The organism is Pontixanthobacter sp., assembly GCF_049682855.1.
GTDB lineage: Bacteria > Pseudomonadota > Alphaproteobacteria > Sphingomonadales > Sphingomonadaceae > Pontixanthobacter.
Genome location: NZ_JBAUIK010000018.1, coordinates 1 through 57,134, shown reverse-complemented (window position 1 = coordinate 57,134; position 57,134 = coordinate 1). Strand labels below are relative to the sequence as shown.

Here is a 57,134-nt window from a genome sequence, read left to right as displayed (position 1 = left end):
CTTTGTTCTGCTGCATCCTGTTCCAGCCCGGAACCGCGTTCACGCTCTCTGCCGCGTTCGGACGCCTCGATATCGCGGCGTTCGATCCGTTCAGCCAGCGCATCCAGCCGTGCGAGATGGGCAAGCAGGAGTCGGTCAGAATAACGCCGCCGCCGCGCCACTTCCTCGCCGTGATAGAAGACCGGTTCATCAATCCCGTTGAGCGCGCGGTCGGCCAGCACCTGCTCCACCGCCGCCCGCGCCGCGACCAAAGCCCGGTCCCACCCAAGCGCAAATTCGCCGCAGGATTGCCGCCAGCGATAGGCGGTGTTCGGCCCGACAGAAACCGCCCTGCACGCCAGCCGGACATTGCCCGACAGCGCCAGCGCCTCCAGAAACCGGTCCTGCCGGTCAGGCGTAAAGGGCTGCTGGAAAGAGGTAGGATCGGGGAGATAAGTCATGCGCACTCTCCAATATAAATGGAGAGCGGGCATGACCCGGTGCGCGACCAGCGCACCGCAAGGGCGCCCAAAGTATTCGGCGCGCGCCCGAGCTTATGCGAGGTAGCCAAGCCGTGCGGATGCACCGCGCCCGGCGTTTGAGGGATTAAAGAAAAAAATGTCATGCGGTTTGCTCCTGTGGGAGTGGGAGGAAACCGGATTTGTTATACGGGGTGGTGGGTGTAGGACAGGGAAGACTAGGAGACCAGCAAGTGCTGGCCCCCTTGTCAACCTTACCGTCCTAAGTCGGGTTGCAGGTCATGCCGTTGCGTCGCGCATTCGCCTCACAGTCGGATTTGTTAACGTACGCCTCAGTCGACGCGCCGACGATACGTCCGTTGCTGGCAGTCCGACGCCAACGCCATCCGCCAGTAGTTTTGTAGATTTCCCAAGTGTCGCCACTTCGATCAGTACAGGTACTCATAACGCATATTTCCTAAGGGGCGGAATGCCCTCATAAGTTTTGCATTACGCCTCTCCTTTAACATTATTTCGCCTTTGTTTCTTAATCGGCATTGATGCAACAGTAGGCAAGATGGGCACTTCGGCATTTGCCATTGATGCTGTTTGAGCGACATGCGCCCTAAAATAGGGATAGGCGGCCATCAAACCCGTCCTGCGAGCAAACGCGATAGCGTGAAACTCATCACATTCAGCAGGTATGCGGTAGAAAATCACAAACTTGTCTTTCAAAGAGAAAACTTTTTTTCTTCCTCGTTTTCGATAGTTTTCAAATTGAAACATACAGGATGCAATACGGCTTTTCTCATCAAACGAATCATTTACATCGGTTACATCGATATTGAAATTAGCCTCTTCTATTTCTTCGAAAAAAGAAGGAGTAATATTAAAACTTGATTCAATCAATTGGACAGCCAATAATTGAGCGCACTTCGCAATACCATTATAAATATCTGGATCAATTTCTTGGTTAGCTTCCAGGTTTGGAACTGTATTATCTATAGAAGTTACCTTTGATCTAGCCATTTGCCGTCCTCCCAAATGGAACCGAAATCACATTTGAACCCTCTTCTAACCAGTTGCGAGCATTTTCATTACCACGAGACGTCTTCTCAGACTCGCCTGTATGACCGCCTGAAGTTGACCTCATCAATTCTGCAATCAACGAAGCGGTCAACACTTCTTGGTTTTCGTCCGTATGACCAACTCTTTTCCGCTGTTCAGATTGGGAATGTCTAGCCCGTCTTTGGAGCCGTTCATATTCCCTTTTGGTCATCACGATTGGCTCCTCTCCCAAGGCCAAATAACTCCTCGCCAGCAATCTAAGAGTCAGATTGGTCGCGTCATCCGAAAAGATTTGAGTTACCCGCGCCCGCGAAATGTCAAGTTTCCTCGCAAGCTCGGCACGAGTCACTCCCTTTTCTTCGAGGATGTTCGCCAGCCTAGCTTGAGCCTCAGCTACAAAATACTCTTCTCTAAACTCATCAGTTTGGACGATTTTGTTAAAGATATTACTCATATTATTCACCACATTTCTGGTCAAAGGACACCGCTTCGACTTTGGCTCTCGTGAGAATTCGAGAATTTGCCTTGTCTTGTTTTTTTGCGATATCGATATCAATTATGATTAAAGTTTTCATATTCTTGTAGTGACGAACAAAACCATAAAGACGTATTTTCCTTGCCTTGAATGCAACCAGCATTCGATCATTTTCGCCCCCACAACGGCCTTCATTACCGTTAAATTGCTCTTTCGTTGGTGGCACACCATCCGCCCATAGCTTTGCACGCGATATCAACTGCGCCTGCTTTCTGGACTCTAGTGCTACAAATTCATCAACGACCTTCCTAGACATCAAAACACGACCAACTCGCCCATCATGGACGAGTTCACAGTCGATATCTGAAAAGTCATCCGAGTCGTTCATATGCCTATATTGTTAAGATAAACCTTAACACTGTGCAAGCAGATAGTGATGAAAAAACGCAATCAAAGCGAAATCACACGACTATAGCGCGATTTATCCAGATTGTTGTCGGACGTACCAAAGCCGCGCGACGAAAAATAAGAACGCCGCCATTCCAAGAGTAAGTTTTTTGTTTGAGACGCTGGCGCTGTGCGACTTCAAAGCTGGACCCCGGATCGAGTCCGGGGTGACGAAAAAGTGGCGGTGCGCTATCCCTTTTCCAACCCCTCCGCGCCCCTCCTTATTCTCTGCGCCTCTGCGTGAAACACACTTTATTGTACCGCCCCGGACTATTCCCATCGGGGGGAGGTGGTGCGGATTATTGGCGTGGTACACCCACCCCCAACCCCTCCCTCAAGGGAGGGGAGAAAAGTGGCGCCCCTCCCTCCAGGGAGGGGAGAAATAGTGGTGCCCCTCCCTCCAGGGCGGGGAGAGATAGTGGTGTCCCTCCCGCAAGCGGTAGGGGAGAAATAGTGGTGCTCTTCACTTAAGACAGGGACGGATTATGGTCAGGGTGCCCCTCCACCATCCTGCGGATGGTCCCCCTCCCCGCTTTGGGGAGGAGTACTTCGCCGGCATCCCCGCCAAATACCCGCCGCGCACGCCGCCGTCCTTTCTCGTCATTGCGAGCGAAGCGAAGTAATCCAGAGCCCAGCGCGCTGACGCTCTGGATTGCCGCGCCGCTTCGCGGTTCGCAATGACCAAGCTTATTCGGCGGCCTACTTGGCCTTTGCCAACATATCCTTCAGATAGCCGCCGGTGAAACTGCCCGCCGTTGCGGCGACGTGTTCCGGAGTGCCTTCGGCCACAACCTGCCCGCCGCGCACGCCGCCTTCGGGGCCCATATCGACGATCCAGTCAGCGGTTTTGATCACATCGAGATTGTGCTCGATCACGACTACCGAATTGCCCTGATCGACCAGCCGGTGGAGAACCTCCAGCAATTTGCGTACATCCTCAAAATGAAGCCCGGTGGTCGGCTCGTCCAGAATATACAGCGTCTGGCCGGTGCTGCGTTTACTGAGTTCCTTGGCCAGTTTCACCCGCTGCGCCTCCCCGCCCGACAGCGTAGTCGCCTGCTGGCCGACTTTGACATAGCCAAGCCCAACCTCGTTCAGCATGTGCATTTTATCGCGGATGGGGGGGACGGCCTTGAAAAACGCCTCCGCATCCTCGATCGTCATATCGAGCACATCGGCGATGGAGAGGCCCTTGAATTTCACTTCCAGCGTCTCGCGGTTATACCGCTTCCCGCCGCATTCCTCGCAGGTGACATAGACATCGGGGAGGAAGTGCATTTCGATCTTGATCAGCCCGTCGCCGGTACATTTCTCGCACCGGCCGCCCTTCACATTGAAGCTGAACCGGCCCGGCTTATACCCGCGCGCGCCGCTTTCGGGCAGGCCGGCAAACCAGTCACGGATATTGGTGAAAGCGCCGGTATAGGTGGCGGGGTTGCTGCGCGGGGTGCGGCCGATGGGTGACTGGTCAATCTCGATCACCTTGTCGCAATATTCCAGGCCAGTGACTCTATCATGCGCGCCCGCAATCACCCGTGCCCCGTTGAGCGTGCGCGCTGCGGCGGCATAGAGCGTGTCGATAGTGAAGCTCGATTTGCCGCTGCCCGATACGCCGGTGATACAGGTAAAGGTGCCCAGCGGGATGGCGGCGGTGACATTTTGCAGATTGTTCGCCCGCGCGCCGTGAACGGTCAGTGTCCTGCCATTGCCCTTGCGGCGTTTGGCGGGGACTTCAATTTTCCGGCGGCCGGTCAGATAATCGGCAGTGAGCGATTTCTTTGATTTGAGAACCTGTTTCAGCGTGCCCTGCGCGACGACTTCACCGCCGCGCACACCCGCGCCGGGGCCGATATCGACGACATGGTCTGCCTGACGGATCGCATCCTCGTCATGCTCGACCACAATCACCGTATTGCCCAGATCGCGCAAACGTTTCAATGTTTCAAGGAGCCGGTCATTGTCGCGCTGATGCAGACCGATGCTGGGCTCGTCCAGCACGTAGAGCACGCCCGACAGCCCGCTGCCGATCTGGCTGGCGAGCCGGATCCGCTGGCTTTCCCCGCCCGACAGAGTGCCGCTCGTCCGGTCAAGATTGAGATAATCGAGACCGACATTATCGAGAAAACCGAGCCGCTCGTTAATCTCCTTCAGGATCGCCTTGGCAATCTGGCTTTGCTGTTCGTTCAGCTGACCATCCAGCGCGAGGAACCATTCTTTTGCATCCGAAACGGACATCCGCGTGGGGTCGCTGATATGCGTGCCGGCAACCTTCACCGCCAACGCCTTTTCATTCAGCCGCGCACCGCCGCATGTCTCGCACGGTTGTGCGGTTTGGAACTTGGCGAGCTCTTCCTGCATCCACGCGCTTTCGGTCTGGCGCAGACGGCGGTTGAGATTGCCGATCACCCCTTCAAATGCCTTGTTCACAGTATACGTCTTACGCCCGTCCTTGAACGTCAGCGGAACCGCCATACCGCCGGTGCCATGCAGAATGATCATCCGCTGGTCCGGCTCCAGCTGGCTCCACGGCGTATCAAGGCTGAACGCATAGGCTTTGGCCAGACTGCCAAGCACCTGCATGTAATAGGGCGATGGCGGGTTGGATTTGGCCCACGGCACCACCGCGCCCTTTTTCAAACTCAGTTCTTCATTCGGCACGACCAATTGCGGATCGAACAATTGTTTTTCGCCCAGCCCGTCACAGGTCGAACAGGCCCCCTGGGGCGAATTGAAGGAGAACAGGCGCGGTTCAATGTCTTCAATCGTGAAGCCGGACACCGGACAGGAAAACTGTTCCGAAAAGACGATCCGGTTCGCGGGCAATCCTGCGCCTTTCATCTGCCCGCCCGAGGCTTCCTCTTGCTCACGCCCGGGAACAACGCCGTCTGCCAGATCGACATAGGCCAAACCGTCAGCCAGTTTCAGCGCGGTTTCAAAACTATCGGCCAGCCGGGTTTCCAGATCCGGCTTGATCGCCAGCCGGTCCACCACAACTTCGATATCATGCTTGAATTTCTTGTCGAGCGCGGGCGCATCCTCAATCGCATAGAATTCGCCGTCGACCCGCACCCGGGTAAAACCCGCCTTCTGCCACTCAGCCAGTTCCTTGCGATATTCACCCTTGCGCCCGCGCACCACCGGGGCGAGCAAATACAGCCGTGTCCCTTCGGGCAATTCCATTACCCGGTCGACCATATTGGAAACGGTTTGCGCCTCGATCGGCAAACCGGTTGCCGGCGAATAGGGTACCCCCACCCGCGCCCATAGCAGCCGCATATAATCGTATATTTCGGTTACTGTGGCGACAGTGGAGCGCGGGTTGCGGCTGGTGGTTTTCTGCTCGATCGAAATCGCCGGGGATAGCCCGTCAATATGCTCGACATCGGGCTTCTGCATCATTTCGAGAAACTGCCGCGCATAGGCAGAAAGGCTCTCGACATAGCGCCGCTGCCCCTCGGCGTAGATCGTGTCGAACGCCAACGATGATTTGCCGCTGCCCGACAGGCCAGTGATCACGATCAGCGCATCGCGCGGCAGATCGATATCAATCCCCTTGAGGTTGTTCTCACGCGCGCCGCGAACCTTGATTTTGGTCAACATGCGGCGCGCCTCGATTGGGCAGAGAGGTGTGTAAGAGCCATAGGGTGCGCGTGTTCCTGCAATGTTCAGCTGAGTCAAGTGATCCGTCAAAGCATCCCCGACGCATAAACAATCAATGGTCAGACGGAATGATCCGGCTCATTTCAAAAAAGGTTCAATTCTGACCTAATTCATACCGGCTTGCGGTAATTGCTTAAGATTTGCCGGTTACACAGAAGCCTCCAGGAGTTTTATTTGCTGCAATCTTTTCTCTCGAAATGGTCCAGACCGAACGCAGATGTGCCGACCGAGCGCCACGCCGAGTGGGCAACGGAGGTTCAGCTGGAGATTGTCCGCGCGGTCGCAGAGCTGGAAAAACGCACGCATATTGCCAACCTTATCGGCTGGTCCGCCTGTGTCGCGGCGGCGCTGGGTATGCCCGGCGGAGAGATATTTGCAGTACCGATAGCTTGGCGGCTTTTCTCAATCCTTTTTGTCCGCCATTCATGGCGCAAGCTGCGCGGTAAACTGGTCAATTATGAACCCTATGAAGAGGAGCTGGCATTCGCGAAATTCAGCGCCGTTGTCAGCGGGTTTTTCTGGGCCCTGCTGCTGCTACCCCTCGCCGTCGGCGCAATCTGGCATCCGCTGGCACTGATTATTCTGACCGTTGCAATAATCGGTGTCAGCCTCGGATGCGCATTATTCGGTCCGCTTCCCCGATTGCTGTTTGTATATTACGCCGTGTTCATGACCACCGTGATCGGCCTGGTCACGATAGCGAGTGCCAGTTTCAACTGGGGGGTAACTGGCTTTGTCGTCTTCGCGGGTTGCGGGATCGTTTCCTATGCACTGGGATCGGGTAAGGAACATCGCAGATCAGCAGAGACGTTGGTTGAAAACCGCCGGCTGAGCTATGAATTGAAGCGGGCCCTGTCGCGTTCCAAAGAACTGGCAGAACGTGATCCGCTGACCGGATTGCTCAACCGCCGCGCATTCTTTGAAAAGATCGCCAAGCAGACGCGGACCCAAACCGCATTTCTGCTTGCGCTTGATCTTGATTATTTCAAACGGATCAATGACCGGTTCGGCCATGCGGTTGGCGATCAGGTGCTTGAAACATCTGCCGGAGTGCTGACAAAACTGATCACGGACCTGCCCGGCGGGCCGCATGTATCGGTGCGATTGGGCGGCGAGGAATTTGCTATCCTGCTCAACGGGCTGGACCGCGCAACCGCGCTATCCACTGCAGAGGCTTTGCGCGAACGCGTGGCCAAAATCTCCGATCAGCTGCGCGTAGATGGCCAGCGGATAGACGGTCTGCGCGTATCCGCCTCCATCGGCCTGGCGGCGCTAAGCCCCGATGAAACAATAGAGGAAGCCTTGGCCGCCGCTGACAAGGCGCTATACCGCGCAAAAGATAGCGGGCGCGACAAGGTTATCGCGGAGGCGGCTTAGCCGTCCACCTGCTGCGCGCGCTATTCGGTGCTGGGCCGTCATCTGCATATTTCCTGTCATTTCCATTGATGGAGTATCACATCCAGCGACATGAAGGCTTTCGTTTCCTTCTCCCTCTCTAATGGATCATTGGGATCCTGCCATGACGGAGACACTCCGACTGTCATCTCAAAACTCTCGGGCAGAGATAATAGATGCGTGACGTCAAGCTTGGCTTGCCCGCCATAATTCCAGTCCCGCCTTGGTTCACCGCCCGGGATTAACTTCGAGCCATAAATAGTTCTGTCAAACCCACTTGTCACTTCGGGTTCAGCCAGAATGTTGAGCGGGGGAGGTATCAGCGCGGCTTCTGCACCATATTGCGAATTTATCCGATACCGCAAACCATACCGGCATATGATCTGTGGTCCTGTTCGACAAACGCCTCTTGCCAAGACTATCAATCTCCGGTTCAAGCGCATTCAGCGACAATGTACCAGCAACGCGGTCGGGGGACTGCGGTTGGAACGGAACGGACCGGAGACTGAATATCATGAAACTGAAATTTCTTGCCGCCAGCGCGATGGCGCTTGCCCTTGTTGCGGGCTGTACCAAAGTGGATGGTCCGCCGCGCCAGTTGAGCGAGGAAACGACCGCCCTGTTCAGCGCGATCCCCGCAGGCAGCGGCTATTTCGCAACCGACAGCACTCTGCCGTTCCAAGCGCCCGATTTCAGCAAGATTACCGAGGCCGATTATCTACCCGCTTTCCGTCAAGGGATGGACATTCACAACGCCGAAATAGACGCGATCAAAAACAATCCAGCGCAAGCCAATTTCGATAATACGATCGTGGCGCTCGAAATCTCGGGCGCGATGCTGAACCGTGTGGCAAATGTGTTTTTCGCGCTGACCGGGTCGAACACCACCGACCGGCTGGATGCAATTGAAGAGGAAATCTCGCCCGAACTCACCGCACATAGCGATGCGATTACGCTGGATCCGGTTCTGTTTGCCCGCGTGAAAGCCGTGTACGATGCGCGCGATAGTCTGGATCTGAATGTCGAGGATACCACACTGCTGGAGCGGACCTATGCCGATATGGTGCACGCCGGTGCGCAGTTGACCGAAGACCAGAAGGAACAGGTCAAAACAATCAACACCGCCCTGTCGGAAAAAACCACCGCCTTTGGCAAGATGGTCCGCGACGCGACCGTGGCTGGCGCGTTAGTGGTCGATAGCCGGGCGGAACTGGCCGGTCTGTCCAATACCGATATCGAGGCCGCTGCCAAAGCCGCAGCAGAGCGCGGAATGGCGGGCAAATTCGTTATTCCGCTGCAAAACACGACGCAGCAGCCGCTTCTGCCCAATCTGGAAAACCGCGCTGTCCGTGAGAAACTGTTTACCAACAGCGTCAACCGCGCCGATCAGGGGGGCGAGAACGACACCCGCCTGATCCTCGCCGAAATTGCCAGCCTCCGTGCGCAGAAAGCCGCATTGTTCGGCAATCCTGACTGGGCGACCTACACCATGTATGACCGCATGGCGAAAGAGCCCAAGACCGCGCTCGACTTTATGGAGCAAATGGTCGGCCCGCTCGCCGAAACACAGCGCCGAGAGGCCGGTGTTCTGAACGCGCAAATCAAAAAGACCGGCGGTGATTTTGATGTCAAACCGTGGGATTGGTACCGCTATGCAGAGCAGGTCCGCAAAGAGCGTTACGACCTTGATGAAGAGGAAGTGAAGCAATATTTTGAACTGACATCGGTGCTGGAAAACGGCATTTTCTACGCCGCGACGCAGCTTTACGGGATTACTTTTGAACAGCGCAGCGATCTGCCCGTCTATCATCCTGATGTGACGACCTACACCGTGTTTGAGGCCGATGGCAGCGAGATGGGCGTGTTCTATTTCGATCCGTTCCAGCGCCCGTCCAAACGCGGCGGCGCATGGATGAGCAACTTCGTGCCGCAAACCTACCTCAAAGATACCAAGCCAGTGATCTATAACGTCTTGAATATCCCCAAGGCGGCTGAGGGTGAACCGCAACTGGTCAGCTTTGACAATGTGAACACGCTGTTCCACGAATTTGGCCACGCGCTGCACGGCTTTTTCGCGGACCAGAACTATGCATCGGTTTCAGGCACCGCGACTGCCCGCGACTTTGTCGAATATCCAAGCCAGGTCAATGAGATGTGGGCGACCTACCCCTCTGTTCTGCAAAACTATGCCAAGCATCACGAAACCGGCGAAACCATTCCCGACGCGCTGATCCAAAAGATCGAGGATGCTGCGAAGTTCAACCAGGGCTATGATTTTGGCGAAGTGGTTGAGGCGGCTCTGCTCGATATGAAATGGCACGCCTTGTCGCCAGAGGAAGCCGCGGCGATCAACACGGCCGAAGCGGTGGACGCATTTGAACGGAAATCGCTGGAAGAATTGGGCCTTGAAATCGGTCTGGTGCCGCCGCGTTACCGCAGCACTTACTTCAATCACATCTTCTCCAGCCCCGCTGGCTACAGCTCGGGCTATTACTCCTATCTGTGGACCGAGATGCTGGACCGAGACAGCCGCAAATGGTTTATCGATAATGGCGGCCTGACCCGCGAAAATGGCGATCACTACCGCGCCACCGTGCTCAGCCGCGGCGGCACGATGGATTATTTCGAAATGTTCGACAATTTCGCCGGACGCGCGCCCGATGTGACACCAATGCTCGAAGCACGCGGCCTGACCGGCGACGAGGAACGGTAGCACCATCGAGGGAAAAACCCCCGCCGCTCAACCGGGTGGCGGGGTTTTTTGTGAAACCCTGCCGCCCGCTACGCTGTCGTCAAGGGGTCGCCGGATAAAACGAAATCGCCTATGCGTCAGGATCGAATAATATCCTGCCAGCTGCCATGTCCCCCAGCGCCGGCCACAGCGATATCAAACCATCACGCTGACACCGGTCAATCGCAACCGGTTCGATGCGATGAGACGTGTGCTGAACCTCGCGCCCTGCACCCCGCGCCCTGCACCCCGCGCCCTGCACCCCGCCCCCTGCACCCCGCCCCCTGCACCCCGCGGCGTAGACCGATACCGGTATGTTGCTCATCGCCCTGGAGTGCGTGCATGATTAGATCCTGAACCACTCACCAGTGCCATTGCGCCCTGTGTGCCAATCCACTGCGTTGTAACGCCCCAGACCGTGTTTACGTTGGCACTCGAAAGCGCCTCCATCGGCCCGCCTTCCGCCACCAACTCGCCATCATTCAGCACCAGCACGCGGTCGGCGTGGTTCATTGCCATCGCCAGATCATGCAGCACGATGACGACACCGGTTCCGGCATTGGCCTCACGCCGCAGATGGCCGATCAGTGCCAGTTGATGCGCCAGATCGAGCGCGGCCAGCGGCTCATCGGCCAATATCCAGTCCGGCTCCCCCGCCAGCACGCGGGCCAATAATGCGCGCGCTTTCTCGCCGCCCGATAGCTGCGACATCGGCCGGTTTTTAAGCGCACCCAGATCCAGCGCCTCCAGCGCGGCCTCTACCGGAGCGGCGGCGGCATCGCGGTGCGGCATCCGGCCCAGTGCGACCAGATTGCCGGCGGACACATCCCATGCCGCTTCGCCGTTTTGGGGCAGATATCCGATGCGCTTGGCCCGCTCTACAGGTGGCAAAGAAAGCAGCGGAGCCCCGCCCAGCGTCACGCGGCCTGTACCGGGCGCGAGCAGACCGGTGAGCACAGATAACAGCGTCGATTTACCCGCGCCATTGGGGCCGCATATCGCGGTGATGTGCCCCGGCTGAAAAGTCGCCGAGACATCAGCAATCCTGCCTTTGACAGTGGCGTGTTGGACAGACAGGCTCACAGCAATCCTCCTGAATAACCGCGCCGCATCCGTAGCAGCAACCACAGGAAGAACGGCGCACCGATCAGACTGAGCGCAATGCCAAGGCGCAGCTCTGTGACAGTGGGCAGGATGCGCACCGCGCTATCGGCGACCAGCACGAGCAAAGCCCCCGCAAGCGCGCTCGGCACGATCAGACTGGACGGGCGGCGATCGGTAAAGGGACGTGTCAGATGCGGCACGATCAGGCCGACAAAGCCAATAATGCCCGCCACCGCAACGCCGCTGCCCACTGTCAGGCCGACGCCTGCGATCAGCCAGACCTGCAGCACGCCGGGCCGCATACCCATTGACCGCGCGGCGGCATCGCCAAGGATGAGCGCATCGAGATCGCGCCGCGCCAGCCAGAAACACATGATGCCCGCCAGCGTCAGCGGCGCCGCCAGATATACTTCGCGCCAGCTACGGTCGGTCAGCGCGCCCATCAGCCAAGTGACAATCTCGCTCATGGAAAAGGCATTGGGCGCGAAGCTGATCGCGAGACTCATCAACGCGCCTGCAACGCTCGCGATCATCATTCCCGCCAGCGTAAACAGGGCGATACCGCCAGTATGCCCCGCGATGAGCGCAAGCAAAGCCATCGCCCCCGCCGCACCTGTCAGCGCGAAAGCGGGCAACAGCCACGCGCTGGCGGAATAGCCGAACCAGAAACTTGCCACCGCGCCCAAGGCTGCGCCCGGTGCGATCCCGAACAATCCCGGATCAGCCAGCGGATTGCGCAAATATCCCTGCATCGCCGCCCCGGCCGCGCCCAGCCCTGCCCCGACAATTATGGCGAGTATTGCGCGCGGTAAGCGCAACTCGGCCAGAATTACCATCGCATTGGGTGTCGCGCCGAAATCCAGCCAGACGCGGCCCGCCAAGAGCGAGAGAGGCACAGCCAGCGCGAGCAGCGCGAGCACGACAAGATTGACCCGTTTCATAGCGCCGCATCCCGAACGTCCGCCAGCCGGTGTAGCAGACGGATAATCGTCGGGCCGCCGCAATATAGCAGGCCGCTATCCAATATAGCGCGGTGGGTCCCGCCAAGCTTCGCCAGTGCCGGATGGTGTTGCGACCGTTCCTGCCCGGCAATCAGCAATATGTCTGGCGGATTGGCCAGCATCGCTTCCAGTGACAGATAATCCGCCTGTTCCATCCCAATCGCGGCGCTGTGACTGGTAAGGCCGCTGTGCCGCATCATCGCGCTCACCAGCGCATTGTCGCCTGGGACAATGCCCGATGGCTGCCATACCACTGCGCTGAGCGGGTCGCCATCGTACAGCGCGGAATCCAGCGCACGGTCAATTCTGGCGATGAGCCTTTCGCCGCGATCCTCCGCACCGGCCAGCCTGGCCAGATCGCGTATCTGCTGATGGCTGTCGCTGATCGTGGCGGCAATCCCGAATGTGACCACCGGGATGCCCAGATCATCCAGCGCGGCCCGCGCTGCGGGCGGCATGAAACTGCTGGCCACGACAATATCAGGCTGCAGCGCCAGAATTTCTTCCACTGTCCCGCCGGTCACGCCATATTGCTGCGCTTTGGCCACATTCATCGACGTTGACTGCGGCGCGTGGCTGTAATGGGACAGTGCCAGCAGTTGCTCAGGCCCTGCAACCTCCGCCAGAATGGCATCGGTGCAGGGATTGAGACTGACGATGGTGGGGGCTGTTGTGCTCTCGCGCGCTGGCTCCGCCTGCCCGCAAGCAACCAGAGCCAGGCTGGCAAGAACGGGCAATAGGCGGATCAAAAGCTGGTCCGCGCCCCAACAAACGCGCCCCGGCCCGCCGAGCCAAAGCCGGCTGCGGTTTGATACGCCTCGTCCGTCACATTCTCGATCCGGCCAAACAGTTCAAAATCGGCCGTGACGGGCAAGGATGCGCGCAAAGTAAACAGGTGATAGCCCTCCAGCTTTGCCGTGTTTGCGGCATTGTCAAAACTATCGCTCACCAGCCGGATATCGCCGCCAAGCGTCAAGCCATAAAGCGGCGTTGCCCAATCGGCGGAGAATGTCAGCGCATGGTTGGGGCGGCGCGCCAGGTCGTTACCCTCATTCGCTGCACCCGCCGAACGGTTTTCCGTAACGACATAGGCATAGGCGGCGCGCACGCTGAATGTTTCTGAAGGGTTGGCACCCGCTTCCAGTTCCACGCCCTGCGCACGGACGTTGCCGACATTGTCATATGTTCCAAACGGGCGCGGATTGTCCGGGTCAGTACAGATTGCGCTGGTTACCCCAAAGCAGGAAATAAACTCGATCTGGTTCTCGCCCTTGCGCTTGAATGCGGTTGCGCCCGCATAAAACGCATCATTCCGGTTATTCCACGCAATGCCCAGATCAAAGCTGGTGCTTTGTTCGGGCGTTAGCGCGGCATTGCCGAAATCGGAGAATAGCTGGAACAGGCTGGGCGCTTTGAACCCCTCCCCCACGCTCGCCTTGATACGGATATCATCAGCCACTTCGTAACTGATATCCGCGCCAAAACTGGTTGCGCCGCCAAAATCGGCGTGGTCATCATGCCGCGCACCAATATGGCCCGACAGGCGGCCGAATTCGATGCCGAGCTGTGCATAAACGCCGCTGATGCGGGTTTCCTGACGCGCAGTGAAGCCCGTTTCGAAACTGGTCCATTCGCTCTCGCCACCGAAATTCACGATCAGGGGGCCAATCGGCCGCCACTCGCCCCGCAGTTCGGCCCGGTCAGAATGGCCATCGCTGGTGAAGCCAGGATCACTGCCGAATTCGGGATTGAAATTCTGCCGTTCGGTATCAGCGACAGAGTATGCGGCGTTCAGGAACAGCGGGCCGCTATCATACAATGCGCCCGCCGCCAGTGAATATTGCTGTGTTTTGGAAAACTCATCCGTATCAGCGAAGGCAAATGCTGGCGGGGGAAAGCCGTCAATTTCCAGCTCACCTTCGGCATAGCGCCCGCGGGCGAACAGCGTGATCCGGTCATTGAGATAAAGGCTGGAACGACCCGAAATATCCCATTGCTCAAACCCATCAGCCTCTGCGCCATTGGCAGCTGACGAAAAACCGTCCGTGGTCAAATAGCTGCCCGACAGACCGGCATAGAGCAGATCGGTCTCGATGCCGCCTGCGGTGGTGCCGTAAAAGGTATCGCGCGCGCCATATTCGGCGCTGGCGGACAGGCCGGTTTCCGCGCGGGTGGTGACGGCCAGAACCCCGGCGACCGCATCGCTGCCCCAAATGGTGGAATTTGACCCGCGCAGCAAATCAATTTTGGCGATGTTTCCGGTTTGCAGATTGCCGAAATCGAACCCGCCCGATGGGGAGGCCGGATCGGCCACCCTGACACCATCGACCAGAACCAGCAATTGCTCCGCCTCCGCGCCGCGGACACGCACGCTGGTGACTGCGCCAAGCCCGCCATTGCGGCTGAAGGCCACGCCCGGTGCACGTTCCAAAACGCGGGTGATGTCAGCCCCCTGGACATCCTCAATTTCATCGCGCGTGATAATGCTGACAGCTTGGCCAGTATCTTCAACTTCGGAGCGGGTTCCGGTGGCTGTTACCGTGATTTGGGCTTCATCGGTACGCGCGAAGCCATAGACGCTGCTGACGGCATTACCATCGTCATCATAAATTATGGCGCTGCGCGGTTCCCCCACCTGCTGCGCAGCGGCGGGGGCAGCAGACATAGCGGCAGAACAACCAAGTAATAGCAGGTATTTACACATAAAAACTCCGATCATAAGCACTATCGCTCATGACGGGGCAGGCGCATGTTTTTGCGCCTTTCCATCCGCCATCGGTACACCCCGCCCGCCAGCTCGAACGACGCGTCTAGGCAGGTCTCCTGGCTCCCGGATCATCGCGCCGCTTCCGCCTTCCCGGTTTGCGCAAACAGCAATCCAGTGGCCTGTTGGAGGCGGCACTCCCCGGTCACAGTTGCGGGGGCAGCAGATGGCTTGGGGACGCTCCCCGCACATCTTTCCCTCTTAGGTCTGCATTACACAGACAACCTATGACGTCGCCTGCCGGATAGGCGCAGAAGCAGAACCCCGCAAGAGCGAATATATTGGGCGCCAAGGATTTGTCGCAGGAATGCAGCGCGAGAAAATGCAGCGTAACGAAGCGTTTATCATACCATTTAACGCTGTCTTGCCGCTGTACCGCTAAGGGACAGTCACAATTTGCGCCTCGCAGCTGCATGGCGCCCGTGATACGCGCGCCGCGCGGTCGTTTAACCCGCAGCGTAAGACCACAAAGGACCGCTTTGACCGATAGTGCCCCCCTCTCTGCAATCGAACGCACTGCGCGGTTTCAGGCCCGTATGAGCCAGAAAAGCGCGGCCGCTGCGACGCCTTTGCGACAAAGGATGAGCACCGCGCAGTTGGCCGGGACAATCGCGGCAGGTATATCTGCCTTTACGGGGATACAACATAGCGGGCGGCGCGTTGCCGCGCTCGCCATTGCATTTGCTGTACCGGCGATGGCTGCCGCGGCGGAATGGGAAGCATCCGATACCGGCGAGCCTGCCGCCGGGCTCACCGCGAAAGTGGTTGCGATGCCGTTCGAGCAATCGGGCAATAGCTTTCCCGGGTCAGCGTTCTACTATCTCGAAGATGCGCCCCGTGCCGCGCTTGATCTGGACAACACCTCGCTGGCCGTGTTCGACATGTCCGGCACTGGCGAAAGCGAAGCAAGCGAATTGGCAGCGGCCAGCAATGCCGGGCCCGCAGCGCGCGCATTTATGGCGCGCGGTGCAGGCCTGAGCCAGGCCCGCGCGCTGCAATGCATGACCAATGCAATTTATTACGAGGCGGCAAGCGAAGCGACTGCCGGACAACGCGCGGTCGCGCAGGTCGTGCTGAACCGTGTCGCTCATCCAAGCTATCCCAACAGCGTATGCGGGGTGGTGTTCCAGGGATCAGAGCGGCGTACAGGCTGCCAGTTCTCCTTCACCTGCGATGGCAGCATGCAGCGCACACCAGGCAGCGGCGCATGGGCCAAGGCGCAGCGTGTTGCGCAGGATTCCCTGTCCGGTCAGGTGTACGAACCGGTCGGCCTGGCGACACATTACCACACCGTCTGGATCTATCCGTATTGGGCCCCCAGCCTCGATCATATCGGAACCATCGGCGCGCACCGGTTCTATAAATTTAACGGTTCGGCGGGTAAACCCTCCGCATTCCGCGCGCGCTATGCCGGTAATGAACCTGCAGCCCGCAGAAACAGCCGTTCAGCGAGCGGCGCCGTGGCCGGTGACGCATCCGCGCCCGATCCTCTGGAACTGGAGAAGGCATTTGAGGATGCGCGGCTGAAAGCCGTCGCTGAAACGCAGCGCAGCGCGCCAAAAGCCCCCGCCCCAGCCTATTCCGCCCAGATCCAGCAGCGCGGCGGTGACCAGATTTTCGAAGCGGAAAACCTGCCGCAAAGCGGCGGAGTGAGGCCGGAATATGCCAATAGCGGACGCTGGATCAATGATCCGGGAAAAACCCAGTAGGACCGGTAAAATCGTTACATAGCGATAGGTTAACGCCCATGAAACCCTAAGTCAGAACAAAGGCTTAGCACCGCCGGGCTATGGCGGGTTACAGTATTTTACACATCGAAAGACTTGCAAAGATATGACAATCCATTTCGCTGCAGCGCGTGGCTCAAACGGTAATAGCTCAAACGGTGATCGTGCGTTATCGCCGGTGGCGCGCGCACTGTCGCGCCGCCCGATACTGCGCGTGGCCAATGATAACGGCCAGCTTTCCAACGGGCTTGGCTGCAATAATCCATTAATGCAAGCGGCCTTGCGGCATTTTGCGCAGCACGGCCTGTCTGCCGCCAGCGAAGCGGCAAAATGCGCAGAAGATGCGTTTACGGCCGGCGACCGGGAAGCCTATGATTGGTGGATTGGTGTATGCCGCACATTGGACAAACGGATGGCTGCCGAAATTCAGCGCAAAAACGCGGTCGGTTAGCGCGGCTCGGATGACGCAGCGTTTTAACGCTGTTTCGGGCCCCCGAACCACATAATTTTTTGCCAATGTTACAACCGTAAATTCCTGTTAACCAAAAAGTGACGCCTGCGCTTTAGTGCCATCACCATGTTGAAGGGCATTACCTCAGGGACTGCACAGAAGCTCAGGTCCCGGATCAGGCGAACGGACCCGGTGTCAGAGCGTGTCCGGCGCATTTTGGTGCGAACGCTCTACACCCAGCCTGCCAGCCTGATCATCGGTGCCCTGAACGGCGTCGCCTCCAGCGGTTTGGTCGCCTTTCTCAGCGGTGAATTCTGGCTGTACGTTACGTCGGCAATCCTGTGCGGAATTGCCGTAAGCCGGATAATATCGGTACGCTCCTACCTGAGCGAGACCAGATCCTACACCACCAGAGCGATGGAACTTTCTTATGAAAAGGGTGCGCTCAGCTATGCCGCGATCCTGGGCGTCATTGCAGCGCAAACATTGTTGCTGGATATCAGCGCCCCGCTGGACGTGCTGATGATCGCCAACGCCATGTGTTACGGGGTTGGCATTTGCGCCCGCAACGCTGGCCGTCCGGCGATCGCTCTGGGTCAGCTGGGGCTTGTCGTTCTGCCGATATTCTGCGTCTCGCTCTATCTCGGATCGCTTCCTCTTCTGTTTCTTGCCGTGAATATGCTGCTTCTGCTGCCCGCGATGGCGTCGATCACTCTCAATGTTTTCAAGGTATTGCGCGATTCGATCAGCGCCGCGGAAACCAGTGCAGAGCTGGCGGAGAAGATGCGCGTTCTGGCACGAACCGACGTTGTGACCGGCCTCGCCAACCGGGCGGGCCTCAACCAGGATGTCATCGAAAAGCTCATGCATATCGAAGACGGCCAAATGCTGGCATTGTTCTGGATGGATCTCGACCGGTTCAAGGAAGTGAACGATCTGCTTGGGCATCCGGTCGGTGACCGCATTCTGCTTGAAGTCGCCAACCGATTAAATGCCGTGGCGCCGCAGCATGCCACGATATCGCGCTTTGGCGGCGACGAATTTATCATTTTTTGCGAAGTAGCCGACCGCAAGGAAAGCGAACGTCTCGCCAGCAAAGTCCACGCTGAAATCATGCGCCCGATGCGTATTGACGGTGAGCGGCTGGAGATCGGCGCGTCCATCGGTATCGCTCTGCTGCCCGACGATGGCGGCGATGCCGATGCGCTGATGCAGAATGCCGATCTGGCATTATATCATGCCAAGGTTAATGGCCGCCGCCAGTCCTGTTTCTATGACGCGACGATGAGCCGCGATCTGGTCCGTCGCCGTGAAATTGAGGCAGAGCTGCGCTATGCTATCGTCAAGGACGAACTTTCGATCTTCTTTCAGCCGATTATTGATCTGGAAACCGGCCGGATCAAAACATTCGAGGCATTGGTCCGCTGGTTCCACCCTGAGAAGGGAGAGCTGAAACCGGATGAATTTATCCCGGTCGCCGAGGAAACGGGCGTGATCGTGACGCTGGGCAACTGGATAACGGCACATGCCGCAAAAGCCGCCGCGCAATGGCCCGATGATGTGACCCTGGCAGTCAATCTGTCCCCGCTTCAAATCAAAGCGCCCGGTGCAACGCTGGGTATTATCAATGCGCTGCGCGAAGCAGGTCTCGACCCCTCGCGTCTGGAACTGGAGGTGACAGAGAGCCTGTTCCTCGAGGATAACGGCGCAACCGAACATTTCATGAAAGAACTGTCGGCAATTGGCGTGCGGTTCGCGCTCGATGATTTTGGGACCGGCTATTCCTCGCTCGGCTATATCCAGAAATACCCCTTCAGCAAGATCAAGGTCGATCGCAGCTTCGTTTCCGGGCCCAATGTCGGAAAGACAACCGATGCGATTATCCACGCCGTGGCAGAGCTTGGCTCTAAACTTGAAATGGATATTGTGGCCGAGGGTCTGGAAACGATCGGGCAGGTCCGCAGCGTGCGCGAAGCAGGGTGCACGTTGGGTCAAGGCTTCTATTTCAGCCGCGCCGTCCCCGATTATCTGGCCGCTATGCTGCTGGCGCAGGAAGATGGCGACATGCAGAAGCACGCCGTCGGTTGACGGCGCCGGGCCACATTACGCGCGGCAGGCGTACGGCAATACGTAAAATCACGCTCCCTAAGTAAAATCACGCTCCCTAAATGCAATTGCGAACTATTTGCAAAGATAGTTTGTTGCGCGCAGGGCTTTGCGGTTGCAATCCCCCCTGGACCCGCTTAATTCCCCCGCAAACGCCGGGTGTGCTTTGTCGCGGGACGATGGGTGCGCCAGTTTGGCAGGCTTCAACGGGTCCCGCGTGCACAAAAGGACTATTGCACTTATGGCCAACACTGGACGTAACAAGATTGCGCTGATCGGCTCCGGCATGATCGGCGGCACGCTCGCCCACCTCGCCGCGAAGAAGGAAATGGGCGATATCGTCCTGTTCGACATTGCCGAGGGTATGCCGCAGGGCAAGGCACTTGATCTTAGCCAGTGTGGCCCGGTCGAGGGGTTTGACGCAAAAATTACCGGCTCCAATGATTACGCCGATATTGCTGGCGCGGATGTTATCATCGTGACCGCCGGCGTGCCGCGCAAACCGGGTATGAGCCGCGATGATTTGCTCGGTATCAATCTGAAAGTTATGAAAGCGGTTGGCGAAGGCATTAAGAATAACGCGCCCGACGCTTTCGTGATCTGCATCACCAACCCATTGGATGCGATGGTATGGGCATTGCGTGAATTTTCCGGCCTGCCGCATAACAAAGTGGTTGGCATGGCAGGCGTGCTGGACTCCGCGCGTTTCGCGACCTTCCTTGCATGGGAGTTTGATGTTTCGGTGAAGGACGTGAACGCCTTTGTGCTCGGCGGCCATGGCGACACTATGGTCCCCGTCCTGTCCTATTCCACCATCAACGGCATTCCGGTGAAGGATATGGCCAAGATCAAGGGCATTTCCGAAGACCGCCTCGACGCGATCGTCCAGCGCACCCGCGCTGGCGGCGGTGAGATCGTGAAACTCCTCGGCAATGGCTCGGCATATTACGCGCCGGCTACCTCGGCGATTTCGATGGCCGAAGCCTATCTCGGCGATCAAAAACGCATCCTGCCATCAGCCTCCTATGTTGAGGGCAAATACGGCCTTGATGGCCTCTATGTCGGCGTTCCGACAGTAATCGGCGCGGGCGGCACCGAAGACGTTGTCGAAATCGAACTCACCGAGGAAGAGAAAACCAACCTCAAAGTCAGCACCGACGCGGTCGAGGAACTGCTTGCGGCGTGTAAGGCGCTGGATAGCTCGCTGGCGTGATGGTTTTGTCAGGCTACCCAAAGCGCGTTAAGCCCTCCACTCTTAAAGACAGCAGGTGGATCATCGGATTAGCCGGAGTGGTCGCGTTCGTGCTCGCATGGGTGTGTGCATGGTTCCGACCTTTTCTAGTACCGGCTCTTCTCGCCGGGCCAGTGTGCACATTGCTGGTGGATAGAAGAAATCGGCGGCATTGGTTGCCGTTGGCACTGTTTCAAATTGCAATAATTGTCGCGGCCTCATTCGCCGTTTGGCTTATTAGATAATCGAAGGATTTCAGAAGAATGTCCATTCTCATCAACAAAGACACCAAAGTTATAACGCAAGGGATGACCGGCAATACGGGTACATTCCACACGCAGCAGGCGCTTGATTATGGCAGCCAGATGGTTGCGGGTGTCACACCGGGCAAAGGCGGCACCGAACATATTGGCGTGCCGCAGTTTAACACAGTGCGCGAAGCGGTTGCGGAAACCGGCGCAACCGCATCTTGCATTTATGTGCCGCCGCCTTTTGCTGGTGACGCGATTTGCGAGGCTATCGATGCGGAGGTCGCGCTGATCATTGCAATCACCGAAGGCATTCCCGTGCTCGATATGGTCAAAGTAAAGGCCGCGCTGGAGGGGTCCAAATCGCGCCTGATCGGCCCGAACTGCCCCGGCGTTCTGACGCCGAACGAGTGCAAGATTGGCATTATGCCGGGCAAAATCTTCCAGAAGGGTTCGGTAGGCGTTGTCTCGCGTTCGGGCACGCTCACCTATGAAGCTGTGCACCAGACCACGATGGTTGGCCTTGGCCAGACCACAGCGGTCGGCATTGGCGGCGACCCCGTAAACGGTACCAACTTTATCGACGTGCTCGACCTGTTTCTCGATGATGAGGACACCAAATCGATGATCATGATCGGCGAGATTGGCGGCAGTGCAGAGGAAGAAGCGGCTGAATTTCTCAAGCAGGAAGCCGCCAGGGGCCGCAGCAAGCCAACCGTTGGCTTTATCGCTGGCCGTACAGCGCCTCCGGGCCGCCGTATGGGCCATGCCGGTGCGATTGTCTCGGGCGGCAAAGGCGGCGCGGACGATAAAATCGCGGCGATGGAGGCTGCGGGTATCCGCGTCTCGCCTTCGCCCAGCGAACTGGGCACTACGCTTGACGCGATGCTGAAGGAAATGGCCTAAGATCAGATTGGCGGGTGCTGGCAGAAAAGCTGGCCCCGCCTTCCCGCTCTCACCGCATCGGCGCAAACTCCCCGGGGACAAACCCATGAACAAGCCCTCCTCCACTCTCATTCCCGAAATGCCCGATCAGGAAGGCGCGCAGCCCGGCCCGTCCTGGGCCAACACCGCCTGGCTGAACGAGGTAAGCGGTTCTGGTGAAGATCTCGCCCAGGCGATGGATCCCACGCAGATGACGCTAGACCAGCTGCGGGACACGGTAGGAGCAGCGGCAAAACAGGCGGGCAAGCCGCTCGATAAAGATGCACTGCAATATGCGGCTGATATCTCCAACAAGGCGATGACGCTGGTCCGGCTGTACCGTGTGCGCGGGCATTTGGGCGCGCAGCTTGACCCGCTCGGCTTGTCAAATCACGGGGAAATCGAAGACCTTACACTCGCATTTCATGGCCTCGCCGGAATGGAGGACGAGGATGTCTATGTCAGCGATGTTCTTGGCCTTGAATGGACCACGATCGGCAAGCTCTATACGCGGCTGCGCGAGGTATATTGCGGCAATGTCGGGCTGGAATATATGCATATCGCCGATACCGAGGAACGGCGCTTTCTGCAGGACAAGTTTGAAAGCCCCGGCGAAACCATCCAGTTCAGCCCGGAAGGCAAGAAAGCCATTCTGGGGGCAGTGATCCGCGGCGAACAGTATGAGGCGTTTCTCGGCAAGAAATATGTCGGCACCAAACGTTTCGGTTTGGACGGCGGTGAAAGCATGATCCCGGCGCTGGAGGCCGTTATCAAGCATGGCGGCCAGTTGGGCGTGCGCGAGATCATATACGGCATGGCGCATCGCGGGCGTTTGAACGTGCTCGCCAATGTCATGGCCAAACCGTATAAGGTGATCTTCCACGAATTTTCCGGCGGCAGCGCCAGTCCCGAGGATGTCGGCGGATCTGGCGATGTAAAATATCACCTCGGCACCAGTACCGACCGCGCCTTTGACGATATCGAAGTGCATATGTCGCTGGTCCCCAACCCCAGCCATTTGGAGGCGGTCAACCCCGTTGTGCTCGGCAAAGTCCGCGCGCAGCAGGCGATCCGCGATGATCTGGATGCCCATGCAGAAGTGCTGCCGGTGCTGATCCACGGTGATGCAGCCTTTGCGGGGCAAGGCGTGGTGTGGGAATGTCTCGGCCTGTCGGGGGTGCGCGGTTATGATACCGGAGGCTGCATCCACTTTATCATCAACAACCAAATCGGCTTCACCACCAGCCCGAAATTCGCGCGCAACAGCCCTTACCCGTCCGATGTGGCGAAAGGCGTTCAGGCGCCGATCCTGCATGTAAACGGCGATGATCCCGAAGCGGTGACATTCGCGTGCAAGCTGGCGGTGGAATATCGCCAGAAATTCGGCCGCGATGTGGTGATCGATATGTGGTGCTATCGCCGGTTTGGTCACAATGAAGGGGATGAACCCAAATTTACCCAGCCGCTGATGTATGATGCGATCCGCGGGCACCCCAAAGTCAGCAAAGTCTATCAGGACCGCCTGATTGCCGAAGGCGAGATCGAGGAAGGTTTCGCCGACGGCCTGGTCCGCGAATTCACCGACTTGCTGGAAGAGGAATTTCAGGCCGCCAAAAGCTATCAGGCGAACGATGCCGATTGGTTTGCTGGCCGGTGGAGCGGGCTGCACAAACCCGCCGATGCGGAAAGTGCGCCGCGTAACGTCGAGAGCGCCGTTTCGGACAAGCTGTTCGATAGTCTGGGACGCACTCTTACGACCGTACCAGATGATATGACGATCCATAAAACGCTTGGCCGTGTGCTGAGCGCCAAAGCTGAAATGTTTGACGCGGGTGAAGGCTTCGACTGGGCCACCGCAGAAGCCCTGGCCTTTGGCAGCCTGGTGACGGAAGGCTACGGTGTGCGGTTGTCGGGCCAGGATAGCGGGCGCGGCACATTCAGCCAGCGGCATGCGGTATGGATCGACCAGACCAATGAGCAGAAATATATCCCGCTCTCCACACTGCCGCACGGCAAGTTCGAGGTGTATGACAGTACGCTCTCGGAATATGGTGTGCTGGGATATGAATATGGCTTCGCGATGGCGGACCCCAAAACACTGGTTCTGTGGGAAGCGCAATTTGGTGATTTTGCCAATGGCGCGCAGATCATGATCGATCAGTTCATCGCCAGCGGTGAAGCCAAATGGTTGCGCGCCAACGGCCTCGTCATGTTGCTGCCGCATGGCTATGAGGGTCAGGGGCCGGAGCATTCCAGCGCGCGGCTTGAACGCTTTTTGCAACTTTGCGCTGATGATAATATCCAGGTGTGCAACATCACCGAACCGGCCAATTACTTCCATGTGCTGCGCCGCCAGATGCTGCGCTCTTTCCGTAAGCCTCTGATCATCATGACGCCGAAAAGTCTGCTGCGGCATCCGATGGCGAAGAGCGCCACGGCTGATTTCACCGGTGACAGCCAGTTCCGCCGCATCGTGTCCGATCGGACAGAGATTGATGACGATAAAATTCGCCGTCTGGTGCTGTGTTCGGGCAAGATTGCTTACGATCTGATTGAGAAACGCGATGCCGAGAAGATCGATGACATCTCGATAGTCCGTATCGAACAGCTTTATCCCTTCCCGGGCAATCCCCTGGCCAGACGGATCAAGCGGATGGCCAATTTGCAGGACATCGTCTGGTGTCAGGAAGAACCGCAGAACAATGGCGCCTGGTCATTTGTTGACCGGCTGATTGAAGAAGCGGCGGCGGCTGCAGGAAAAACCCTGCGTCCGGTCTATGCGGGCCGCGATGCGGCAGCCTCCCCGGCAACCGGCCTCGCGCGGCGCCATCAAGAACAGCAGGAAGCACTTGTCGCTGATGCTCTCGATCTCACCCCTAACTCTTGTGCCAAGAAGGCCTAAGGAATTACATCATGGCCACTGAAATCACCGTTCCCGTTCTGGGCGAATCTGTCACTGAAGGTACGATTGGCGAATGGCTGAAGCAGCCCGGCGATACCGTCGCGGTTGATGAGCCCATTGCCAGCCTGGAAACCGACAAGGTTGCGATCGAAGTACCTTCCTCCGTCGCGGGCGTGATGAGTGAGCACAAAGCGGCGGTGGGCGATACTGTGGAAGTCGGCGCGGTTATCGCCATCGTTGAGGCGGGCGGCTCTGCCGCTGCTGCACCCGCCACGCCGCAGCCCGCGGCCAAAACCGCCACATCTGCCCCCAGTGCGAGCGCGAGCAGTCCCGACAATGCACAAACACTCTCGCCAGCGGTGCGCCGCGCTGTGCTGGAACACGGCATCGACCCCTCAACCGTCAAAGGCACCGGCAAGGATGGCCGCCTGACCAAGGAAGACGTGATCGCAGCTGCCAGGGCCAAAGGCGACGCGCCGGCGCCGGCATCAGATGCATCCGCTGCGTCAGCCCCGGCCGCCATGCCTGCGCCAGCTCCTGCTGGCGATCGCGGCACCGAACGGGTGCGGATGACACGGCTGCGCCAGACGATCGCCAAACGGCTGAAAGGCGCGCAGGAAGACGCCGCGCTGCTGACCACATTCAACGATGTGGATATGTCCGCCGTAATCGAAGCGCGGAGCAAGTATAAAGACCTGTTTGCGAAAAAGCATAATATCAAGCTTGGTTTTATGGGCTTTTTTGCCAAGGCTGCGCATCTCGCACTGAAAGACGTGCCGAGCGTCAATGCGCAGATCGACGGCGATGAAATCGTCTATCACGATTATGTCGATATTTCGGTCGCTGTCAGTGCGCCAAATGGCCTCGTCGTGCCGGTTGTGCGCGATGTCGACAAGAAAGGCTTCGCCCAGATCGAGCAGGATATCGCCAATTACGGTAAGGCCGCGCGCGAGGGCACTTTGACGATGGCCGATATGACCGGCGGAACATTTACCATTTCCAATGGCGGCGTGTTTGGATCACTGATGTCCACCCCGATCATCAACCCGCCGCAAAGCGCCGTCCTGGGCCTTCACAGGATCGAAGACCGCGCGGTTGTGATAAATGGCGAGATTGTGGTCCGTCCGATGATGTATATCGCGCTGTCTTACGATCACCGCCTGATTGATGGCCGCGAAGCAGTGACTGCACTCAAGATCATCAAAGACGCAATCGAAGATCCGACCCGGATGCTGATCGACCTATAGGATACGAATAATGGCTGACCATTCATACGATTACGACTGCCTGGTTATTGGCGCTGGTCCGGGCGGCTATGTTGCTGCCATTCGTGCGGCGCAACTGGGCCTCAAAACCGCCTGCGTCGAAAGCCGCGCGACCTTGGGCGGAACCTGCCTCAATGTCGGCTGCATTCCTTCCAAGGCGCTGCTTCACGGCAGCGAACTGATGGATGAGGCGAATAATGGTCACATGGCGACATGGGGCCTGAAAGCGAGCGTCGAGCTCGATCTGGGCGCCATGATGGCGGAAAAGACCAAAGCAGTCGGCGAATTGACCGGCGGCATCGAATTCCTGTTCAAGAAAAACAAGGTCACCTGGATCAAGGGCCATGCGACGTTCAAGGATGGTCACAGCGTTACAGTTGGTGACGAAACGGTAACCGCAAAAGACATCATCATCGCCACCGGCTCCAGCGTGACACCGCTGCCGGGTGTCGATGTCGATAATGCTGCGGGCCGGATTGTCGATTCCACCGGCGCGCTCGAACTGACCGAAGTGCCCAAGCATCTGGTCGTTATTGGCGGCGGCGTGATCGGGCTGGAGCTTGGTTCGGTCTGGCGGCGTTTGGGCGCAAAAGTCACCGTGGTTGAATATCTCGACATGCTGCTGCCCGGAATGGACCGGGATGTCCGCAAGGAAGCGGGCAAAATTTTCAAGAAGCAGGGCATGGAGCTGATGCTGAACAGCAAGGTTACTGGCGCATCGGTGAAAGGCAAGACCGTTGCCCTCACCATAGAGCCAGCTGCTGGCGGTGACGCCCAGACCATCGAGGCAAGCCATGTGCTGGTATCAATCGGCCGCCGCCCCAACACCGTTTCGCTCGGCCTTGAAAATATCGGTATTGAACCAAACAAGCGCGGACAGATCGACGTGGATCATGATTTTCGTACCCCTGTTGATGGCGTGTGGGCAATCGGCGATGTCGTGCCCGGGCCGATGCTTGCCCATAAGGCCGAAGATGAAGGCATTGCCTGCGCAGAGAACGTCGCGGGCCTTACCGGCATTATCAATCACGCAGTCATTCCCGGCGTGGTCTATACCATGCCCGAATTCGCTGATGTTGGCATGACGGAGGACGAGGCGAAGGACGCCGGGCACACTGTCAAAATCGGCAAGTTCCCGATGATGGCCAATAGCCGCGCCAAGGCAAACCGCGACACGGACGGCTTTGTCAAAGTCATCGCCGATGCAGAGACTGACCGCGTTCTGGGCGTGCATATTGTCGCAAGCCTGGCCGGCACCATGATTGCGCAAGCCGCGCAGGCAATGGAGTTTGGCGCAACGTCTGAAGATATCGCCTATACCTGCCACGCCCACCCAACGCATGCAGAAGCCCTGAAAGAGGCAGCGATGGCAGTGCAAGGCAAGCCGATCCATACGTAATCAAGGCCCGGCGATGATGGTTCCGCACGGCGCGGATCTGGACTGCGTTGCCATTGCGCGCGCGATCGGTCAGATATTGCAATGCAGACGCGCGAATAAAGGACAAGGTCATGGCAGCACAAGACTGGATGCGGCACCTGGCGCGCTGGCATATCTGGCTTGGCTGGTTGGTCGGGATACCGATCGTCATGTGGACACTCAGCGGACTTGTCATGGTCGCGCGTCCCATAGAAGAGGTTCGCGGCGAGCATTTGCGCGAGCCGGTGGAAAAGGCCGCCCTGCCCGCCGACACCAATATCGCGATTGCTTTGCCTGAAGGGAGTGATCGCCCCGTTCGTTCGGTATCCACCATGATGGAGGGGCGCCAGCCGGTCACCACCATCACCTATATGAATGGTGCGATTGAACGGTTTGGGCCCGAAGGCACCCAATTGCCGTTAATTGGCGAAGTGCAAGCCCGGCTGATTGTGGCGCAGCGTATCAAGGGCGGCGATGCGGTTGCCGGTTCCACTTTCTTTTCAGCGGACAATGCGCCATTTGATTTCCGGCGCCCGATCGCATCGTGGCAGGTTGAACTGGAAGACGGCACGCATGTCTATATCAACCAGCAAACCGGCGAGATTGCGGCTGTTCGCACCCGCTGGTGGCGCATTTTCGATTTTATGTGGGGCCTCCATATCATGGACATCAGCGAGCGTGAGGATACATCGCACCCCATCCTGATTGCCTTTGCCGCACTGGCGCTGACGGGGTCGATATTTGGCTGCGTGCTGATGTTCAGGCGGCGGAAAGCGCGCGCGCATGCTTGAACCTGTCGCGATTTTGACCCCGGTCGTCGATATACTCGATCTTCTGGGCGTTGCGCTGTTTGCCTTATCGGGCGCATTATTGGCGGCGAAGGAACGCCAGACTTTCGTCACTATGGCATTTTTCGCGGTCGTGACCGGTGTGGGCGGAGGGACCATTCGTGATGTGCTGATTGATGCGCCGGTGTTCTGGGTCGCTGACGCATGGGTGGCTGCCATCTGTCTTGGCACAGCGGTCATCGCCTGGTTCACGCCAACACGGTGGTGGGATGGCAAGCTGCTTGATTTTGCCGATGGTCTGGGTCTGACTGCCTATGCGGTGCTTGGCGCATCCAAAGCGATGACATACGGTATTCCGCCTGTCCCGGCGATGATGATGGGCGTGATAACCGGCTGTGTCGGCGGGATTATCCGCGATGTTGTGGCGGGCCGCCCCTCGATCATCATGCGTCCGGAACTATACGTCACCGCCGCTGCGCTGTCTGCGACTTTATGCGTGGCTGGTACCGTGGCAGATTTACCCAACTACGTGACATGGTCGGTGGCAACAGCGGCAGGGTTTGCATTGCGAAGTGCCGCCATCAGCTTTAACTGGGCACTGCCCTATTACCGCGAAGGGCGCATCGGAATTAAAAATCCAAAACCGCCGCGCGGTGAAGCCGCTGTCGAGGATACGCCCGGCTAGACCCGTCCCGTTTTACCCGCCAAAACCATCTTCGTCATAATATTGGCCGTTCACTGGCCCGCCCGGATAGGCTGGCAAGGCGGTGTTGGGCACCTGCTCTATGCCTTGGCTATCGGCCTGACGGCGCATCTCTGCATAACGCTGCGCACTATATTGGCGGTCCGCGGTCTGCCCGCCATTATAGGCGCCGCTGAAAGCACCGGCGGAACCGCTGTAAGAAATATTGCTGACCTGCCCGTTATTGCCGATCTGACAGGCAAAAGCTTCACCATCATAAAGCCGTCCCGTGACGTTCCAGCCAGCACCGGTGCGGTCCACACTATCGACCCTATCCACGCGGACGTCACGTTCGATTTCCTGCAGACACATATCAACCGCACGGTCGAGCCCCTGTGACATATTGCGCCCGTTATCGGAGCGGCGCGGTTGGTAATCTCGCTGCTGCTGCGGATAGGTGCGTGTGCTGCGGCGCGGCTCTGACGCGGCGCTCGCAATGGCAGCAATGCCACCCAGAATCAGAACACCGGCGATGACATCACCGGCATCGACACCGCGATTGCGGTGATGTCGATACCGGCGATAGCGGTCAGCATTTTCGCTGGCCGCATCAAATGTATCAAATGCAGGCGGGGCGGCGGTTGGCGGCGCGACCGGCAGGTCTGTCGCCATCACAGGCGCAGCGGCGATAGACAGTGCGGCGGTCATCGCCGCCATCGAAGCGAGTGGTTTAACACGGGTCATTACAGTGCCTTTTAAGTGATGAATACGCAGCACAGGCCGCTGACTGATCGTAGGCGTAGGCGGTCCAGGCTTGCGTCAGCCTGAACCGCCCCGTGGGGGCAAAGCTGGTTCATGGTAGGCACCACCCGTCCAATTCAGCCCTTAACGCAGACCGCGAATACCGCGATAATCGATATCGAAGACCCGGCCCCGCGAGATGTCGCAGGTAAACCGCCCGCTATCACCGTTGTAACCACGGCGATTGTAACCGCGCGAACCGTCCACCACGATCTGCCCTTTTACGCGCCAGCCGTCACGGGTGCGGTTCACATCACGGATTTGCGTAACATTGGCATAACGGAAGCCATATCGCTGGGCATCGCGTTCTGCCGCATTGATGCATTTCTGAATGGCCCGCTCACCGTTACCGCGGCGATTATCATAACGGGCATTGTAACGGTTGTCGCCGCGATAGCGGTCACGGTTATTATTACCGCTCGACAGAATGGCAGCGATGCCCCCCAGTATGACAGCACCGGCAATAATTTCGCCTGCATCGACCCGGTCATGGCCGCGGTCACGGGCAAAGGCCGGTGCAGCAGAAGTCATTGCCAACGCGCCTGCGGCGACAGCAGCAACCGATTTCTTGGCCGTGGAAGTGGCAAGAGCCTTGGTAATGGTCTTCATAGTGAAGTTCCTCATATTTCGCCGGAGCACTGTGCCCCGGCTTCATATGCGGTTTAGACGATTCGCTATGCTAAGAGCCTGAATTGCCTTTGCAGCTTTTGTTCAGATTAAATCACACTTATCTGAACATAGTGTATTCAGGATTACTCGCCCGCATCGGCTGGGGCTTCGGTCGGGATCGCCATCACTGACAGATCAAGCCCTGTATGATGCGCCAGAAACGCGCCCACATCCGCCGCCTCTTCAATCGCTTTGTCGGTCGGCTTGCCCGATCCATGCCCGGCGCGGGTTTCGATCCGGATCAGATGCGGCTTGGTACCGATATTCGCGGCTTGCAGGGCAGCTGCATATTTGAAGCTATGGCCCGGGACAACGCGGTCGTCCGTATCCGCCGTTGTCACCAAGACTGCGGGGTAATCCGCGCCGTCCTGCACATTGTGATAGGGCGAATATGTGAGCAGCAAATTGAAATCGGCTTCTTTTGAAGGATAGCCGTAATCATCGACCCAGTACCGCCCGGCGGTGAAGCGGTCAAAGCGCAGCATGTCCATCACGCCAACCGCGGGATGCGCGGCATCGACCAGATCGGGGCGCTGGTTGGTCACTGCGCCGACCAGCAAGCCGCCATTGGATCCGCCTTCAATTGCCAGTCCGTCCGGCGTGGTGATACCGCTGGCTTTCAGATATTCGCCCGCAGCGATAAAATCATCGAATGTGTTCTGTTTGTTATCGCGGCGGCCGCCATCATGCCATGCTTTGCCATATTCGCCGCCGCCACGGATATTGGCGAGTGCATAGGCCCCGCCCGCATCCAGCCACGCAATGCGTGATGGGCTAAAGCCGGGCGTCAGCGAGATATTGAACCCGCCATAGCCATAGAGCAGCGTCGGCACCGCTTCGCCCGCTGCCGCTATATCGGCGCGGCGGACAAGAAACATCGGCACGCGCGTGCCGTCTTTCGAGGTATAGAATTTCTGTTCGACCGTGTAATCTTCCGGCTCGAAAGCCACGCGCGGGCGTTCCCACACCTCGCTTGCGCCGCTATCCAGATCATATCGGTAGATCGCGGTCGGCTGGTTAAAGCTGGAGAAGAAGTAGAACACTTCATTGTCATCGGCATCCCCGTCGAAACCGCCCGCGCTGCCGATGCCGGGCAAGTCAACCTTACGGATTTCGCTGCCATCAAGGCCGTAAATAGCGACTTCGCTTTTGACATCGACCAGATATTCAGCGACCAACTTGCCGCCAACCATCGATACGCTGTCCAGCTTGTTGGTGCTTTCCGGAATAATCACTTCGCGCGCCAGATCGTCGCTATCTACGTCAATCGCGACGACTTTTTGCAGCGGCGCATTTTCATTTGTTACAAAAAAGAAGCGCGATCCCTCATTTCCGATATAGCTGAAATTGCTTTCAAAACCGGGGATGATAATTCGCGCAGCGCGGTCTTCGCCCGCCAGGTCAATTAACGAAACTTCATACCGATCATCGGTGCCGCTCGATGAATAGGTGATCAGATAGGCGCCATCATCGCTGACGACGCCGACATTGTTCAGTTCCGGGCGGTCTGCCGTTTCAAACACGACCACATCTTCGGATTGCGGCGTACCAAGGCGGTGGAAATAGACTTTCTGATTGGTGTTGAGCGCCTGGAACGTTTCGCCTTCTTCCGTTACGGGGAAGCGGCTGTAATAAAAGCCGGAGCTGTCTTTGGCCCATTCCAACGCGGAAAATTTAATCCATTCTACCGCATCGCTCAGCTCTTCGCCGGTGGCAACATCCAGAACCTTGGCCGTGCGCCAGTCGCTGCCGCCATCTTGAATACCGTAAAGCAGTTTCGTGCCATCTTCATTCGGCACCCATCCCGCCAACGCAGTCGCGCCGTCTTTGGCCCACTGATTGGGATCGATCAGAACGCGCGCATCACCGGTCAAACCGTCACGGACATATAGCACGGCCTGGTTTTGCAGCCCGTCATTGCGGGTATAAAAATAGCGGCCACCCTTTTCGACCGGAATGCCGAAACGTTCGTAATTATACAATTCCTTGATCCGCGCCTCATAGGCTTCGCGGCCCGGCAGAACTGACAGATAGGATTGCGTCACATCGCTTTGCTCGGTCACCCAATTCGCGACATCCTCGCTGACACGAACGTCATCCTCCAGCCAGCGATAGGGGTCAGCCACCACATTGCCAAAAATCGTCTCAACAACATCACCGGTGGCAGTTTCAGGGTAAAGGGGCAAAGGGACCTCGTGTTCATCAGCTGCAAGCGGGCTGGATAGAGTCAAAGCTGCGGCAGATGCCGCAAGCAAAACAGAGCGAAAACGGGCACTAGAACGCATGGTACTCTCCGGTAATTTCGATAGTTAGCGATGTAATCACATCGCCCGATAATTCAACGCGGTTCCGCTGTAATGTCGCCCGCTCTCGCACGCGAATCGCGCGCGCAAACCAAAAAGGCCGGCAAGTTTCCCTGCCGGCCCCATCGGTGATTGGTACCAAACGCGCTTACGCGTCTTCGAAATCTACGTCATCATTGCCCATCGCCGGGCCGCTATCCTGGCCCTTGGCATCGACATCGCGGTCGACCAGTTCAATGATTGCCATCGGTGCCGCATCGCTGCCGCGCATGCCAGCCTTGATGATCCGGGTGTAACCACCGTCCCGGTCTGCATACCGCTCTGCCAGAACATCGAACAGCTTTTTGAGCTGGGTCTGATCGAGCAGACGGCTCTGCGCGAGGCGGCGATTGGACAGGCCGCCACGCTTCGCCAGCGTAATCAGCTTCTCAATATACGGGCGCAGTTCCTTCGCCTTGGGCAGCGTAGTGTGGATCTGCTCATGCTTGATCAGCGCCGCTGACAGGTTACGAAACAGAGCCTTACGGTGGCCTGTTTTACGGCTGAGAGTACGCTGTGATAGACCGTGACGCATAATATAATCCTTCGTGTTCGTTATGGACCCGTATCAGGTAGTCCGTAGCTGGCGGCGCTTTTCCGTTAGCGGGAGGCGCGCCGCCGGAGCCTCGCTTAGCCCAGAAGTTCCTGTTCGAGCTTCTTGGCCATTTCTTCGATATTTTCAGGCGGCCAGCCCGGTATATCCATGCCAAGGCGGAGGCCCATGCTGGACAGCACTTCCTTGATTTCGTTCAGGGACTTGCGGCCAAAGTTTGGTGTGCGCAGCATCTCCGCTTCGGTTTTCTGGACCAGATCGCCGATATAGATGATGTTGTCGTTCTTGAGGCAGTTTGCCGAGCGCACGCTGAGTTCCAGCTCGTCGACCTTCTTGAGAAGATACCGGTTGAGCTGGTTCGCATCGTCTTCCTGCGGGGTTGCGGCCTGGCCGATCATTGCTGATTGCGGCTGAGGCACGCCGTCTTCGAAATGGACGAACAATGTCAGCTGATCCTGAAGGATACGCGCGGCATAGGCCACCGCATCATCAGGCGTGACGGTACCGTCGGTTTCCACGGTCAGGCTCAGCTTGTCAAAGTCAAGTTCCTGACCAACCCGGGCCTTGTCGACTTTGTAGCTGACCTGACGGACAGGCGAGTAGAGCGAGTCCACCGGGATCAGACCGATTGGCGCGTCGGAAGGACGGTTTTGTACAGCTGGCACATAACCGCTGCCGACATCCGCTGTCAGTTCCATGTTGAAGGTCGCGCCCTCATCAAGGTGACAGATAACCAGATCCTTGTTCATCACTTCAATATCGCCAGAGACGGCAATATCACCGGCTTTCACTTCTGCCGGACCCGTCATGGAAAGCTGGAGGCGCTTGGGCCCTTCACCTTCCATTTTCAACGCGATTTGCTTCACGTTGAGGACGATATCGGTGACGTCTTCACGCACACCGGCCAGCGAGGAAAATTCGTGAAGGACATTCTCGATCTTGATCGAGGTAATTGCAGCACCCTGCAAGCTGGAGAGCAATACGCGGCGCAGCGCATTGCCGAGTGTCAGGCCAAAGCCGCGCTCGAGTGGTTCAGCAACGAAAGTGGCTTTACGACCCTTATCGCCGCTGTCCTTGATCTCCAAAGTGTTGGGTTTCTTAAGTTCCTGCCAGTTCTTCGTGTTGACGGACATGAAATTCCCCTAATTCGCTAAAAGCGTGTTCAGATGCGGGCTGGACCGGTTTGCTGGATGTCTGCACCCCAGCATCGCCGATCCGTAAAAGAACATGGCGGCCCCGCGCGGCACCCCCATGTGAAAGCGGATCAGACGCGGCGACGTTTCGATGGCCGGACCCCATTATGCGGGATCGGCGTAACGTCCCGGATCGAGGTGATGGTGAAACCCACAGCCGCGAGACCGCGCAGCGCGCTTTCCCGGCCCGATCCCGGACCCTTCACTTCAACCTCCAGTGTGCGGACACCGTGTTCGGCCGCCTTTTTGCCAGCATCATCTGCTGCGACCTGTGCGGCGTAGGGGGTCGATTTACGGCTCCCCTTGAACCCCATCGTACCCGCGCTGGACCAGCTGATCGCGTTGCCCTGTGCATCGGTAATGGTTATCATCGTGTTGTTAAAGCTGGCATTGATGTGTGCAACACCGCTCGAAATGTTCTTTTTGTCGCGTTTTTTAACCCGACCTGCTTCGCGTGCCATAGTTTCGGTTTCCTAACTCTATCGGAAGAATAAATACGCTGCTGCCTGCAATTAAGCGGCGGTGCTTACTTCTTCTTACCCGCGATTGGCTTCGCCTTACCCTTGCGGGTACGGGCATTGGTGTGCGTACGCTGACCGCGAACGGGCAGGCCATTACGATGACGAAGGCCGCGATAGGACCGCAGATCCATCAGCCGCTTGATGTTCATCGCGGTCTGGCGGCGCAGATCGCCCTCGACTGTATGCGCCTCGTCAATGACTTCGCGAATTGACAGAACCTCTGCGTCGGTGAGGTCCTGCACCCGGCGGGCGTGATCAAGGCCGAGCTGATCGGCGATTTGAACAGCCATAGTGCGGCCAATTCCGTGAATATAGGTGAGCGCGATAATAACGCGCTTGTTGGTGGGTAGGTTTACCCCGGCAATACGAGCCACTTACTTCTCCAATGCTCCACAAAAGCTCTGCACATATTCGCTTACCGAAACTGTGCGCCTTCATCTCATAGCGTTTACCCATTCTGGGCTGCGGATATGCTTAACGCAAAAAGTCCGGTTAGCGCACCCTATAGGGTAACCGCTTGCCGGACCTATCCGCAACTGCCGAATGAACCGCGCGATTAGTCGGATTCGCGGCGGTAGTCAACACCGCTTGGCAAGACGCGCGGCGCGGGCTGCACATGGCGGCGTATCATGCCCGTTTCAGAAACGCACAGAGCGGCAAGATCGGCCGCTCGCCCGGAGTGACGCCGTGCAGCAAATGTGAACCTTCCGTTCCAACACGCGCGCCAGCGCACATAGGCCCGTGCGCGTATCAGACCACGCCAAAGGCCAGCATGGCGTCGGCGACTTTTCGAAATCCGGCGATATTGGCGCCTTTGACATAATCCACGTTTCCGCTGTCATCCTCGCCATACTCAACGCATTTGTCATGAATGTCTTCCATAAGCTCGGTCAGCATATCGCCCAGCTTCTCCTGGTTCCAGCTAATCCGCTCTGCGTTCTGGCTCATTTCCAGGCCGGACACGGCAACACCGCCAGCATTGGCCGCCTTACCCGGACCATACATGATCTTGGCATCGTTGAAGACATGAATACCCTCCAGCGTTGTGGGCATGTTCGCTCCTTCAGAAACACCCTGAACACCGTTGGAAACCAGCGTTTTGGCCTCTTCTTCATTCAATTCGTTCTGCGTGGCGCAAGGCAGAGCCAGATCACAGGTCACCGCCCAGGGACGCTCGCCATCATGATAGGTCGCGCCCGAAAATTCATCCACATATTCGCTGATGCGCCCGCGTTTGACATTTTTGAGATGTTTGACCCACTCGATCTTGTCCTGATCGATACCGTCGGGATCGTGAACGAACCCGTCGGAATCAGACAGCGTCAGCACCTTGCCGCCCAGCTGGTTAAGCTTTTCCGCTGCATGCATCGCGACATTGCCCGAACCGGAGATAGCCGCAGTTTTACCTTCGACGTCCTCTCCTTTGTGCTTGAGCATATTCTGGAGAAAATAGACGGCACCATAACCGGTTGCCTCGGGCCGCATCTGCGATCCGCCATATTCGATGGCTTTACCCGTCAGCACGCCTTCCCAGCGCCCGGTGATCCGCTTGTACTGACCGAACATATAGCCGATTTCACGGCTGCCCACGCCGATATCGCCAGCGGGTACATCGATGTCCGGGCCGATATGGCGATAGAGTTCGGTCATAAAAGATTGGCAGAACCGCATCACTTCGCTGTCTGACTTACCGCGCGGATTAAAATTGGACCCGCCCTTGCCGCCGCCTATCGGAAGGCCGGTCAGCGAGTTTTTGAAAGTTTGCTCAAACGCCAGGAATTTGAGAACACTTTCGTTTACGCTGGGGTGGAAGCGGATGCCGCCCTTATACGGGCCGATCGCATTGTTATTCTGCACCCGCCAGCCGCGTTGAACGCGAATGTTGTGATTGTCATCCTCCCAGCAGACGCGAAACGATACGACGCGGTCAGGCTCTGCAATTCGGCGCAGAATCTGGGCGGCGTGATATTCCTCCTTATCGTCGATGAAGTCGTAAACATCCTGCGCAACCTCTTGGACTGCCTGGATAAATTCCGTCTGTCCTGCATTGCGCTTTTTCACGCCGGCCATGAATGTGTCGAGGTCCACGTGGTCCGAAACTGCCATTATCTATTCCTTCAAAAGAGAGCGGGCCTATGGCCCGGATTGCCCGCCGCCCCGGATCACTGGTCTTCCAGTTTAAAGTCACCAAATGCATCAACGAGCGAAGTCTTGCTGGTCGTTTCGGGAGCTTCGTCTGGCTGATCTTCAGATTGCTCCCCCGATCCCTCAGCGGCTGGCGCGGCGCGGACAGATGGCGCCGTACCGGCATCATCCGGCAGTTCGGCCCGCGCTGTGTCACCGGCAGAGCCGGCCGTCCCGAGCTGAGCAGACAGGCCTGACAATTGATCTGACATGACGGCATCAACCGCTTTGGCAATCGTCGCGGTATCAAACCGCATGTATCCAGCAACCGCATATTCAAACGTAATCCGCGTCCCGGCTTTTGCCCCTGAACCGGCTCCTGAACCGGCCCCTGAACCGGCCCCTGAACCGGTCCCAGCCTCTCCATCGGCTGGTGCCAGAGTAATGGTGAGGATAGCGTTGACCGGTTCGCTCTGAAGCGGCCCCAGGCTGCCGCGCATGCGCAATGCCCCGTCGGGAATGGAAAGCAGCACCGTCATATGCTCCACGCTGCCGGCCAGACCGATTTTTTGTGCGGTATCGTCAGCCGGAATGCGTTCACAAAAGCAGCCACCGGCCTGCGGGGTCAGCATCATATTGGCCGCATCACCCGAAAAGGTGTGGCTGGAATTCCACCATTTATCAGGCGCAATCAGCATCAGCCATGCCTCGCGCGGGGTCGCATCAACTACGGTGCTGTCGCGGGTAACGAATGCACTCGCCTGCGTTTCGATGACTTCCGCGCGTGCCGGGCCAGCACAGATCGCTGCCGCCAGGGCAGCCAGATAGACAGGTATATTTCGCATCACATTCTCCGTTAGAGCCCTATTCCAAGAATAGCTGCCTTTGGGAAGAGTGAAAGCGCCTAAGTCAAAATTGCGTCCAATGCAGCGGTGACGACATCGATACTGTCCATGCCATTGACCCGCGTTACGATACCGCGCGCCTCGTAGATTGGCAGGATAGGTGCGGTCTTACCGCGATATTCCTGCATCCGCTGACGCACGGTTTCTTCGTTGTCATCAGCGCGGCGTTTAAATTGTTCCGAACCACATTTGTCGCACACGCCCTCTTTCTCGGGCTGCTTGTGACGGTCATGATACCCCGCCCCGCAATTGGCGCAGGTATAGCGGCCAGTGATCCGGTCCACCAGAGCATCTTCATCGACACCCAGTTCGATCACATGATCAAGCGAGCGGCCATGCCGGGTCAGAATTGCGTCAAGCGAGACAGCCTGCGCTTCTGTACGCGGATATCCGTCAAAAATGGCGCCAGTCGTCTGCGGCATTGATCCCAGCTTCGCATCAATCATCGCCGACACGATCTCGTCGGACACGAGCTGGCCGGAATCCATCACATCAGCGACCTGGCGGCCAAGCTCGGTATTGGCCTTGCGTGTTTCGCGCAGCATATCGCCGGTTGAAAGCTGGACCATGCCATGCCGCGCTTCCAAGCTTCCTGCCTGCGTACCTTTACCCGCGCCCGGAGGCCCTAGAAGAATGATATTCACGCCAAAAAGCCCCTATTCCCAAATTATCCCAGCACGGCTGCGATGCCTTATCGCTTGCGGCCTTTCAACTTGGCCTTCTTGATGAGGTCACCATATTGGTGCGCCAGCAAATGTGACTGGACCTGGCTGATCGTGTCGACAGTAACGTTGACCACAATCAGCAGACTGGTTCCGCCAAGGAATAATGGAATGCCGGTTTGAGCAATCACATATTCAGGCAATACGCAGACGAATGTCAGATAAATTGCACCGACCACGGTGATGCGTGTCAGAACATAATCAAGGTAATCGGCAGTCCGGTTGCCCGGGCGAATGCCTGGAATGAAACCGCCATTTTTCTTCAAATTCTCCGCGGTTTCCTCCGGGTTGAACACCACCGCAGTGTAGAAGAAACAGAAAAAGATGATCCCGGCAGCATAGAGCGTCATATAAAGCGGCTGGCCATGCTGCAAATATTGCAGAACCGTTTGCAGGAACCCGCCTGTGCCGCTGCTGGAATCGAGCGAATTGCCGGCGAACTGCGTGATCGTCAGTGGCAGCAACAAGAGCGAACTGGCAAAGATTGGCGGGATGACGCCCGCTGTGTTCAGCTTGAGCGGCAGATGCGAACGATCCGCCTGCATCATACCTCTGGCATTGGCGCGCTTGGGATATTGGATAAGCAACCGGCGCTGCGCCCGTTCAACGAAACAGATCAGCAAAATCAGTACCACAACCATCACCAGAAAACCGATGATGATGCCGCTGGCAATCGACCCTTCCCGGCCGCCTTCAAACAGGTTGGTCGCAAATGTCGGGAACTGCGCGACGATGCCCGCCATAATGATCAGCGAAACGCCGTTACCAATACCGCGGGCAGTGATCTGTTCACCCAGCCACAGCAGGAACATCGTCCCCCCGACGAGGCTGATAACCGCGCCGACGCGGAACATATAGCCCGGATCAACCACGGCATTAATACCGCTCTGGGCGCCGAATGCTTCCAAACCAGCGGCCAGAAACCAGCCCTGGATCGCGCATAGGAACACCGTGCCGTAGCGGGTAAATTGGTTAAGTTTTTGCCGACCGGTCTGGCCCTCTTTCTTAAGAGCTGCCAATGTCGGGTGAAGAGAGGATGCAAGCTGCACCACAATCGATGCTGTAATATACGGCATCACGCCGAGCGCGATGAGGCTCATCCGTTCCAAGCTGCCGCCAGTGAAGGCATTCAACAGATCGGTGACCCCGCCCGATGTCAGCTCAGCCAGATCGGCCAGCGCCTTAGGATTGACCCCGGGTAGCGGAATGAAGCTCAAAAAGCGGAATACAATCAGCACGCCAATCGTGAACCAGATCCGGCTTTTTAACTCGGTCGCTTTGGAGAAGTTGGCGAAGCTAAGATTGCTTGCAATATTATCGGCGCGTGATGCCATAGCAGACTATCGATCCCGTCATTTCGCCGGACGCCAATATTGTCCTGTCCAGCCTCAAGGATGGTACATAGGGAGCACGGCTCGATATGTCGAACCCCCGCCCCCTATTTAACCGGATTATTTGGCTTTGTTGGCCGCCTGTTTCTTGGCGAGAGCCTCGGCAGCTTCGGCTTTTTCAGCTTTTGCGCGTTCGAAACCTTTGCCCTTGGGCGCCTTGTCGCCCTGTCCGCCATCATGCCTTGGCGCAGGAAGGATTTCGACCGAACCGCCAGCTTTCTCGACCGCTTCGAGCGCGCCTTTGGACGCGCCATTGACGATAAACTTCGCCTTAGTGGTCAGTGCGCCCTTGCCCAGCAGACGGACACCGTCTTTGCCGCCCTTGGCAAGACCCGCAGCCTTCAGGGCAGCGTGATCAATATCGTTCTTCGCGTCCAGTTTCTTGGCATCGATGAATTTCTGAACCATGCCCAGATTAACTTCAGCAAAGTCCTTGCCAAACGGATTGTTAAAACCGCGCTTCGGGATCCGCATATGGAGCGGCATCTGGCCGCCCTCAAAACCCTTGACTGCAACACCGGAGCGGGATTTTTGACCCTTTTGGCCGCGTGCTGCTGTCTTGCCTTTGCCAGAACCGATACCGCGACCAACGCGTATCCGGCTCTTACGGGCCCCGGCATTATCTTTAAGTTCGTTCAGTTTCATGATGGTGCACTCGCTTTCGCTTGCAAGTCCCCGCCTCGGGCAAAACCGGCAGCAGGGAATTCGCGCTGTAATGTGGAAGGGCCCGGTACTTGTCCCGGCGCCCGGTTCAATTAAAATATCAGTCTATGATCGCTACCATATGCGGCAGCTTTGCAATTGCGCCGCGAACTTCATGCGTATCCTGCAGCTCGACAACCTTATGCATCTTGTTGAGCCCCAGACCGATCAGCGTTTTACGCTGTTTATCGGGGCGGCGGATCGGCGAACCAATCTGTTTGATCTTAATGGTTTTGGTATCGGCCATCTCGCTTACTCCGCTACAGCTGCAGCATCGGCCTGAGCCTCTGCGTCGCTTGCGCCACCTCGGCCAAGAAGGTCTGCAACCTTCTTACCACGGCGCTGTGCAACGGACTTCGGAGAGGTCTGGTTGGACAGCGCATCAAAAGTGGCGCGGATCATGTTATACGGGTTCGATGTGCCGTTGGACTTGGTCACAACATCAGCAACGCCCAGGCTTTCAAACACCGCTCGCATTGGGCCACCGGCAATGATACCAGTACCAGGAGGTGCTGTACGAACAACCACCTTACCAGCGCCGAAACGGCCCTTCACATCATGGTGCAGCGTACGGCCTTCCTTCAACGGCACGCGGATCATCTTCTTCTTGGCGGCGGCGGTTGCTTTCGTGATGGCTTCGGGCACTTCGCGCGCCTTGCCTTTACCGAAACCGACGCGGCCCGAACCGTCGCCAACCACAACCAGTGCCGCAAAACCGAACCGCTTACCGCCTTTAACGGTTTTGGAGACGCGGTTGATATGCACCAGCTTTTCAGCGATGCCGTCATCAGGCTCGTCACGGCCACCGCGCCGATTGTCGCGTCCGCCGCGGCCTTTGCCGCCATCACGTCCACCACCACGGTTATTGCCGCCGCGTCCGCCGCGACCGCCGCGTGCGGCAGGGTCGCTGCCCGAAGGAGCTTGTGCGGTCGGCGCAGGAGGCGCGTCTGCAGTGGGTGTTGCGACGTCCGCTGCCGGAGCAGCATCTTCAGCTTTCGGCGTTTCTGCCGCGCCCGTATCTGCGGTTGCTGCGCCTTCCGCAGCTGCTGTTTCGTCACCGTTCGGCGCTTGGGTAGCGCCTTCGGTGTGCGGAGTGTTTTTCTCGTCAGCCATCATCAGAACTCCAGCCCGCCTTCGCGGGCGGCATCGGCCAGCGCTTTCACGCGGCCATGAAAAAGGAACCCGCCGCGATCGAACACGACAGTGGTCACGCCAGCCTTCTTGGCAGCAGCTGCGATATCTTTGCCAACCGTTTCGGCAGCACCGATATTCGCACCCGAAGCCTTGGCACCGAGAGTGGAAGCGGCTGCAACGGTGCGGCCATCCTTGTCATCAATGATCTGGGCGTAGATGTGACGGCCAGTGCGGTGCACTGACAAACGAGGGCGGTCACCGGAACGGCTGCGTAAAGCTGTGCGAACGCGGCGGCGGCGGCGCTCAAAGAGAGATAGTTTGGCCATCTTACTTCTTCTTCCCTTCCTTGCGGAAGACGTATTCGCCCTGGTACTTGATACCTTTGCCCTTGTAAGGCTCCGGCTTGCGCCAACGGCGGATTTCGGCAGCGAGCTGGCCCACGGCCTGCTTGTCGATACCGCTAATAATTACAGTCGTCTGGTCAGGACATGTGACATCAAGACCAGCGGGCACATCAATATCGACATCGTGACTGAAGCCGAGCTGCAATTTGAGCTTTTGACCCTGCGCTGACGCACGGTAGCCTACCCCGGAAATTTCCAGCGTCTTGGTGAAACCGTCGGTAACGCCGACCACCAAATTGGACACCAATGTCCGCTGCATACCCCAGAAATCACGCGCGCGGCGCGATTTATTAGCCGGCATCACAGCGATTTCATTGTCTTCGATTGTGTAGTCAATATCGTCTGCCAGACCCATTGAGAGCGTACCCTTGGGGCCTTTCACGCTGAGCGTGCCATCCTCTATCGCGGCGCTAACACCGCCCGGAATGGCCACGGCTTTCTTACCAATGCGGCTCATCAGAAGACCTCCGCAAGCACTTCGCCGCCGACATTCTCAGCGCGCGCTTCGGCATCCGAGAGCACGCCCTTGGGGGTCGAGACGATGGTGATGCCCAGGCCGTTGCGTACAATCGGCAGATCTTGCGAACCCGAATAGACGCGGCGGCCAGGCTTGGAAACACGGGCGACGTGCTTAATCGCAGCTTCGCCCTCGAAATATTTCAATTCAATCCGCAGCGCAGGGTGCTTGCCTGTTTCATCAGGCGTATATCCGCGAATATATCCTTCACGCTGAAGAACTTCGAGAACATTGGCGCGCAGTTTGGACGCAGGCGACAGGACCGAGTCCATTTTCGCTTGCTGCCCGTTACGGATGCGGGTGAGCATATCACCCAGTGGATCGGTCATAGCCATCGGTCAGATCCTTACCAGCTTGACTTCGTCACGCCCGGAATCATGCCGCGATTGGCAAGATTACGGAGTTCGATGCGGTTGAGGCCAAACTTGCGATAATATCCGCGCGGACGACCCGTCGTCGCGCAGCGATTACGGACCCGTGTCGGGTTGCCGTTACGCGGTATTTCAGCCATTTTCAGGCGCGCCATCAAACGCTCACCTTCGTCGAGCGATGTGTCATCAGCAATCGCCTTGAGCGCAGCATATTTTGCTGCATACTTTTTGACGAGCTTTTTACGACGCTCATTTTTGTTAACGGAACTCAGTTTCGCCATGGACTTAAGCTCTCTTCTTTCGAGAATTCATAATCTGCAAACGGCTCACGCCGCTGCCTTTTCGTCTTCCTGTTTTTCAACAGGAAACGGGAAGCCGAACAAACGAAGCAGCTCGCGCGCTTCATCGTCGGTTTTCGCCGTTGTCGTCACAATGATGTCCATTCCGCGAACCACGTCGATTTTATCATACGAGATTTCGGGAAAGACGATCTGTTCCTTCAGACCCATTGCGTAATTGCCGCGCCCGTCAAATGATTTGGGGTTCAGGCCGCGAAAGTCACGGATACGGGGCATTGCGACCGTCACCAGGCGGTCAAGGAATTCAAACATGCGTTCACGGCGCAAAGTCACTTTGCAACCGATTGGCATGCCCTCGCGCAGCTTGAACTGCGCAATGGATTTCTTGGCTTTCGTAATAACCGGTTTCTGCCCGGCGATCAGCGCCATTTCTTCAGCAGCGGTCGTTACTTTCTTCTTGTCCTGACTGGCTTCACCAACACCCATATTGAGCGTGATTTTTTCCAGCTGAGGGACTTGAAGGCGGTTTGTATAGCCAAACTTCTCAGTCATCGCCTTGACAATTTGATCGTCAAAACGTTTTTTCATGCGGGGTGTGTAATCGGCCATCGCCGTGTCCTTAACCATCGATCATCTCTCCGGACTTTACCGCAACGCGCACCTTCTTGCCGTCCTTGTCTTCGAAGCGGACCCGGGTCGGTTTGCCATCCTTGGGATCAGCCACAGCCACTTTGCAAAGATGCATGGGTGCTTCGAAACGATCGATGCCGCCTTGCGGGTTTTCCTGACTTGGCTTGCGGTGACGGGCAGCGATGTTCATCCCTTCGACAATGACCTTGCCATCTTTTGGCATGACCTTCTGGACAGTGCCGGTACGGCCCTTATCCTTGCCTGAAAGCACGACGACGCTATCGCCTTTTTTAATTTTTGCGGCAGCCATTATAGCACCTCCGGGGCGAGCGAGATGATCTTCATGAAACCGCGCCCGCGCAATTCGCGGACCACAGGGCCAAAGATACGGGTGCCAATTGGCTCTTCGCTTTTATTCACCAGCACCGCAGCATTCCCGTCAAAACGGATCACACTGCCATCTGCACGGCGCACATCCTTGCGGGTGCGGACGATAACAGCACGGTGAACATCACCCTTTTTGACTTTGGCGCGCGGCTGCGCCTCTTTGATCGAAACGACGATCACGTCGCCAACGCTGGCAGTACGGCGCTTCGATCCGCCCAGCACTTTAATGCACTGGACGCGCTTGGCACCGCTATTGTCTGCCACGTCTAGATTTGACTGCATCTGAATCATGGATTCAGTTCCTTCTTATCCGGCTTGCAAGAACCCGTCTTGCAGTTCCAAAACTCTGTCCCCGCACCAGCGGGGGACTTAATTCGTTACGTAATGCTGCCAGCAGCAGCTTCAACTTCCAGATCGGCCTCTACAGCCTGCCCCTTGCTTGCGTGAACCGTGTCAATCACCCGCCAAGTTTTGGTCTTGGAGATTGGCTTGGTTTCCTCAATCCGAACGGTGTCACCCATCTTGAAAGCATTATCCTCGTCATGCGCGTGATATTTCTTCGAACGGCGAATGATCTTTCCGTAGAGCGGATGCTTCACCTTACGCTCGACCTTCACGGTCACTGACTTGTTCATTTTGTCGGACGTTACGGTCCCGACCAGAATACGTTTCGGCATAATGTGCTCCTTACGCCCCGACTTTGGCCGATTGGGCGGCTGCAGAACGTTCGCTCTGCAGCGTTTTGATCTGGGCAATCGCGCGGCGGACCTCTTTGATCCGTGCCGGACGCTCAAGCTGGTTGGTCGCAGCCTGAAAGCGCAGGTTAAACTGTTCTTTCTTCAAATCCGTCAGATCAGAATTAAGCTGATCGTCGGTTTTGGTGCGGAGATCTTCAATCTTGCTCATGATCAACCCTCCAAATGCGATGTGTCACCCAGACGGGCAACGACTTTGGTTTTGATGGGCAGCTTCATGGCGGCGCGCTCAAAAGCGGCAGCAGCCAACGGGCCTGACACACCGTCAAGTTCGAACAGAATGCGGCCCGGCTTGACCCGTGCTGCCCAATATTCGACCGAACCCTTACCTTTACCCTGACGGACTTCGGCGGGTTTCTTGGAAACCGGCAAATCGGGGAACACCCGAATCCACAGACGGCCCTGCCGGCGCATGTGACGCGTGATTGCACGGCGGGCCGCTTCGATCTGGCGCGCGGTAATACGCTCCGGCTCCAGAGCCTTGAGGCCGTAGGACCCGAAATTCAAAGCCGTGCCGCCTTTGGCATCGCCCTTGATCCGGCCCTTAAAGGCTTTGCGGAATTTATGTTTTTTCGGTTGCAGCATGGTGCTTACTCTCGAATTCTATCAGCGGGCAGGACGGACGCCGGAAGTTTGCGCTTCCATCATCAGCCTGTCTTGTGCAGTTGGATCCTGGCCCAGGATTTCGCCTTTGAAGACCCAAACCTTGATACCGATAATACCATAAGCCGTCAGTGCTTCGGCTTCGGCGTAATCGATGTTTGCGCGCAGCGTGTGTAACGGCACACGGCCTTCGCGATATTGTTCAACGCGGGCGATCTCGGCACCGCCCAGACGGCCGCCGCAAACAATCTTGATACCTTCTGCGCCCAGACGCATGGCAGACTGCATCGCGCGCTTCATAGCGCGGCGGAATGCGATACGGCGGATCAGCTGATCGGCAATACCTTGCGCAACAAGCTTCGCGTCCACTTCGGGCTTCCGAATTTCCACGATGTTCAGCTTGACCTCGCTTTCGGTCATCTTGGCCAGCTGGCTCCGCAGCTTTTCGATATCTGCGCCCTTTTTACCGATGATAACACCGGGGCGAGCTGCGTAAATCGACACACGGCACAATTTCGCCGGACGCTCAATAACAACCTTGGAAATCGCAGCCTGAGGCACGGTATCCATGATAAATTTGCGGATTTGAATGTCTTCCTTGAGCAGCTGTGCGTAATTACGCCCTTCAGCGTACCAGCGGCTGTCCCAGGTGCGGTTAATCTGCAGACGCAGGCCGATTGGATTACTTTTCTGACCCATGACTTACGCCTCCTCTTCTTCGTGCTCGCGCACTACGATCCGCAGCCGGCTAAATGGCTTCAGAATGCGTGTGCTCTTACCGCGGCCACGGGTGTGGAAACGCTTCATCGTGATGGCTTTACCCACACTGGCTTCCGCAACGATCAGCGCGTCGACATCGAGATTATGGTTGTTTTCCGCATTGGCAATGGCAGATGCCAGGACTTTGGTCGTGTCCTTGGCCATTTGCTTGCGCGAGAATGCCAGGATGTTGAGAGCATCCTCAACCTTCTTGCCGCGAATGAGCGCCGCAACCAGGTTCAGCTTCTGCGCCGAACCACGGATGGTGGTGCCCACAGCCAATGCCTCATTATCACCAACGCGGCGGGGAGTTTTTGCCTTGCCCATCAGCGTTTACCCTTCTTGTCGGAAGCGTGACCGGGGAATGTGCGGGTTGGTGCAAATTCGCCGAGCTTATGGCCGACCATGTCCTCATTCACGGACACGGGAATAAACTTATGACCATTATAGACGTTGAACGTCAGGCCGACGAATTGCGGCAAGACAGTGGAACGGCGCGACCAGGTCTTGATCGGCTTGTTCGCGCTGTTTTCTTGCGCAGCTTCTGCCTTTTTCAGCAGGTGGAGGTCAACGAACGGACCTTTCCAGACGGAGCGAGCCATCTTGCGTTACCTCTTCTTCTTGGCGTGACGCGAACGGATGATCATTTTATCCGTCTGCTTGTTCTTGCGGGTGCGCGCACCCTTGGTTGGCTTACCCCAAGGTGTAACCGGATGACGGCCACCCGAAGTCCGGCCCTCACCACCACCGTGCGGGTGGTCGACAGGGTTTTTCGCCACACCGCGTGTCAAAGGCTTAACACCCATCCAGCGGCGGCGCCCGGCCTTGCCCAGATTCTGGTTCTGGTTGTCGGGGTTTGACACCGCACCAACCGTGCCCATGCAATCGCCACGAAGGTAGCGTTGCTCGCCAGAGTTAAGGCGCACGATAACCATGCCCCGATCACGCCCGACCAGCTGGACATAGGTACCAGCAGACCGTGCGATCTGGCCGCCCTTGCCAGGCTTCATTTCCACATTGTGGCAGATGGTACCAACCGGCATCTGACCCAGAAGCATGGCGTTGCCAGGCTTCGTGTCAGTTTTCTGGCCAGCGACAACCGTGTCACCCACTGCCAGCCGCTGCGGGCAGATGATATAGACCTGCTCGCCATCTTCATATTTCAGAAGCGCGATAAACGCCGTCCGGTTAGGATCATATTCGATCCGTTCGACAGTTGCAGGCGCATCCCACTTGCGGCGCTTAAAGTCGATAAAGCGATATTTCTGCTTATGTCCGCCGCCAATGCCACGTGAAGTGACATGGCCTTTATTGTTCCGGCCACCAGTTTTGCGCTTACCTTCTGTGAGCGACTTGACCGGCTTGCCCTTATACAGGCCGGACTTGTCAACAAGGATAAGGCCGCGGCGCGCGGGGCTTGTTGGTTTGTAATTCTTGAGTGCCATCTATCCTGCCCTCAGATTCCGCCGGTAACATCGATCGGGGGTTGACCCTCGACCAATGTAACGATCGCTTTTTTGAAATCCGAACGCTTGTAAGGGCGACCCTTCCAGCGTTTGGTTTTGCCCTTTTGGACGATGGTGTTCACGCTCTTCACTTTCGTGTCGAACAATGCCTCTACAGCCTCTTTGATCTGCGGCTTGGTTGCCGCATTCGCCACTTTGAAGACCACTGCGTCATTTTCTGAAAGCAGTGTCGATTTCTCGGTGATATGAGGTGAGAGCACCACATCGTAATGACGGGCATCGATTTCTTGCTTTTTAGCCATTATTTACCGCCTCCCGCGAGGGCGAAACGCGCCTCCAGCTTTTCGACAGCATCCTTGGTCAGGATCAGGGTGTCGTGTTTCAGGATGTCATAAACATTGGCGCCAGCAGCCGGCATCACATTGACACCCGGCAGGTTGGCCGCGGCATTGCGAAAGCCATCATTCACAGCGTCACCGTCAATAACCAGCACCTTGCCTGTCAGACCCGCCTTGCCGAGATGCCCCATCAGGGATTTCGTCTTGGCGTCTTTCAATTCCAGGTTATCGACCACGACCAGACCATCCTTGGCCCTGCTGGACAGAGCCATTTTCAGACCTAATGCGCGCAATTTCTTGTTGAGCGACTGGCTAAAATCACGCTTGCGCGCGCCGTGCGCCTTACCGCCGCCGATAAAGATCGGGGCGCTGCGGGCACCGTGACGGGCAACACCGCCACCCTTTTGCTTGCCATGCTTGGCACCCGTACGCGCAACGTCGGAACGCTCACGCGTGGGACGCGCGGTGCCGCGGCGGTTTTCAAGCTGCCACGTAACGACGCGGTGCAGGATGTCAGCGCGCGGCTCGATCCCGAATACATCGTCATTAAGCTCGAGATCGCCAGACGCACCGGACACTTTGCCGCCGTCAATTTTCTGGACCTTCACCTTCACGGTTCAGCCCTCCTTACCGGTTTCGCTGACGGCTTCAGCAGCCCCAGCTTCGTTGGTGTCTACTGCCGGCGCCTCTTCCCCAGCTGCTGACTGAGCCTCGGGCTTTGGAGCATTCTTCTCAATCACAGCGCCCGGGAAAGGTACGCCTTCGGGAAGAGCAAGCTTCACGGCATCGCGCACAACAAGCCATGCGTTCTTGTGGCCAGGGACGGAACCCTTGACGAACAGGAGGCCGCGCGTCGCATCCGTGCGTACGATTTCGAGATTTTGCTGGGTCCGCTGGCGATCACCCATGTGACCGGCCATCTTCTTGCCCTTGAACACCCGGCCCGGATCCTGACGGTTACCGGTCGAACCGTGCGAACGGTGGGACAGCGAAACACCGTGCGTCGCCCGAAGACCACCGAAACCCCAACGCTTCATCGCACCGGCAAAACCCTTACCTTGCGTATGGCCGGTGATATCCACCTTCTGGCCCGCAATGAAGTGGTCTGCAGAAATGGTTGCACCAACAGGAAGCAAGCCTTCGTCATTATCAAGACGAAACTCGGCAACCTTTTGCTTCAACGGAACTTCAGCTTTCGCGAAGTGCTCACGCTGAGGCTTGGCAACGTTTTTCTGTTTGGCAACACCCGACCCCACTTGAAGCGCGGAATATCCATCCCGGCCAGCGGTGCGGTGCGAAACGACTTGGCAATCTTCAAGCGCCAGAACGGTCACGGGAACGTGCCGTCCGTCTTCCTGAAACAGGCGGGTCATCCCAACCTTCTTTGCGATCACGCCAGTGCGCATCGTCAAAACTCCTAACACAGAGGCACCTAAGGCCCATCCCCAGGTGCGTGACGGGTACCCATCAAAGTAATACTTTGGTGAGACCCGACCAGCCCGTTTTGTGATGCGTAGCCCCGTCCGGGCTGAGTGCGCCCCCAATTGCTTGGGATTGCGAGACGGGGAACGCAGACCCGGATATTTATCCGGCGGTATTCCTGAGTCTTCGCTTTAGAATTAACTAAAGCCGAGAAAATTAAGCGAGCTTAATTTCCACGTTAACGCCAGCAGCAAGATCGAGCTTCATCAGCGCGTCCACAGTTTGCGCGTTAGGCTGCACGATATCGAGCAACCGCTTGTAAGTGCGTACCTCGAACTGCTCGCGCGACTTCTTATCGATGTGCGGGCCGCGGTTCACGGTAAACTTCTCAATTCTCGTCGGCATCGGAATGGGGCCACGAATGAGCGCGCCGGTGCGGCGAGCAGTCTCTGCGATTTCGCCAGTCGCCTGGTCAAGTACGCGGTGATCAAACGCCTTGAGGCGAATGCGGATATTCTGGGCTTCCATGTCCAACTACCAATGAGAAAGAGCAAACAACAAAAATCAGCGACCTGCCCTCTCCCGTCTCCGAAGGAGAGCATGGCAACTGATCAAAACTTTTCCGAATATTGAGACGAATCTCGTTCGTTGAGCGGTCCTATATGGGGAACGCCGCAACCTTGCAACCCCTGTAACGTCAATTGCGCTTACTTTTGCCGGCCCCATCAGAAAACAAAACGCCCGGCAAGCCGTCAGGCCGCCGGGCGTCTTTTTAGTTTGTTACGTCTTACGCCTTAATCGAGCCAACAACGCCGGAGCCAACAGTGCGGCCGCCTTCGCGGATCGCAAAGCGAAGGCCCGGATCCATAGCGATAGGTGCGATCAGCTTAACGTCGATCGTAACGTTATCGCCTGGCATCACCATCTCTGTACCTTCAGGAAGGATCACTTCGCCGGTTACGTCAGTTGTACGGAAGTAGAACTGCGGACGATAGTTTGCAAAGAAAGGCGTATGACGGCCGCCCTCGTCCTTGGAAAGGACATAAACCTCGGCCGAAAATTCCGTGTGCGGCTTCACGGAACCCGGCTTTGCCAGAACCTGACCGCGCTCAACATCTTCACGGCCAATACCGCGAACCAGCGCGCCGACATTGTCGCCCGCTTCACCGCGATCAAGCAGCTTGCGGAACATTTCAACACCGGTCACCGTTGTCTTGCCAGTGTCCTTGATGCCGACGATTTCAACTTCGTCGCCCACATTCACAACGCCCGTTTCAATACGGCCGGTCACGACAGTGCCGCGTCCAGAGATCGAGAACACGTCTTCGATCGGCATCAGGAAGTCTTTATCAACCGGACGGTCTGGCTGGGGGATGTGTTCATCAACGGCTTCCATCAATGCAACGATTGATTCCTTGCCGATATTGTCGTCACGGCCTTCAAGCGCAGCCAGGGCCGACCCCTTGACGATCGCAATATTATCGCCGTCAAAATCATAAGCCGACAGAAGCTCGCGAATTTCCATTTCAACCAGTTCGAGGATTTCCTCGTCGTCAACCTGGTCAACCTTGTTCATGTAAACAACCAGAGCCGGAACACCAACCTGACGCGCAAGCAGAATGTGCTCGCGGGTTTGCGGCATTGGGCCGTCAGCGGCGTTCACCACCAGAATAGCGCCGTCCATCTGGGCAGCACCAGTGATCATGTTTTTCACATAGTCAGCGTGACCTGGGCAGTCGACATGCGCGTAGTGACGAGCTGCAGTCTCATATTCAACGTGAGCGGTCGAAATCGTGATACCACGCTCGCGCTCTTCAGGTGCCTTGTCGATGTTCGCGAAATCAACAGCTGCACCGCCGTGCACTTCCGCCATCACTTTCGTGATCGCCGCAGTCAACGTCGTTTTACCGTGGTCAACGTGACCGATGGTGCCGATGTTGCAGTGCGGCTTGTTCCGCTCGAATTTTTCCTTCGCCATTTTCAATAACCTTTGTGGTCTAACTTAAAACAAATACGGGATATGTGCGGCACCCGTTGAATCAGGCGCCGCCACTAGACGTTCGCTCGCGCTTAGGCAAGTTTCTCTTTCACTTCGAGAGCAACACTCGCCGGAACTTCCTCATAATGAGAGAATTGCATCGAGTAATTTGCCCGGCCCTGGCTGAACGAACGCAGCTCATTCACGTAACCGAACATGTTTGCCAGCGGCACAAATGCTTCGACAGCTTGCGCGTTGCCCCGGGTATCGGTGCCCTGAATTTGGCCCCGGCGGGAATTGAGATCGCCGATCACGTCACCAAGATATTCCTCAGGCGTGATGACTTCAACTTTCATCACCGGCTCGAGCAGCTTGATACCGCCGCGCTCGCCAGCTTCACGCATGGCACCGCGCCCACAGATTTCGAACGCGACGGTCGAACTATCGACGTCGTGATACGCGCCATCGGTCACGTGGATGGTGAAATCGATAATCGGGAAGCCGATGAGGTAGCCGCTTTCAGCCTGCTCGCGAATACCCTTCTCAAGCGAAGGAATATATTCCTTCGGAATATTACCGCCTTTGATGCTGTCTTCGAACACGATGCCCTGACCGCGCTCACCAGGGGTAAAGGTCGCTTTCGCACGGGCGAATTGGCCGGTACCACCAGACTGTTTCTTGTGCGTGTAATCAACCTCGATTTCACGTCCCAGCGATTCGCGATACGCCACTTGCGGCGCGCCGACATTGGCCTCAACTTTAAATTCGCGCTTCATCCGGTCGACCAGAATATCAAGATGGAGCTCGCCCATGCCCTTGATAATCGTCTGGCCCGATTCGTGGTCGGTCGACACACGGAAGGATGGATCTTCGGCGGCCAGACGGTTGAGCGCAACGCCCATCTTTTCCTGGTCGGCCTTCGTTTTCGGCTCGACCGAAAGCTCGATCACCGGATCGGGAAACTCCATCCGCTCAAGAATGATCGGCTTGGCCGGATCACACAGCGTATCGCCAGTGGTAGTGGCCTTCATACCGGCAAGCGCGACAATATCACCTGCGAATGCCTCTTCAATATCCTTGCGGTCATTGGAGTGCATTTCGAGAATACGGCCGATCTTCTCTTTCTTGTCCTTCACCGAGTTCAGAACGGCGCCCTTCTCCAGCTTGCCGGAGTAAATACGCGTGAAAGTCAGCGAGCCCACGAACGGATCGTTCATGACCTTGAAAGCCAATGCGGAGAAAGGCTCTTCATCGCTGGATTTGCGTGAATCCTCTTGCTCGCTGTCGGGCAGAACGCCCTTGATCGCAGGAACGTCGAGCGGGCTCGGCATGTAATCGACAACCGCGTCGAGCAGGGGCTGAACGCCCTTGTTCTTGAACGCAGAGCCGCACAGGACCGGCACAAAGCTCTGATTCAGCGTACCCTTGCGGATCAAAGACTTCAGCGTTGCCGCGTCAGGCTCGTTACCTTCAAGATACTGCTCCATCACGTCATCATCTTGCTCAACCGCCAGCTCGATCAACTTTTCGCGGTACTCGGCCGCTTCATCGGCCATGTCAGCCGGGATCTCACCATATTCATATTCCGCGCCCAGATCTTCGTTCTTCCACGTGATCGAACGCTGATTGACCAGGTCGACCAGACCGACCAGGCTGGATTCAATCCCGATCGGCAAATACAAAACGGCCGGTACCGAACCCAGACGATCAATAATCGATTGGACACAGTATTTAAAATCGGCGCCGGTGCGGTCCAATTTATTAATAAAGCACATCCGCGGGACTTTATATTTGTCCGCTTGACGCCATACGGTTTCGGATTGCGGCTCTACGCCCGCGACGCCGTCAAAACAGGCAACCGCGCCGTCGAGCACGCGCAAGGAGCGTTCCACTTCAATCGTGAAGTCAACATGGCCCGGCGTATCGATGATGTTGATCCGGTGTTCTGGACCGTTCCGATCATCGGCATTCCAGAAACAGGTGGTCGCCGCAGAGGTGATGGTGATCCCGCGTTCCTGCTCCTGCTCCATCCAGTCCATCGTCGCCGCGCCATCATGCACTTCGCCGATTTTGTAGGATTTACCGGTATAATAAAGGATCCGCTCTGTAGTCGTGGTCTTACCGGCGTCGATATGCGCCATAATACCGATATTGCGGTACCTGTCTAAGGGATGGCTGCGTGCCATGTTCAATTCCTCGGTTTGCTGGACGGATGCGCGATTAACGCCTGCCGCCCGATATAGTTGCAAATGTGACCGATTAAAGACATGCCCGGCTTACGCCCTGCACACCCCAACCCGCCAATGCGCTGCGCCAATTTACCAGCGATAATGCGAGAAGGCACGGTTGGCATCGGCCATCCGGTGCGTATCTTCACGCTTTTTCACCGCATTTCCGCGATTGTTGGACGCATCCATCAATTCACCCGACAGACGCGCTGCCATAGTGGTTTCCGGGCGGCCGCGCGCAGCACCGATCAGCCAGCGGATTGCCAGCGCCTGGGCACGCTCGGGGCGAACTTCAACCGGCACCTGATAGGTGGCACCGCCAACCCGGCGGCTGCGCACTTCGACCTGCGGCTTGATATTGTTCAGCGCATCATGGAACATCTGGATCGGATCGGACTTGGCCTTCTCCTGAACCGTGTCGAGCGCACCGTAAACGATACGTTCTGCTGTGGATTTCTTACCGTCGAGCATGAGGTTGTTCATGAATTTCGACAGGACCAGATCCTTGAATTTGGGATCGGGCAGGATGACCCGCTTTTCGGGACGACGACGACGTGACATATGTTTGTCTCCAAAATTCTATTCGTCTCCCCGGACGTGATCCGGGGCCCCGCTTACCTCTGGCTTGCGCTACAGTAAGTGAGCGGGATCCCGGATCAAGTCCGGGATGACGGGGAAGCCTAATTATTTCGGACGCTTGGCGCCGTATTTGGAACGGCTCTGCTTGCGGTCCTTGACCCCTTGCGTATCCAAAACGCCGCGCAGGACGTGGTAACGCACACCGGGAAGATCGCGCACACGGCCGCCGCGGATCAGCACAACACTGTGTTCCTGCAGGTTGTGGCCTTCGCCGGGGATGTAGGAGATGACTTCACGCTGGTTGGTCAGGCGAACCTTGGCAACCTTACGAAGCGCGGAGTTCGGCTTCTTCGGTGTCGTCGTATAAACACGTGTACAAACGCCGCGCTTCTGCGGGTTTGCTTCCATCGCAGGAACCTTGGACTTGGCCTTCTGCGGAACGCGGCCCTTGCGGACCAACTGGTTAATTGTCGGCATGAAGTACTCTTCACCTTGATTTTCCAAAATGGCGGGATTGCCATTTTGGGTCACCTCATCCGGGCGGAAAGGTCTGCAACCTTTCCTGACGAGGTTCCGCTCTCGATCACCACCGTTTGAGAGAGTGACGATCAAAGGAACTTTTGGGATCAGATGATGCGTTTGAAAACCCGCGCTCACTACGTCATCCCGGACCTGATCCGGGACCCCGCCAGAAAAAACACCGCGTAGCGGCATTAGTAGCGCGAGCTGAAAACACTCCACCTGAAACCGTCCGGCTCCGGGTTACTTTGACGGCCGCCCCGCATTCCTTTCACCGTCATCCCGGACGTGATCCGGGACCCCGCTTCATCAGGAACCCAATAGAAAAGAGCCCATTCGATCACTCGAAAGGCTCCCGAGGCTAAACCGGCAATGTTCAGCTCTATTTGACCGAAGCAAGCGGCTGACGAGTCAGATGCGTGTTTCGGTTGGCGGGCCATTAGGGGGTTGTTGGGTTTGGGTCAAGGGGTGTGGAACATAACCGTTAAAGCAAACGCCCCCTTATCTCATCTGCTGCACCTCTCAATGTGCTGATATCGTGACTCCGAAGCTCCATTAATGCCCGGCCAAGGAAGTTACGCCCTCTTCCGTTACACTCTCCCCAAAAAGTGTCATTCCAAGTATTACCTTCTATGAGATACTTGCCACTTGTTTGCTGCAATTTGTCAAAAAAACTAGGATCAGCATATTTCTGAATCAGCAAATCAATCATGATCGGTACTTTAACTAAATCCCAATCCACTCTCACATGACCAAGCCTCCGAAGATGATTGGCCACCCTCTTAGAGTTCCCAGGCGACAATGACGGTTGACTAAATGTATGGGGAAGACTCTCTCTGGTTATACTATCGCTACCACCTTCAAGCTTTCTATTAATAAATTCAATGTCTTGATCGGTTACTTTTGACCAAATAGTTGAAAAAAACTTCATGGATTGATAGGCATGCTCTACAGATTTGAAATTTTCTTGATTTAGCGTAACATCAACTTCAGCAAAGTTTGAAAGCGGTGTTTTCTGAAACCGTCTAATTATGCCATCTGGCTCAAGTTCATCTAAAATTCTATCAGTCGGATTGCGGATCACATCAACGTATATATTGCCAATGACTTTTTCGGCGAAGGAATTTGATGAACCAAGGTATCTGCGTTTCGTGCATTCCTCCATCTTCCTCAGTTCAATGATCTCTTTTAAGTCTGTTTTTGGTCGTATAAACCTAGAAATAGGCAGAACATTAACAGATGCTATATAAGACACTTCGCTAGCGATGAGTGGACGATCTGGATTTGCCCGGTCAATATCGCTTCTAACTACATCCGCTTCAGCAATGCCGACCTTCAATAACTCCGGGCCAGCCATTGCTAAACTATCTACCGCCGCCTGAATGGTTCTACCGGTTGACGAGTTGTCATCTACGACTAGCAAACTTTTTGAAGTAAGTTGCTGTTGGTGATGACTAACCCACCGCCTGAGCGCGCTCTCAAGATTAAACTGTCCATCAAATTCAATTTTTGCTGAATGAAAAGAAACAGGAAATAATAACACATCCGGCTTATTCCCAGCTAAGATATTTTGACCCAATTTATGAGCGAATGCGAGCTCAGTCGAGCCAGCCGGAAGACCTACTATAACATCAGTCTTTGAACGGTCGAAGGCTGAGTAATACGCAACACTACTCGCGATAACCAAAGGATGCGTGGCCTCAGGCCTAGTTATGTGACGCGACGAAAAAACGCCACCTTTATAACTTTCTAATATGAAATCCTGAGCTTTATAAAATTTTTCTATATTTCGTAAGGCCGAATTATAATTTTCATAAATAGATATACTATCTCGGCATAAAAACGCATAAAATAAACAAACACAGTTAGACGTAAAATCTACTATACCTTTTCTAGTTGATTGGTAAGATCTGTTATCAAACCTGTATTTTCCAATTTTTTCTTCCTGTAAAAAACTATTCAACATCGTAACTGCTGAGTTTTTTACATAGTCTAGAAC

General features: G+C 56.8%; 60 protein-coding genes and 1 riboswitch (1 of these 61 running past the window's edge). Of the genes, 12 read left to right on the top strand and 48 right to left on the bottom strand.

Features of this window, described 5'->3' with window-relative positions; genetic code table 11:
* From WA922_RS11835 to uvrA, 6 genes are all read right to left on the bottom strand, one after another.
* A protein-coding gene (locus tag WA922_RS11835; RefSeq protein WP_424771914.1) for a hypothetical protein crosses the window boundary here: on the bottom strand, window positions 1-440 show its 5' portion. 391 nt of this gene lie to the left of the window's left edge; only the first 440 of its 831 coding nucleotides appear in the window; it begins with the start codon at window positions 438-440; its stop codon lies off the left edge, out of view.
* 280 nt (window positions 441-720) lie between these two features.
* On the bottom strand, window positions 721-903 hold the full coding sequence (locus tag WA922_RS11830) for a YegP family protein (RefSeq protein WP_424771913.1): 183 nt from the start codon (window positions 901-903) through the stop codon (window positions 721-723).
* 44 nt (window positions 904-947) lie between these two features.
* Entirely contained in the window at window positions 948-1,466 is a 519-nt protein-coding gene (locus tag WA922_RS11825) for a hypothetical protein (RefSeq protein WP_424771912.1), read from the bottom strand.
* Window positions 1,459-1,959, bottom strand: a complete 501-nt coding sequence (locus tag WA922_RS11820; protein ID WP_424771911.1) for a helix-turn-helix domain-containing protein — start codon at window positions 1,957-1,959, stop codon at window positions 1,459-1,461. The genes WA922_RS11825 and WA922_RS11820 overlap by 8 nt, the downstream gene beginning before the upstream one ends.
* A gap of 1 nt (window position 1,960) precedes the next feature.
* Complete coding sequence (locus tag WA922_RS11815; protein WP_424771910.1) at window positions 1,961-2,368, bottom strand: hypothetical protein; 408 nt, start codon at window positions 2,366-2,368, stop codon at window positions 1,961-1,963.
* A 758-nt stretch (window positions 2,369-3,126) separates the two neighbouring features.
* Window positions 3,127-6,027, bottom strand: a complete 2,901-nt coding sequence (uvrA, locus tag WA922_RS11810) for an excinuclease ABC subunit UvrA (protein ID WP_424771909.1) — start codon at window positions 6,025-6,027, stop codon at window positions 3,127-3,129.
* A gap of 234 nt (window positions 6,028-6,261) precedes the next feature.
* Here uvrA and WA922_RS11805 point away from each other — a divergent pair, with 234 nt between their 5' ends.
* The gene (locus WA922_RS11805) at window positions 6,262-7,464 is read left to right on the top strand and encodes a diguanylate cyclase (protein WP_424771908.1); all 1,203 of its coding nucleotides are present in this window, start codon (window positions 6,262-6,264) and stop codon (window positions 7,462-7,464) included.
* Between the two features lie 56 nt (window positions 7,465-7,520).
* Here WA922_RS11805 and WA922_RS11800 read toward each other — a convergent pair whose 3' ends face one another.
* A complete protein-coding gene (locus WA922_RS11800; protein WP_424771907.1) occupies window positions 7,521-7,847 on the bottom strand; it encodes a hypothetical protein in 327 nt (108 codons plus the stop codon).
* Between the two features lie 149 nt (window positions 7,848-7,996).
* On the opposite strand from WA922_RS11800, the gene WA922_RS11795 reads away from it, so the two are divergent.
* Entirely contained in the window at window positions 7,997-10,195 is a 2,199-nt protein-coding gene (locus tag WA922_RS11795; RefSeq protein ID WP_424771906.1) for a M3 family metallopeptidase, read from the top strand.
* A gap of 339 nt (window positions 10,196-10,534) precedes the next feature.
* Here WA922_RS11795 and WA922_RS11790 read toward each other — a convergent pair whose 3' ends face one another.
* The 4 genes from WA922_RS11790 to WA922_RS11775 are packed head-to-tail and all read right to left on the bottom strand — an operon-like array spanning window position 10,535 to window position 14,983.
* On the bottom strand, window positions 10,535-11,296 hold the full coding sequence (locus WA922_RS11790) for an ABC transporter ATP-binding protein (protein ID WP_424771905.1): 762 nt from the start codon (window positions 11,294-11,296) through the stop codon (window positions 10,535-10,537).
* Complete coding sequence (locus tag WA922_RS11785) at window positions 11,293-12,258, bottom strand: FecCD family ABC transporter permease (protein ID WP_424771904.1); 966 nt, start codon at window positions 12,256-12,258, stop codon at window positions 11,293-11,295. The genes WA922_RS11790 and WA922_RS11785 overlap by 4 nt, the downstream gene beginning before the upstream one ends.
* Complete coding sequence (locus WA922_RS11780) at window positions 12,255-13,067, bottom strand: ABC transporter substrate-binding protein (RefSeq protein WP_424771903.1); 813 nt, start codon at window positions 13,065-13,067, stop codon at window positions 12,255-12,257. Before WA922_RS11780 ends, WA922_RS11785 begins: the two co-directional genes overlap by 4 nt.
* Complete coding sequence (locus WA922_RS11775) at window positions 13,064-14,983, bottom strand: TonB-dependent receptor plug domain-containing protein (protein ID WP_424771902.1); 1,920 nt, start codon at window positions 14,981-14,983, stop codon at window positions 13,064-13,066. The genes WA922_RS11780 and WA922_RS11775 overlap by 4 nt, the downstream gene beginning before the upstream one ends.
* 131 nt (window positions 14,984-15,114) lie before the next feature.
* Window positions 15,115-15,325: riboswitch (cobalamin riboswitch) on the bottom strand.
* A gap of 236 nt (window positions 15,326-15,561) precedes the next feature.
* Here WA922_RS11775 and WA922_RS11770 point away from each other — a divergent pair.
* The 10 genes from WA922_RS11770 to WA922_RS11725 all read left to right on the top strand — a co-directional run bounded on the left by WA922_RS11770 (window position 15,562) and on the right by WA922_RS11725 (window position 28,826).
* A complete protein-coding gene (locus tag WA922_RS11770; protein ID WP_424771901.1) occupies window positions 15,562-16,791 on the top strand; it encodes a cell wall hydrolase in 1,230 nt (409 codons plus the stop codon).
* A gap of 124 nt (window positions 16,792-16,915) precedes the next feature.
* Window positions 16,916-17,260 carry a hypothetical protein gene (locus tag WA922_RS11765; RefSeq protein ID WP_424771900.1) on the top strand — a complete coding sequence of 115 codons (345 nt, stop codon included), beginning with the start codon at window positions 16,916-16,918 and terminating at the stop codon, window positions 17,258-17,260.
* Window positions 17,261-17,452: 192 nt separating this feature from the next.
* Window positions 17,453-19,348, top strand: coding sequence for a putative bifunctional diguanylate cyclase/phosphodiesterase (locus WA922_RS11760; protein WP_424771899.1), 1,896 nt, complete (start codon window positions 17,453-17,455; stop codon window positions 19,346-19,348).
* 259 nt (window positions 19,349-19,607) lie between these two features.
* Window positions 19,608-20,579 carry a malate dehydrogenase gene (mdh, locus tag WA922_RS11755; RefSeq protein WP_424771898.1) on the top strand — a complete coding sequence of 324 codons (972 nt, stop codon included), beginning with the start codon at window positions 19,608-19,610 and terminating at the stop codon, window positions 20,577-20,579.
* Between the two features lie 281 nt (window positions 20,580-20,860).
* Complete coding sequence (sucD, locus tag WA922_RS11750) at window positions 20,861-21,751, top strand: succinate--CoA ligase subunit alpha (RefSeq protein ID WP_424771897.1); 891 nt, start codon at window positions 20,861-20,863, stop codon at window positions 21,749-21,751.
* Window positions 21,752-21,836: 85 nt separating this feature from the next.
* On the top strand, window positions 21,837-24,671 hold the full coding sequence (locus tag WA922_RS11745) for a 2-oxoglutarate dehydrogenase E1 component (RefSeq protein WP_424771896.1): 2,835 nt from the start codon (window positions 21,837-21,839) through the stop codon (window positions 24,669-24,671).
* A gap of 11 nt (window positions 24,672-24,682) precedes the next feature.
* A complete protein-coding gene (odhB, locus tag WA922_RS11740) occupies window positions 24,683-25,918 on the top strand; it encodes a 2-oxoglutarate dehydrogenase complex dihydrolipoyllysine-residue succinyltransferase (protein ID WP_424771895.1) in 1,236 nt (411 codons plus the stop codon).
* A 10-nt stretch (window positions 25,919-25,928) separates the two neighbouring features.
* On the top strand, window positions 25,929-27,335 hold the full coding sequence (lpdA, locus tag WA922_RS11735) for a dihydrolipoyl dehydrogenase (RefSeq protein ID WP_424771894.1): 1,407 nt from the start codon (window positions 25,929-25,931) through the stop codon (window positions 27,333-27,335).
* A 110-nt stretch (window positions 27,336-27,445) separates the two neighbouring features.
* On the top strand, window positions 27,446-28,144 hold the full coding sequence (locus WA922_RS11730; protein WP_424771893.1) for a PepSY domain-containing protein: 699 nt from the start codon (window positions 27,446-27,448) through the stop codon (window positions 28,142-28,144).
* Window positions 28,137-28,826, top strand: coding sequence for a trimeric intracellular cation channel family protein (locus tag WA922_RS11725; RefSeq protein WP_424771892.1), 690 nt, complete (start codon window positions 28,137-28,139; stop codon window positions 28,824-28,826). Before WA922_RS11730 ends, WA922_RS11725 begins: the two co-directional genes overlap by 8 nt.
* Before the next feature lie 12 nt (window positions 28,827-28,838).
* On the opposite strand, the gene WA922_RS11720 is transcribed toward WA922_RS11725, so the two are convergent.
* The 37 genes from WA922_RS11720 to WA922_RS11540 all read right to left on the bottom strand — a co-directional run.
* Window positions 28,839-29,567, bottom strand: a complete 729-nt coding sequence (locus WA922_RS11720) for a hypothetical protein (RefSeq protein ID WP_424771891.1) — start codon at window positions 29,565-29,567, stop codon at window positions 28,839-28,841.
* A gap of 141 nt (window positions 29,568-29,708) precedes the next feature.
* Window positions 29,709-30,233, bottom strand: a complete 525-nt coding sequence (locus WA922_RS11715) for a hypothetical protein (protein ID WP_424771890.1) — start codon at window positions 30,231-30,233, stop codon at window positions 29,709-29,711.
* A gap of 143 nt (window positions 30,234-30,376) precedes the next feature.
* Window positions 30,377-32,578 (bottom strand): prolyl oligopeptidase family serine peptidase, encoded by a 2,202-nt coding sequence (locus tag WA922_RS11710; protein ID WP_424771889.1) that lies wholly within the window; start codon window positions 32,576-32,578, stop codon window positions 30,377-30,379.
* A gap of 166 nt (window positions 32,579-32,744) precedes the next feature.
* Window positions 32,745-33,170 (bottom strand): 50S ribosomal protein L17, encoded by a 426-nt coding sequence (gene rplQ / locus WA922_RS11705; RefSeq protein WP_424771888.1) that lies wholly within the window; start codon window positions 33,168-33,170, stop codon window positions 32,745-32,747.
* A gap of 95 nt (window positions 33,171-33,265) precedes the next feature.
* Complete coding sequence (locus WA922_RS11700) at window positions 33,266-34,321, bottom strand: DNA-directed RNA polymerase subunit alpha (RefSeq protein ID WP_424771887.1); 1,056 nt, start codon at window positions 34,319-34,321, stop codon at window positions 33,266-33,268.
* A gap of 131 nt (window positions 34,322-34,452) precedes the next feature.
* On the bottom strand, window positions 34,453-34,842 hold the full coding sequence (rpsK, locus tag WA922_RS11695; RefSeq protein WP_424771886.1) for a 30S ribosomal protein S11: 390 nt from the start codon (window positions 34,840-34,842) through the stop codon (window positions 34,453-34,455).
* Between the two features lie 65 nt (window positions 34,843-34,907).
* Window positions 34,908-35,276 carry a 30S ribosomal protein S13 gene (gene rpsM / locus WA922_RS11690; RefSeq protein WP_424771885.1) on the bottom strand — a complete coding sequence of 123 codons (369 nt, stop codon included), beginning with the start codon at window positions 35,274-35,276 and terminating at the stop codon, window positions 34,908-34,910.
* Window positions 35,277-35,652: 376 nt separating this feature from the next.
* On the bottom strand, window positions 35,653-37,008 hold the full coding sequence (gene gdhA / locus WA922_RS11685) for an NADP-specific glutamate dehydrogenase (protein ID WP_424771884.1): 1,356 nt from the start codon (window positions 37,006-37,008) through the stop codon (window positions 35,653-35,655).
* A 56-nt stretch (window positions 37,009-37,064) separates the two neighbouring features.
* Window positions 37,065-37,871 (bottom strand): SRPBCC family protein, encoded by an 807-nt coding sequence (locus WA922_RS11680; RefSeq protein WP_424771883.1) that lies wholly within the window; start codon window positions 37,869-37,871, stop codon window positions 37,065-37,067.
* A gap of 59 nt (window positions 37,872-37,930) precedes the next feature.
* A complete protein-coding gene (locus WA922_RS11675; protein ID WP_424771882.1) occupies window positions 37,931-38,575 on the bottom strand; it encodes an adenylate kinase in 645 nt (214 codons plus the stop codon).
* A 47-nt stretch (window positions 38,576-38,622) separates the two neighbouring features.
* Window positions 38,623-39,987 (bottom strand): preprotein translocase subunit SecY, encoded by a 1,365-nt coding sequence (secY, locus tag WA922_RS11670; RefSeq protein WP_424771881.1) that lies wholly within the window; start codon window positions 39,985-39,987, stop codon window positions 38,623-38,625.
* Window positions 39,988-40,104: 117 nt separating this feature from the next.
* Window positions 40,105-40,689 carry a 50S ribosomal protein L15 gene (gene rplO / locus WA922_RS11665; protein WP_424771880.1) on the bottom strand — a complete coding sequence of 195 codons (585 nt, stop codon included), beginning with the start codon at window positions 40,687-40,689 and terminating at the stop codon, window positions 40,105-40,107.
* A 118-nt stretch (window positions 40,690-40,807) separates the two neighbouring features.
* Window positions 40,808-40,993 carry a 50S ribosomal protein L30 gene (gene rpmD / locus WA922_RS11660; RefSeq protein WP_424771879.1) on the bottom strand — a complete coding sequence of 62 codons (186 nt, stop codon included), beginning with the start codon at window positions 40,991-40,993 and terminating at the stop codon, window positions 40,808-40,810.
* A gap of 5 nt (window positions 40,994-40,998) precedes the next feature.
* Window positions 40,999-41,862: a 30S ribosomal protein S5 gene (gene rpsE, locus WA922_RS11655; protein WP_424771878.1), complete on the bottom strand. Its 864-nt coding sequence runs from the start codon at window positions 41,860-41,862 to the stop codon at window positions 40,999-41,001.
* Complete coding sequence (rplR, locus tag WA922_RS11650; protein WP_424771877.1) at window positions 41,862-42,206, bottom strand: 50S ribosomal protein L18; 345 nt, start codon at window positions 42,204-42,206, stop codon at window positions 41,862-41,864. The genes rpsE and rplR overlap by 1 nt, the downstream gene beginning before the upstream one ends.
* A 1-nt stretch (window position 42,207) precedes the next feature.
* Window positions 42,208-42,741, bottom strand: coding sequence for a 50S ribosomal protein L6 (gene rplF / locus WA922_RS11645; protein WP_424771876.1), 534 nt, complete (start codon window positions 42,739-42,741; stop codon window positions 42,208-42,210).
* Complete coding sequence (gene rpsH / locus WA922_RS11640; protein ID WP_424771875.1) at window positions 42,741-43,136, bottom strand: 30S ribosomal protein S8; 396 nt, start codon at window positions 43,134-43,136, stop codon at window positions 42,741-42,743. The genes rplF and rpsH overlap by 1 nt, the downstream gene beginning before the upstream one ends.
* Window positions 43,137-43,147: 11 nt before the next feature.
* Complete coding sequence (gene rpsN, locus WA922_RS11635; RefSeq protein ID WP_424771874.1) at window positions 43,148-43,453, bottom strand: 30S ribosomal protein S14; 306 nt, start codon at window positions 43,451-43,453, stop codon at window positions 43,148-43,150.
* A gap of 45 nt (window positions 43,454-43,498) precedes the next feature.
* The gene (gene rplE / locus WA922_RS11630) at window positions 43,499-44,080 is read right to left on the bottom strand and encodes a 50S ribosomal protein L5 (RefSeq protein ID WP_424772039.1); all 582 of its coding nucleotides are present in this window, start codon (window positions 44,078-44,080) and stop codon (window positions 43,499-43,501) included.
* 10 nt (window positions 44,081-44,090) lie between these two features.
* Window positions 44,091-44,411, bottom strand: coding sequence for a 50S ribosomal protein L24 (gene rplX, locus WA922_RS11625; protein ID WP_424771873.1), 321 nt, complete (start codon window positions 44,409-44,411; stop codon window positions 44,091-44,093).
* Window positions 44,411-44,779, bottom strand: a complete 369-nt coding sequence (gene rplN / locus WA922_RS11620; protein ID WP_424771872.1) for a 50S ribosomal protein L14 — start codon at window positions 44,777-44,779, stop codon at window positions 44,411-44,413. The genes rplX and rplN overlap by 1 nt, the downstream gene beginning before the upstream one ends.
* Window positions 44,780-44,865: 86 nt before the next feature.
* Window positions 44,866-45,165 (bottom strand): 30S ribosomal protein S17, encoded by a 300-nt coding sequence (gene rpsQ / locus WA922_RS11615; RefSeq protein WP_424771871.1) that lies wholly within the window; start codon window positions 45,163-45,165, stop codon window positions 44,866-44,868.
* A gap of 10 nt (window positions 45,166-45,175) precedes the next feature.
* A complete protein-coding gene (rpmC, locus tag WA922_RS11610) occupies window positions 45,176-45,394 on the bottom strand; it encodes a 50S ribosomal protein L29 (protein ID WP_424771870.1) in 219 nt (72 codons plus the stop codon).
* Window positions 45,395-45,396: 2 nt separating this feature from the next.
* Window positions 45,397-45,828 carry a 50S ribosomal protein L16 gene (gene rplP, locus WA922_RS11605; protein WP_424771869.1) on the bottom strand — a complete coding sequence of 144 codons (432 nt, stop codon included), beginning with the start codon at window positions 45,826-45,828 and terminating at the stop codon, window positions 45,397-45,399.
* Window positions 45,829-45,849: 21 nt separating this feature from the next.
* Window positions 45,850-46,545 carry a 30S ribosomal protein S3 gene (rpsC, locus tag WA922_RS11600; RefSeq protein WP_424771868.1) on the bottom strand — a complete coding sequence of 232 codons (696 nt, stop codon included), beginning with the start codon at window positions 46,543-46,545 and terminating at the stop codon, window positions 45,850-45,852.
* A 3-nt stretch (window positions 46,546-46,548) separates the two neighbouring features.
* Window positions 46,549-46,932, bottom strand: a complete 384-nt coding sequence (gene rplV, locus WA922_RS11595) for a 50S ribosomal protein L22 (RefSeq protein ID WP_424771867.1) — start codon at window positions 46,930-46,932, stop codon at window positions 46,549-46,551.
* Entirely contained in the window at window positions 46,932-47,207 is a 276-nt protein-coding gene (rpsS, locus tag WA922_RS11590) for a 30S ribosomal protein S19 (RefSeq protein WP_424771866.1), read from the bottom strand. Before rpsS ends, rplV begins: the two co-directional genes overlap by 1 nt.
* Before the next feature lie 6 nt (window positions 47,208-47,213).
* Entirely contained in the window at window positions 47,214-48,050 is an 837-nt protein-coding gene (rplB, locus tag WA922_RS11585) for a 50S ribosomal protein L2 (RefSeq protein WP_424771865.1), read from the bottom strand.
* 11 nt (window positions 48,051-48,061) lie between these two features.
* Window positions 48,062-48,373, bottom strand: a complete 312-nt coding sequence (locus tag WA922_RS11580; RefSeq protein ID WP_424771864.1) for a 50S ribosomal protein L23 — start codon at window positions 48,371-48,373, stop codon at window positions 48,062-48,064.
* Complete coding sequence (gene rplD, locus WA922_RS11575) at window positions 48,373-49,023, bottom strand: 50S ribosomal protein L4 (protein ID WP_424771863.1); 651 nt, start codon at window positions 49,021-49,023, stop codon at window positions 48,373-48,375. The genes WA922_RS11580 and rplD overlap by 1 nt, the downstream gene beginning before the upstream one ends.
* A gap of 3 nt (window positions 49,024-49,026) precedes the next feature.
* Complete coding sequence (gene rplC / locus WA922_RS11570) at window positions 49,027-49,815, bottom strand: 50S ribosomal protein L3 (RefSeq protein WP_424771862.1); 789 nt, start codon at window positions 49,813-49,815, stop codon at window positions 49,027-49,029.
* 232 nt (window positions 49,816-50,047) lie between these two features.
* The gene (gene rpsJ, locus WA922_RS11565) at window positions 50,048-50,359 is read right to left on the bottom strand and encodes a 30S ribosomal protein S10 (protein WP_061924928.1); all 312 of its coding nucleotides are present in this window, start codon (window positions 50,357-50,359) and stop codon (window positions 50,048-50,050) included.
* A gap of 259 nt (window positions 50,360-50,618) precedes the next feature.
* Window positions 50,619-51,809, bottom strand: coding sequence for an elongation factor Tu (tuf, locus tag WA922_RS11560; protein WP_424771861.1), 1,191 nt, complete (start codon window positions 51,807-51,809; stop codon window positions 50,619-50,621).
* 92 nt (window positions 51,810-51,901) lie between these two features.
* Window positions 51,902-53,995, bottom strand: a complete 2,094-nt coding sequence (fusA, locus tag WA922_RS11555; RefSeq protein ID WP_424771860.1) for an elongation factor G — start codon at window positions 53,993-53,995, stop codon at window positions 51,902-51,904.
* A 132-nt stretch (window positions 53,996-54,127) separates the two neighbouring features.
* Complete coding sequence (gene rpsG, locus WA922_RS11550) at window positions 54,128-54,598, bottom strand: 30S ribosomal protein S7 (RefSeq protein WP_424771859.1); 471 nt, start codon at window positions 54,596-54,598, stop codon at window positions 54,128-54,130.
* Between the two features lie 123 nt (window positions 54,599-54,721).
* A complete protein-coding gene (gene rpsL, locus WA922_RS11545; RefSeq protein WP_115366484.1) occupies window positions 54,722-55,093 on the bottom strand; it encodes a 30S ribosomal protein S12 in 372 nt (123 codons plus the stop codon).
* 526 nt (window positions 55,094-55,619) lie between these two features.
* Window positions 55,620-57,134: NADAR domain-containing protein (locus tag WA922_RS11540; protein ID WP_424771858.1), on the bottom strand; the 1,515-nt coding region annotated here is incomplete at its 5' end.

Excerpts from the sequence above, each read along its gene's own strand:
- WA922_RS11785 (WP_424771904.1), bottom strand. The coding sequence starts at position 12,258 with ATGAAACGGGTCAATCTTGTCGTGCTCGCGCTGCTCGCGCTGGCTGTG.
- WA922_RS11765 (WP_424771900.1), top strand. The coding sequence starts at position 16,916 with ATGACAATCCATTTCGCTGCAGCGCGTGGCTCAAACGGTAATAGCTCA.
- WA922_RS11820 (WP_424771911.1), bottom strand. The coding sequence starts at position 1,959 with ATGAGTAATATCTTTAACAAAATCGTCCAAACTGATGAGTTTAGAGAA.
- rpsJ (WP_061924928.1), bottom strand. The coding sequence starts at position 50,359 with ATGGAAGCCCAGAATATCCGCATTCGCCTCAAGGCGTTTGATCACCGC.
- odhB (WP_424771895.1), top strand. The coding sequence starts at position 24,683 with ATGGCCACTGAAATCACCGTTCCCGTTCTGGGCGAATCTGTCACTGAA.
- rpsK (WP_424771886.1), bottom strand. The coding sequence starts at position 34,842 with ATGGCACGCGAAGCAGGTCGGGTTAAAAAACGCGACAAAAAGAACATT.
- fusA (WP_424771860.1), bottom strand. The coding sequence starts at position 53,995 with ATGGCACGCAGCCATCCCTTAGACAGGTACCGCAATATCGGTATTATG.
- WA922_RS11795 (WP_424771906.1), top strand. The coding sequence starts at position 7,997 with ATGAAACTGAAATTTCTTGCCGCCAGCGCGATGGCGCTTGCCCTTGTT.
- WA922_RS11720 (WP_424771891.1), bottom strand. The coding sequence starts at position 29,567 with ATGACCCGTGTTAAACCACTCGCTTCGATGGCGGCGATGACCGCCGCA.
- WA922_RS11775 (WP_424771902.1), bottom strand. The coding sequence starts at position 14,983 with ATGTCTGCTGCCCCCGCCGCTGCGCAGCAGGTGGGGGAACCGCGCAGC.
- WA922_RS11715 (WP_424771890.1), bottom strand. The coding sequence starts at position 30,233 with ATGAAGACCATTACCAAGGCTCTTGCCACTTCCACGGCCAAGAAATCG.
- WA922_RS11580 (WP_424771864.1), bottom strand. The coding sequence starts at position 48,373 with ATGGCTAAAAAGCAAGAAATCGATGCCCGTCATTACGATGTGGTGCTC.
- WA922_RS11710 (WP_424771889.1), bottom strand. The coding sequence starts at position 32,578 with ATGCGTTCTAGTGCCCGTTTTCGCTCTGTTTTGCTTGCGGCATCTGCC.
- WA922_RS11725 (WP_424771892.1), top strand. The coding sequence starts at position 28,137 with ATGCTTGAACCTGTCGCGATTTTGACCCCGGTCGTCGATATACTCGAT.
- gdhA (WP_424771884.1), bottom strand. The coding sequence starts at position 37,008 with ATGGCAGTTTCGGACCACGTGGACCTCGACACATTCATGGCCGGCGTG.
- rpsE (WP_424771878.1), bottom strand. The coding sequence starts at position 41,862 with ATGATGGCTGACGAGAAAAACACTCCGCACACCGAAGGCGCTACCCAA.
- WA922_RS11745 (WP_424771896.1), top strand. The coding sequence starts at position 21,837 with ATGAACAAGCCCTCCTCCACTCTCATTCCCGAAATGCCCGATCAGGAA.
- rpsH (WP_424771875.1), bottom strand. The coding sequence starts at position 43,136 with ATGGCTATGACCGATCCACTGGGTGATATGCTCACCCGCATCCGTAAC.
- WA922_RS11700 (WP_424771887.1), bottom strand. The coding sequence starts at position 34,321 with ATGTCCGTCAACACGAAGAACTGGCAGGAACTTAAGAAACCCAACACT.
- rpsL (WP_115366484.1), bottom strand. The coding sequence starts at position 55,093 with ATGCCGACAATTAACCAGTTGGTCCGCAAGGGCCGCGTTCCGCAGAAG.
- rplP (WP_424771869.1), bottom strand. The coding sequence starts at position 45,828 with ATGCTGCAACCGAAAAAACATAAATTCCGCAAAGCCTTTAAGGGCCGG.
- tuf (WP_424771861.1), bottom strand. The coding sequence starts at position 51,809 with ATGGCGAAGGAAAAATTCGAGCGGAACAAGCCGCACTGCAACATCGGC.
- WA922_RS11825 (WP_424771912.1), bottom strand. The coding sequence starts at position 1,466 with ATGGCTAGATCAAAGGTAACTTCTATAGATAATACAGTTCCAAACCTG.
- rpsG (WP_424771859.1), bottom strand. The coding sequence starts at position 54,598 with ATGTCACGTCGTCGTCGTCCCGAAAAGCGGGTCATCCTGCCCGATCCC.
- secY (WP_424771881.1), bottom strand. The coding sequence starts at position 39,987 with ATGGCATCACGCGCCGATAATATTGCAAGCAATCTTAGCTTCGCCAAC.
- mdh (WP_424771898.1), top strand. The coding sequence starts at position 19,608 with ATGGCCAACACTGGACGTAACAAGATTGCGCTGATCGGCTCCGGCATG.
- rpsS (WP_424771866.1), bottom strand. The coding sequence starts at position 47,207 with ATGGCTCGCTCCGTCTGGAAAGGTCCGTTCGTTGACCTCCACCTGCTG.
- rplX (WP_424771873.1), bottom strand. The coding sequence starts at position 44,411 with ATGGCTGCCGCAAAAATTAAAAAAGGCGATAGCGTCGTCGTGCTTTCA.
- rplB (WP_424771865.1), bottom strand. The coding sequence starts at position 48,050 with ATGGCACTCAAGAATTACAAACCAACAAGCCCCGCGCGCCGCGGCCTT.
- rpsC (WP_424771868.1), bottom strand. The coding sequence starts at position 46,545 with ATGGGTCAGAAAAGTAATCCAATCGGCCTGCGTCTGCAGATTAACCGC.
- WA922_RS11680 (WP_424771883.1), bottom strand. The coding sequence starts at position 37,871 with ATGCGAAATATACCTGTCTATCTGGCTGCCCTGGCGGCAGCGATCTGT.
- rplC (WP_424771862.1), bottom strand. The coding sequence starts at position 49,815 with ATGCGCACTGGCGTGATCGCAAAGAAGGTTGGGATGACCCGCCTGTTT.
- uvrA (WP_424771909.1), bottom strand. The coding sequence starts at position 6,027 with ATGTTGACCAAAATCAAGGTTCGCGGCGCGCGTGAGAACAACCTCAAG.
- WA922_RS11815 (WP_424771910.1), bottom strand. The coding sequence starts at position 2,368 with ATGAACGACTCGGATGACTTTTCAGATATCGACTGTGAACTCGTCCAT.
- rpsQ (WP_424771871.1), bottom strand. The coding sequence starts at position 45,165 with ATGCCGAAACGTATTCTGGTCGGGACCGTAACGTCCGACAAAATGAAC.
- rpsN (WP_424771874.1), bottom strand. The coding sequence starts at position 43,453 with ATGGCGAAACTGAGTTCCGTTAACAAAAATGAGCGTCGTAAAAAGCTC.
- rplQ (WP_424771888.1), bottom strand. The coding sequence starts at position 33,170 with ATGCGTCACGGTCTATCACAGCGTACTCTCAGCCGTAAAACAGGCCAC.
- rpmD (WP_424771879.1), bottom strand. The coding sequence starts at position 40,993 with ATGGCCGATACCAAAACCATTAAGATCAAACAGATTGGTTCGCCGATC.
- rplO (WP_424771880.1), bottom strand. The coding sequence starts at position 40,689 with ATGAAACTGAACGAACTTAAAGATAATGCCGGGGCCCGTAAGAGCCGG.
- rplE (WP_424772039.1), bottom strand. The coding sequence starts at position 44,080 with ATGGCCGATTACACACCCCGCATGAAAAAACGTTTTGACGATCAAATT.
- WA922_RS11730 (WP_424771893.1), top strand. The coding sequence starts at position 27,446 with ATGGCAGCACAAGACTGGATGCGGCACCTGGCGCGCTGGCATATCTGG.
- rplV (WP_424771867.1), bottom strand. The coding sequence starts at position 46,932 with ATGGGCAAGGCAAAAACTCCCCGCCGCGTTGGTGATAATGAGGCATTG.
- sucD (WP_424771897.1), top strand. The coding sequence starts at position 20,861 with ATGTCCATTCTCATCAACAAAGACACCAAAGTTATAACGCAAGGGATG.
- rplF (WP_424771876.1), bottom strand. The coding sequence starts at position 42,741 with ATGAGCCGCATTGGTAAGAAAGCCGTGGCCATTCCGGGCGGTGTTAGC.
- rplN (WP_424771872.1), bottom strand. The coding sequence starts at position 44,779 with ATGATTCAGATGCAGTCAAATCTAGACGTGGCAGACAATAGCGGTGCC.
- WA922_RS11830 (WP_424771913.1), bottom strand. The coding sequence starts at position 903 with ATGAGTACCTGTACTGATCGAAGTGGCGACACTTGGGAAATCTACAAA.
- rplR (WP_424771877.1), bottom strand. The coding sequence starts at position 42,206 with ATGGCCAAACTATCTCTCTTTGAGCGCCGCCGCCGCCGCGTTCGCACA.
- rpmC (WP_424771870.1), bottom strand. The coding sequence starts at position 45,394 with ATGAGCAAGATTGAAGATCTCCGCACCAAAACCGACGATCAGCTTAAT.
- lpdA (WP_424771894.1), top strand. The coding sequence starts at position 25,929 with ATGGCTGACCATTCATACGATTACGACTGCCTGGTTATTGGCGCTGGT.